The 55,526-nt window shown below is 63.7% G+C and carries 54 protein-coding genes and 1 tRNA gene (1 of these 55 running past the window's edge); 16 read left to right on the top strand and 39 right to left on the bottom strand.

All coding sequences use genetic code 11. From position 1 onward, the window contains the following. A protein-coding gene (locus tag PHS32_RS12555; protein ID WP_301079337.1) for a c-type cytochrome crosses the window boundary here: on the top strand, positions 1-322 show its 3' portion. It extends 209 nt beyond the left edge of the window; 322 of the gene's 531 nt are visible here — the last part of the coding sequence; its start codon lies beyond the left edge, outside the window; its stop codon occupies positions 320-322. 461 nt (positions 323-783) lie between these two features. Here the strand turns inward: PHS32_RS12555 and PHS32_RS24245 are convergent, their stop codons facing one another. Then, on the bottom strand, positions 784-1,968 hold the full coding sequence (locus tag PHS32_RS24245) for an ATP-binding protein (RefSeq protein WP_366143479.1): 1,185 nt from the start codon (positions 1,966-1,968) through the stop codon (positions 784-786). A 67-nt stretch (positions 1,969-2,035) separates the two neighbouring features. Beyond that, the gene (locus PHS32_RS12545) at positions 2,036-2,722 is read right to left on the bottom strand and encodes a response regulator transcription factor (RefSeq protein WP_301079335.1); all 687 of its coding nucleotides are present in this window, start codon (positions 2,720-2,722) and stop codon (positions 2,036-2,038) included. 204 nt (positions 2,723-2,926) lie between these two features. Between PHS32_RS12545 and PHS32_RS12540 the strand changes: the two genes are divergently transcribed. Next, positions 2,927-3,316: a hypothetical protein gene (locus PHS32_RS12540; RefSeq protein ID WP_301079334.1), complete on the top strand. Its 390-nt coding sequence runs from the start codon at positions 2,927-2,929 to the stop codon at positions 3,314-3,316. 232 nt (positions 3,317-3,548) lie between these two features. Here the strand turns inward: PHS32_RS12540 and PHS32_RS12535 are convergent, their stop codons facing one another. The 4 genes from PHS32_RS12535 to glpA are packed head-to-tail and all read right to left on the bottom strand — an operon-like array spanning position 3,549 to position 8,944. Then, a complete protein-coding gene (locus PHS32_RS12535) occupies positions 3,549-4,364 on the bottom strand; it encodes a CoB--CoM heterodisulfide reductase iron-sulfur subunit B family protein (protein ID WP_301079333.1) in 816 nt (271 codons plus the stop codon). Beyond that, entirely contained in the window at positions 4,361-6,070 is a 1,710-nt protein-coding gene (locus PHS32_RS12530) for a 4Fe-4S dicluster domain-containing protein (protein WP_301079331.1), read from the bottom strand. The genes PHS32_RS12535 and PHS32_RS12530 overlap by 4 nt, the downstream gene beginning before the upstream one ends. Before the next feature lie 4 nt (positions 6,071-6,074). After that, positions 6,075-7,373, bottom strand: coding sequence for a glycerol-3-phosphate dehydrogenase subunit GlpB (gene glpB / locus PHS32_RS12525; protein ID WP_301079329.1), 1,299 nt, complete (start codon positions 7,371-7,373; stop codon positions 6,075-6,077). Continuing rightward, positions 7,370-8,944: an anaerobic glycerol-3-phosphate dehydrogenase subunit A gene (gene glpA, locus PHS32_RS12520; protein WP_301079328.1), complete on the bottom strand. Its 1,575-nt coding sequence runs from the start codon at positions 8,942-8,944 to the stop codon at positions 7,370-7,372. The genes glpB and glpA overlap by 4 nt, the downstream gene beginning before the upstream one ends. 279 nt (positions 8,945-9,223) lie before the next feature. Between glpA and PHS32_RS12515 the strand changes: the two genes are divergently transcribed. Next, the gene (locus tag PHS32_RS12515) at positions 9,224-10,309 is read left to right on the top strand and encodes a membrane dipeptidase (RefSeq protein ID WP_301079326.1); all 1,086 of its coding nucleotides are present in this window, start codon (positions 9,224-9,226) and stop codon (positions 10,307-10,309) included. Here PHS32_RS12515 and PHS32_RS12510 read toward each other — a convergent pair. The 11 genes from PHS32_RS12510 to PHS32_RS12460 all read right to left on the bottom strand — a co-directional run bounded on the left by PHS32_RS12510 (position 10,306) and on the right by PHS32_RS12460 (position 21,673). Next, a complete protein-coding gene (locus tag PHS32_RS12510) occupies positions 10,306-11,292 on the bottom strand; it encodes an NAD-dependent epimerase/dehydratase family protein (protein WP_301079325.1) in 987 nt (328 codons plus the stop codon). The genes PHS32_RS12515 and PHS32_RS12510 overlap by 4 nt on opposite strands. A 40-nt stretch (positions 11,293-11,332) precedes the next feature. Beyond that, positions 11,333-12,172, bottom strand: coding sequence for an SDR family NAD(P)-dependent oxidoreductase (locus PHS32_RS12505; RefSeq protein WP_301079323.1), 840 nt, complete (start codon positions 12,170-12,172; stop codon positions 11,333-11,335). Positions 12,173-12,226: 54 nt separating this feature from the next. Continuing rightward, positions 12,227-13,837, bottom strand: coding sequence for a GMC family oxidoreductase N-terminal domain-containing protein (locus PHS32_RS12500; protein ID WP_301079321.1), 1,611 nt, complete (start codon positions 13,835-13,837; stop codon positions 12,227-12,229). 5 nt (positions 13,838-13,842) lie between these two features. Further along, a complete protein-coding gene (locus tag PHS32_RS12495; RefSeq protein ID WP_301079319.1) occupies positions 13,843-14,622 on the bottom strand; it encodes an enoyl-CoA hydratase/isomerase family protein in 780 nt (259 codons plus the stop codon). Positions 14,623-14,645: 23 nt separating this feature from the next. Further along, positions 14,646-15,989 carry an MFS transporter gene (locus PHS32_RS12490; RefSeq protein ID WP_301079318.1) on the bottom strand — a complete coding sequence of 448 codons (1,344 nt, stop codon included), beginning with the start codon at positions 15,987-15,989 and terminating at the stop codon, positions 14,646-14,648. 30 nt (positions 15,990-16,019) lie between these two features. Continuing rightward, positions 16,020-17,498: a class I adenylate-forming enzyme family protein gene (locus PHS32_RS12485; protein WP_301079317.1), complete on the bottom strand. Its 1,479-nt coding sequence runs from the start codon at positions 17,496-17,498 to the stop codon at positions 16,020-16,022. Beyond that, a complete protein-coding gene (locus PHS32_RS12480; protein ID WP_301079316.1) occupies positions 17,495-18,637 on the bottom strand; it encodes an acyl-CoA dehydrogenase family protein in 1,143 nt (380 codons plus the stop codon). Before PHS32_RS12480 ends, PHS32_RS12485 begins: the two co-directional genes overlap by 4 nt. Before the next feature lie 173 nt (positions 18,638-18,810). Then, on the bottom strand, positions 18,811-19,842 hold the full coding sequence (locus PHS32_RS12475) for an AraC family transcriptional regulator (protein WP_301079314.1): 1,032 nt from the start codon (positions 19,840-19,842) through the stop codon (positions 18,811-18,813). Between the two features lie 143 nt (positions 19,843-19,985). Continuing rightward, positions 19,986-20,369, bottom strand: a complete 384-nt coding sequence (locus tag PHS32_RS12470) for a transcriptional regulator (protein WP_301079313.1) — start codon at positions 20,367-20,369, stop codon at positions 19,986-19,988. 210 nt (positions 20,370-20,579) lie between these two features. Beyond that, positions 20,580-21,071 (bottom strand): hypothetical protein, encoded by a 492-nt coding sequence (locus PHS32_RS12465; RefSeq protein WP_301079312.1) that lies wholly within the window; start codon positions 21,069-21,071, stop codon positions 20,580-20,582. Between the two features lie 290 nt (positions 21,072-21,361). Continuing rightward, positions 21,362-21,673, bottom strand: a complete 312-nt coding sequence (locus PHS32_RS12460) for a HigA family addiction module antitoxin (RefSeq protein WP_301079311.1) — start codon at positions 21,671-21,673, stop codon at positions 21,362-21,364. Positions 21,674-21,961: 288 nt separating this feature from the next. Between PHS32_RS12460 and PHS32_RS12455 the strand changes: the two genes are divergently transcribed. The 3 genes from PHS32_RS12455 to PHS32_RS12445 all read left to right on the top strand — a co-directional run bounded on the left by PHS32_RS12455 (position 21,962) and on the right by PHS32_RS12445 (position 25,484). After that, complete coding sequence (locus tag PHS32_RS12455) at positions 21,962-22,795, top strand: enoyl-CoA hydratase-related protein (RefSeq protein WP_301079310.1); 834 nt, start codon at positions 21,962-21,964, stop codon at positions 22,793-22,795. Positions 22,796-22,874: 79 nt separating this feature from the next. Beyond that, a complete protein-coding gene (locus tag PHS32_RS12450; RefSeq protein ID WP_301079308.1) occupies positions 22,875-24,296 on the top strand; it encodes a bifunctional enoyl-CoA hydratase/phosphate acetyltransferase in 1,422 nt (473 codons plus the stop codon). A gap of 6 nt (positions 24,297-24,302) precedes the next feature. Further along, positions 24,303-25,484: an acetate/propionate family kinase gene (locus PHS32_RS12445; RefSeq protein ID WP_301079307.1), complete on the top strand. Its 1,182-nt coding sequence runs from the start codon at positions 24,303-24,305 to the stop codon at positions 25,482-25,484. Positions 25,485-25,523: 39 nt separating this feature from the next. Here the strand turns inward: PHS32_RS12445 and queF are convergent, their stop codons facing one another. Genes queF through yaaA form a run of 3 tightly spaced genes read right to left on the bottom strand, consistent with a single transcriptional unit; the run spans position 25,524 to position 28,038 of the window. Continuing rightward, positions 25,524-26,366, bottom strand: coding sequence for an NADPH-dependent 7-cyano-7-deazaguanine reductase QueF (gene queF / locus PHS32_RS12440; protein WP_301079305.1), 843 nt, complete (start codon positions 26,364-26,366; stop codon positions 25,524-25,526). Next, the gene (locus PHS32_RS12435) at positions 26,363-27,268 is read right to left on the bottom strand and encodes an alpha/beta fold hydrolase (RefSeq protein ID WP_301079303.1); all 906 of its coding nucleotides are present in this window, start codon (positions 27,266-27,268) and stop codon (positions 26,363-26,365) included. The genes queF and PHS32_RS12435 overlap by 4 nt, the downstream gene beginning before the upstream one ends. Next, the gene (yaaA, locus tag PHS32_RS12430) at positions 27,265-28,038 is read right to left on the bottom strand and encodes a peroxide stress protein YaaA (protein WP_301079302.1); all 774 of its coding nucleotides are present in this window, start codon (positions 28,036-28,038) and stop codon (positions 27,265-27,267) included. Before yaaA ends, PHS32_RS12435 begins: the two co-directional genes overlap by 4 nt. Positions 28,039-28,089: 51 nt before the next feature. Here yaaA and PHS32_RS12425 point away from each other — a divergent pair, with 51 nt between their 5' ends. Further along, positions 28,090-28,269 carry a hypothetical protein gene (locus tag PHS32_RS12425; protein ID WP_301079301.1) on the top strand — a complete coding sequence of 60 codons (180 nt, stop codon included), beginning with the start codon at positions 28,090-28,092 and terminating at the stop codon, positions 28,267-28,269. Here PHS32_RS12425 and PHS32_RS12420 read toward each other — a convergent pair. From PHS32_RS12420 to PHS32_RS12410, 3 genes are all read right to left on the bottom strand, one after another. Then, entirely contained in the window at positions 28,262-28,852 is a 591-nt protein-coding gene (locus PHS32_RS12420; RefSeq protein ID WP_301079300.1) for a DUF3501 family protein, read from the bottom strand. The genes PHS32_RS12425 and PHS32_RS12420 overlap by 8 nt on opposite strands. A gap of 124 nt (positions 28,853-28,976) precedes the next feature. Beyond that, on the bottom strand, positions 28,977-30,326 hold the full coding sequence (locus PHS32_RS12415) for a heterodisulfide reductase-related iron-sulfur binding cluster (RefSeq protein ID WP_301079299.1): 1,350 nt from the start codon (positions 30,324-30,326) through the stop codon (positions 28,977-28,979). Positions 30,327-30,411: 85 nt separating this feature from the next. Then, positions 30,412-30,834: a rubrerythrin family protein gene (locus PHS32_RS12410; RefSeq protein WP_301079298.1), complete on the bottom strand. Its 423-nt coding sequence runs from the start codon at positions 30,832-30,834 to the stop codon at positions 30,412-30,414. A 179-nt stretch (positions 30,835-31,013) separates the two neighbouring features. Between PHS32_RS12410 and PHS32_RS12405 the strand changes: the two genes are divergently transcribed. Further along, on the top strand, positions 31,014-34,100 hold the full coding sequence (locus tag PHS32_RS12405) for a valine--tRNA ligase (RefSeq protein ID WP_301079297.1): 3,087 nt from the start codon (positions 31,014-31,016) through the stop codon (positions 34,098-34,100). 8 nt (positions 34,101-34,108) lie between these two features. Here the strand turns inward: PHS32_RS12405 and PHS32_RS12400 are convergent, their stop codons facing one another. From PHS32_RS12400 to cysM, 3 genes are read right to left on the bottom strand one after another with little or no spacing between them, the layout of a single operon-like run. Next, positions 34,109-34,336, bottom strand: a complete 228-nt coding sequence (locus tag PHS32_RS12400; protein WP_301079296.1) for a sulfurtransferase TusA family protein — start codon at positions 34,334-34,336, stop codon at positions 34,109-34,111. A gap of 42 nt (positions 34,337-34,378) precedes the next feature. Then, complete coding sequence (locus PHS32_RS12395) at positions 34,379-34,909, bottom strand: NUDIX hydrolase (protein WP_301079295.1); 531 nt, start codon at positions 34,907-34,909, stop codon at positions 34,379-34,381. Positions 34,910-34,931: 22 nt separating this feature from the next. Continuing rightward, entirely contained in the window at positions 34,932-35,834 is a 903-nt protein-coding gene (gene cysM / locus PHS32_RS12390) for a cysteine synthase CysM (RefSeq protein WP_301079294.1), read from the bottom strand. A gap of 40 nt (positions 35,835-35,874) precedes the next feature. On the opposite strand from cysM, the gene PHS32_RS12385 reads away from it, so the two are divergent. After that, positions 35,875-35,959 (top strand) — tRNA-Leu (locus PHS32_RS12385). A 57-nt stretch (positions 35,960-36,016) separates the two neighbouring features. On the opposite strand, the gene PHS32_RS12380 is transcribed toward PHS32_RS12385, so the two are convergent. From PHS32_RS12380 to PHS32_RS12360, 5 genes are all read right to left on the bottom strand, one after another. Then, on the bottom strand, positions 36,017-36,913 hold the full coding sequence (locus tag PHS32_RS12380) for a 3-keto-5-aminohexanoate cleavage protein (RefSeq protein WP_301079293.1): 897 nt from the start codon (positions 36,911-36,913) through the stop codon (positions 36,017-36,019). Continuing rightward, entirely contained in the window at positions 36,910-38,874 is a 1,965-nt protein-coding gene (locus tag PHS32_RS12375; protein WP_301079292.1) for a biotin carboxylase N-terminal domain-containing protein, read from the bottom strand. The genes PHS32_RS12380 and PHS32_RS12375 overlap by 4 nt, the downstream gene beginning before the upstream one ends. Then, on the bottom strand, positions 38,871-39,707 hold the full coding sequence (locus PHS32_RS12370; protein WP_301079291.1) for an enoyl-CoA hydratase-related protein: 837 nt from the start codon (positions 39,705-39,707) through the stop codon (positions 38,871-38,873). Before PHS32_RS12370 ends, PHS32_RS12375 begins: the two co-directional genes overlap by 4 nt. Before the next feature lie 5 nt (positions 39,708-39,712). Beyond that, positions 39,713-40,864, bottom strand: coding sequence for an acyl-CoA dehydrogenase family protein (locus PHS32_RS12365; RefSeq protein WP_301079290.1), 1,152 nt, complete (start codon positions 40,862-40,864; stop codon positions 39,713-39,715). A gap of 192 nt (positions 40,865-41,056) precedes the next feature. After that, on the bottom strand, positions 41,057-42,667 hold the full coding sequence (locus PHS32_RS12360; RefSeq protein WP_301079288.1) for a carboxyl transferase domain-containing protein: 1,611 nt from the start codon (positions 42,665-42,667) through the stop codon (positions 41,057-41,059). A gap of 165 nt (positions 42,668-42,832) precedes the next feature. On the opposite strand from PHS32_RS12360, the gene PHS32_RS12355 reads away from it, so the two are divergent. Beyond that, positions 42,833-43,129, top strand: a complete 297-nt coding sequence (locus PHS32_RS12355; RefSeq protein ID WP_301079286.1) for an SCP2 sterol-binding domain-containing protein — start codon at positions 42,833-42,835, stop codon at positions 43,127-43,129. A gap of 21 nt (positions 43,130-43,150) precedes the next feature. After that, the gene (locus tag PHS32_RS12350; protein ID WP_301079285.1) at positions 43,151-43,672 is read left to right on the top strand and encodes a MerR family DNA-binding transcriptional regulator; all 522 of its coding nucleotides are present in this window, start codon (positions 43,151-43,153) and stop codon (positions 43,670-43,672) included. A gap of 23 nt (positions 43,673-43,695) precedes the next feature. Here PHS32_RS12350 and PHS32_RS12345 read toward each other — a convergent pair whose 3' ends face one another. The 6 genes from PHS32_RS12345 to PHS32_RS12320 all read right to left on the bottom strand — a co-directional run bounded on the left by PHS32_RS12345 (position 43,696) and on the right by PHS32_RS12320 (position 49,028). Continuing rightward, positions 43,696-44,361 (bottom strand): hypothetical protein, encoded by a 666-nt coding sequence (locus PHS32_RS12345; RefSeq protein ID WP_301079284.1) that lies wholly within the window; start codon positions 44,359-44,361, stop codon positions 43,696-43,698. Between the two features lie 113 nt (positions 44,362-44,474). Further along, on the bottom strand, positions 44,475-45,665 hold the full coding sequence (gene hemW / locus PHS32_RS12340; protein ID WP_301079283.1) for a radical SAM family heme chaperone HemW: 1,191 nt from the start codon (positions 45,663-45,665) through the stop codon (positions 44,475-44,477). 94 nt (positions 45,666-45,759) lie between these two features. Beyond that, entirely contained in the window at positions 45,760-46,362 is a 603-nt protein-coding gene (gene rdgB / locus PHS32_RS12335) for an RdgB/HAM1 family non-canonical purine NTP pyrophosphatase (protein WP_301079282.1), read from the bottom strand. Then, positions 46,359-47,096: a ribonuclease PH gene (gene rph / locus PHS32_RS12330; protein ID WP_301079281.1), complete on the bottom strand. Its 738-nt coding sequence runs from the start codon at positions 47,094-47,096 to the stop codon at positions 46,359-46,361. Before rph ends, rdgB begins: the two co-directional genes overlap by 4 nt. Before the next feature lie 13 nt (positions 47,097-47,109). Then, positions 47,110-48,024 (bottom strand): protein phosphatase 2C domain-containing protein, encoded by a 915-nt coding sequence (locus PHS32_RS12325; RefSeq protein WP_301079280.1) that lies wholly within the window; start codon positions 48,022-48,024, stop codon positions 47,110-47,112. Continuing rightward, complete coding sequence (locus tag PHS32_RS12320; RefSeq protein ID WP_301079279.1) at positions 48,021-49,028, bottom strand: serine/threonine-protein kinase; 1,008 nt, start codon at positions 49,026-49,028, stop codon at positions 48,021-48,023. Before PHS32_RS12320 ends, PHS32_RS12325 begins: the two co-directional genes overlap by 4 nt. Positions 49,029-49,104: 76 nt before the next feature. Here PHS32_RS12320 and PHS32_RS12315 point away from each other — a divergent pair, with 76 nt between their 5' ends. The 4 genes from PHS32_RS12315 to PHS32_RS12300 all read left to right on the top strand — a co-directional run bounded on the left by PHS32_RS12315 (position 49,105) and on the right by PHS32_RS12300 (position 53,282). Further along, positions 49,105-50,022 carry a YicC/YloC family endoribonuclease gene (locus tag PHS32_RS12315; protein WP_301079278.1) on the top strand — a complete coding sequence of 306 codons (918 nt, stop codon included), beginning with the start codon at positions 49,105-49,107 and terminating at the stop codon, positions 50,020-50,022. 39 nt (positions 50,023-50,061) lie between these two features. Then, positions 50,062-50,682, top strand: a complete 621-nt coding sequence (gene gmk, locus PHS32_RS12310) for a guanylate kinase (protein WP_301079276.1) — start codon at positions 50,062-50,064, stop codon at positions 50,680-50,682. Positions 50,683-50,711: 29 nt separating this feature from the next. Next, positions 50,712-50,915: a DNA-directed RNA polymerase subunit omega gene (rpoZ, locus tag PHS32_RS12305; RefSeq protein ID WP_301079275.1), complete on the top strand. Its 204-nt coding sequence runs from the start codon at positions 50,712-50,714 to the stop codon at positions 50,913-50,915. Positions 50,916-51,119: 204 nt separating this feature from the next. Next, entirely contained in the window at positions 51,120-53,282 is a 2,163-nt protein-coding gene (locus PHS32_RS12300; RefSeq protein WP_301079354.1) for a bifunctional (p)ppGpp synthetase/guanosine-3',5'-bis(diphosphate) 3'-pyrophosphohydrolase, read from the top strand. A 1-nt stretch (position 53,283) separates the two neighbouring features. On the opposite strand, the gene greB is transcribed toward PHS32_RS12300, so the two are convergent. Next, positions 53,284-53,844, bottom strand: a complete 561-nt coding sequence (gene greB / locus PHS32_RS12295) for a transcription elongation factor GreB (protein ID WP_301079274.1) — start codon at positions 53,842-53,844, stop codon at positions 53,284-53,286. A gap of 198 nt (positions 53,845-54,042) precedes the next feature. Between greB and PHS32_RS12290 the strand changes: the two genes are divergently transcribed. Next, positions 54,043-54,978: a DMT family transporter gene (locus tag PHS32_RS12290; RefSeq protein WP_301079273.1), complete on the top strand. Its 936-nt coding sequence runs from the start codon at positions 54,043-54,045 to the stop codon at positions 54,976-54,978. 40 nt (positions 54,979-55,018) lie between these two features. Here the strand turns inward: PHS32_RS12290 and PHS32_RS12285 are convergent. Further along, positions 55,019-55,526 (bottom strand): MFS transporter (locus tag PHS32_RS12285; RefSeq protein ID WP_301079272.1); only part of this gene is annotated, 508 nt, incomplete at its 5' end.

Raw genomic sequence — 55,526 nt, 5'->3', positions numbered from 1 at the left:
CTGCGCCAGCTGTCACGGACCCGATGCGACCGGAACCGCAATCGGTCCGGATCTGCTGCCCCTGGTTCGGCAGATGGGCGCACGCAGGTTCGTCGGGCTGGTGCTCAAGCGCTACGACTGGAATCTTCCGCCGACTCAGGCAGGAAGCGAAAGCGCGGCCTTGGACGCCTTGATCGAGGAAATCCTGCAACGCAGGGGGCCTGGCCTCATGATGCCCGCCTGGCAAGGCGAACCCAGCGTGAACGCCCATATTGTGGATCTCTACGCCTATCTTTCGGCGCGCGCCGAAGGTACCCAGGGCAAGGGTCGCCCGCTCCCGTAGTTCAGCTCGGCGGAGCAGCAGCTCTTCGCGCTCCATGGTGGTCGTCGAAACGTGGTCATGCATGTGTGGGTCGAGGGTGCTTGGGTGGGTGGCTCCGCGAATGTCCGCCGGCCTTCGGCCTCCCCCTCTATTTGGCAAAACCCCAAGTCCACGCTGCGCCACCCACCCCAGCGCCCTCGGCGACGAGCGTTGGTGGTTCGCGCGGGCTGCACACCAACCCTGCTGGAAGATCAGGCTGGCGGGGCACTCAGCGCAGCGGCATAAAGGAGGAGACCGCAGGTCGGGGGACAGCCGCGGAGCTGAGTACCCCACCGGACTGATCCTCCCGCTATGCCGAACGGGGTTTGGCATTTCGCTGCGCCACCCACCGCAGCACCCTCGGCGGCGAGCGCCTGTGGTTTGCGCCGGTCGCACACCAACCCTGCATGAAAGATCAGGTTGGTGGGGTGCTCAGCGCCCGTTCAATTCACCGTCTTCCCGATGGGCAAGCGCAAACTGAAACAACTTCCCGCGTGGCTCGATTCCCAGCCCACCTCCGCGCCGATGGCTTGAGCGCGGCGCTGCTGGTTTGACAACCCCTTGCCGCCATTCCTGAGCGCGTCAGCGACCGAGAACCCTGCGCCGTTATCGACGATGCACACCACGACATGACTGCCATCGACGGGAGTGGTGACGCGTATCTCCGTGGCTTGCGTGTGCTTGATGATGTTGGTGAACGCCTCCTGCAGGATGCGCAAAATGTGCAGCGCTATTTTCGGGTTGAGCCATTCGAGGCTGGGCACGCTGGTCACTTCCCAGCGCAAAGCAATGCCGGTGCTTTCCAGGCGCGGTCCGAGACGGAAGCGCAGCGTTGCCAGCAACAGCAGCAAGTCGGCTTCCACCGGCTCCAGCGAATCGATCGCCAGCTTGAGATCGTCGATGCAACCTTTGAGCACCTGCGCCACTTCAAACTCACCCATCTGTCCGTGCTCCACCACACGCAACGCGCTGACCAGCGACGAGCCCAGGCCGTCGTGCATGTCCTGCATCAGGCGCTGGCGTTCCTGTGCCAGCATCTGCCGCTGTTCGATTTCGCGCAGGCGCCTGTGGCTATCCGCCAGCTCGAAACGCAGATCAATCGTCACGCGCGCAGCGAGATAGCTGTTGCGTGCCTGACCAAGCAATGTTGCGATGAATAAAATTCCGGCAACGCCCAAGGCGTTATAGGCGGGATCACCCAGCAAAAACACTTTTGACGCCACGGCGGCCAGTTCGGCAAAAGCGAATATGACGAACACCGGCAGCACCGGCGACAGAAGCGACATGGAGCTGCCCGCGATACCCGCCGTCACCGAAACCACCAGAATGCTGCCCGCCGTCGTGGATGTGTCCAATGTGACCCACGCCAGCGCACCCCAGAGTGCGCCATCCACCGCGTTCAAAAGCATCAACTCCCAAGCCAGACGACGTGCATGCGTGAATGAAATATCGGAAGCAAGATGGCGGCGCGCATGGACGTAGCAGATCAGTTTCGACAGGATCACCGCTGCGCACCACAGCAACAGGCCTGCCGAATTGCCGTGGTTGTTCAACACCCACAACATCAGAAGCGCCAGCAGAAACGCGGGAATAACCGAGCTGCCCACATTGCCCATCAACAGTCGCAATTGTTCTACCAGGATGCGGTCTTCCGCCAGGCGCAGCGGGTTATCCTTTTGAAGAAAGCGCGCCAGACTAATCATCCAGCAAGCCCTGTTTGCGTGCCTCGAAAATCGCCTCGGTTTTGGAGGTGACCTCCAACTTTGCGTAGATGCGCCGCACGTAGGTGAGCACGGTATGGCGCGAGACGCTGATCAGCTCGGCGATTTCGTCCGAGGTATAACCGCGCGTGATGAACTCCAGCACTTCCTTTTCGCGTGCCGACAGGCGGATTTGCTGTTCGGTGGCATTCGGCTTCGCCAAGGCGGTGGCAGGTTTGTCGTTGTGCCGGAAGCGCGTCAGAATCTGGCGCGCAATCAGCGGGCTGATCGGACTGCCTCCCGCGTACAGACTGCGGATTTCAAAAATCATTCTTTGCGGCTCGCTGTCCTTGAGCAAATAGCCCGAAGCCCCCGCTTCCAGCGATTGCATCACATGGGTCTCGTCGCCGAACGTGGTGCTGACCATGATGTTGCAGCCCGGCTGCTTCGCATGCGCGGCCCGGATGACGTCGATGCCGGAGCCGTCCGGCAGGCCCAGATCGACCAACAGCACATCGATCTGCACCTGATCCAGCGCCTGCAAGCCCTGCGCCCGCGTTCCCGCCACGCTCAGCAGTTTCATGTCCGGGGCGCCGCGCATCGCATCCATCAGCGCATTCTGAAAATTGACATCGTCCTCAACCAGCGCCACGCGGATGAGGGAGATGGGGATATCTTGCATATGAAGCAACCTTCGGAGAGGGTTAACAATCGCCTTGCGACTCGGCGAGAGTCAAATATTGCCACATATCGACTGCCGGCAATGTCGCCGGTAGTTCCAGTTACCTGGGACCATTGTCGGTGCCCTTTGTCCCCAGTTCTGGGGACATACAAGCGGCAGCGACTTCGCTAGCATCAAAGCCTGTCACCAAAAAGGGATCAGGGTATGAAAAAAAGCGCACGCCTCATTTCAATCACGGCGACGCTGCAGCTTGCAGTTTGCTGGACGGCATCAAGCTTCGCCTCCGAGCCGGACAAGGCGGTGGTTCGCACCGTCTACGCGGCGCAGGCCACGCCCGCCATTGCCAAATCGGTTGGCTTGCTGTCACGCATTGCCGAGGGAGATCGTTTCGCTGTGGTGCAGCTTGCCAACGGCACTTGGGGCCTGGCTTTGCTGGCGAGCGGCGCCGGGCCGGTGCCGCTCGATAAGATCGCGCTGCCCCGGCCCGGTCAGGCAGCGCCGATCGGCGCGGGCGAGGTCAAGCTGGTCCACTTGCTGAATCCTTCGCGTGGGGCCGGTTCGGAGGCAAGCTACCTTGCCGAAGCCCAGCCATGAATGCGGTGCGGTCAGAAAATCGTGCTACCCCCGCGATCGGCGGCAAGCGTCTGTGGTTTGCGCCGGTCGCACACCAACCCTGCACGAGAGACCAGGTCGGTGGGGCACTTAGCGCAGGTAAAGGAGGAGCCCGCAGGGCGGGGGACACGGAGCTGAGTGCCCCACCGGCCTGATCCACCCGCTACGCTGAACGGCGTTTGGCATGCCATCCTTTCGGGAAAGATCCGGAGTACTAAAGCCCCAGGGATTTCTCTGGCAGGCCCAGTGCCAGTCCCAACAATTGGGTGTACAGCAGGGTGCGAAGCGACGGGTCGGCAACGTCCGCCTGCACCCCATCGAAGCGCAGATGGCAGTGCGGGCAGGCGGTGCACATCACTTGGGCACCGGACGCCAGGGCATCGGCGATCTTGGCGCGCGTGATTTGCTCCGACAGCGGGGTGTTGGCCCCATGCAGCGGATCGCCGCAGCAATCCAGCCGCCTGGGCCAGTCGATGGGTGTCGCGCCGGTCAGGCGGATCAAGGTTTCGAACAGCGTCGGCGCCATCGGGTTGTCGAATCGCGCCACGTTGCTGGGGCGCAGCGTGTGGCAACCGTACTGGGCAGCGACCCGCAGACCGGAGCGCGGCGCGCGCACCGCGGCGGCCAGCGCGTCGACTCCGATCACTTTGGCCAGCACCGGCAACACGTGCTCGACCTGTGCCTGGCCCGACCAGGTCAGGCCCTCGGCGGCCAGCGCCTGGGTCACGCGCGAGCGCAGCGCTGCGTCCTCTTCCAGGAAAGTGATGGCATGGCGCAGAGTGCCGAAGCAGCAGGCGCAAGGCGTCAGCAGGTCCAGGCCGGCTTGCTCGGCCAGCGCCAGGTTGCGGGCGGCGGCCAGCACGAAGGCGTCGCGGCTGACGTCCCGGGCCGGATAGCCACAGCAGTTGAATTCCAGATCGACCAGCGTGACGCCCAGATGCTGCAACACGGCGCGGGTGGACGCGGCGTAGGCCGGCAGCCGCGCGGGGATCTTGCAGCCCAGGAACAGCGCGTATTTCACGGCGGTCATGCCAGCGCCCTCCGACTGCGCACGGTGCCCAGGCGCTGCACCGCCAGCGCGCGCAACTCGAGCATGATGTCGGCCACGCGTATGCCCTCGGGGCAGTGCTCCTGGCACTGGTAGCAACTGGCGCAACTCCAGACCATGCTTGAGCCCAGAGTGAGGTCGCGCAGACCCAAGCGCAGCAGGTTCATCACCTTCTGCGGGGTCAGATCGACGCCGCAGGCGGGGTCTGTGCTGTGCGCCACCACCGGGCAGACGTTGCTGCAGGTCTGGCACTGGACGCAGCGTGAGAAGCTGCTGCGATTCGCCGACAGCGGTGCATGAGAGGCATCCGGATCGAAAAAGCTGCGCGGCCAGGAATCGCTCTGCAAGGACTCGGCCCAGGCCAGGGCCGGACGTGCCCGCACCCACTGCGCCGGCGCTGGCAGGCCCGCGGCGGTGAGGTCGGCGCGCCCGGCCTGCCACAGGTCTTCCAGGTCCAGCCCCACCGGGCACTCGCTGGTGCAGCGTCCACAGTCGGTGCAGAGAAAAGCGCCTTCGGCAACCCGAAGGCTTTCGTCTTCGCGGCCGGCGCGCTGCAAGCGACCGCCGGCCAGCGCGCCGGTGACGATGAGCTTGTGCGAGGGCAGCAGATAGGGGTTGTCCAGATAACGTGCCAGCGGCGCCACCGAGCAGTGCGCATCGCAGATGCCGCAACGCACGCAAGCCTCCAGTGCCAGTGCCCGCCGCGACGCCCGTCCAGCGCTGGAGAACGCCCGACCCGGCGCCGCACCGTTGACCATCAGACTGACCGGGGCGGCGACGGCGTGGAAAAAGCGGGTGATGGGCAGCGTCGCCAGGCCAATGAAACAGGCGAACACGTGGAGATAGAGCAGCCAAGTCTCTGCATGCCCCCGGTCCAGGACAGCCGCCAGCGGCGCCAGCACGCGGGAGACCGGGTAGGAGACAAACGCGGAGGCGGCTCTGGCGTGGCAGGTTGCGCAGTCGGCCTCATGCATGGCGCGCCCTTGTCGCATCACGTCCGCTGCGACCGGCTCCTTCAGGTCGTCGAACGCCACGCCGAACTCGCTGGCCCAGAGGGCGCGCAGCGGCATTAGCTCGGCTGGATCGGTGCTGCCGTTGAACTCCTTGGCCATGCGGTAAAAAGCCTGCGGTGAGGCGATCTTGTCGGCTTCCAGCAGAAAGCCCGTCACCAGCACAAACCCCAGCAGCGCAACAAAGGCCGCGGCCAGGGGCCCTCGCGCCGGCGGAAAGCGCGTGCGCCGGCGCCACCGCCCGAACAGGAACAGTGCCAGGCCGACCACGACCATCGCCCCGGACAGATTGCGCAGGAACAGATAGGGATTTCGCGTCGACTCGTAGCCCGGGAACAGCTTCACTGCCACAAAGGCCGCGAGGGCATGCATCAGCAGCAACAGCATGAACCCGGCAAACATGAGCAGGTGTGCCAGCCAGCGCGGCTTGTCGCGCCGGTACAAGCGACGCTGCAACAGCACGTCGAGGCACAAGGCACCGAGCACTTGAAACACGCGTCGGCTGAACAGTGCCGCGGCAGCGCCCCGCAGCAACGCATGCAGCCGCTGCGCCGGCGTCACCGCTTGCGCGTCGGACCCGATACGCAGCCGCAACCAGGCCGACACGCGCCACAGCAAGCCCAGCGCGCACAGCAGCAGCGATGCGTTCAGAGCGTTCTGAAAAAGCGTGTGCGACATGATGCTAGCCAGCCTCGGTTCCACGCAGTTGCTGCGTGAGCTGCGCTATGGCCGCCCAGGCGGTGGCAATGGCCAGTCCGGAGCCGCACTTGGCGCGCATCCAGTCCTGCTGCGCCAGGATCGAGCCGATAGCGAACAGTCTAGTCCAGGCCGGCTGCCCGCTGGCGTCCAGCGGCCGCCAGGCGTCGTCCACACTCAATCCGGCGCGGTTGATGGCGTGGCCCGCCGGGTCCAGAAAGTCGCGCTGATGCCAGGCGTCACGCGCGGCCGGTTGCTGCACCGGCAAGCTCAAGAGGCTCTCACGCACGCATTGCCGATCGGCCGTCAGTCCCTGGCCGCTGAAGCGCCCGGTCGCCAACACCACCGCGCTGGCGCATACGCGCTCGCCGCCGGGAACGCCTTCGAGGTCCAGTAGGGCCTTGCTGCCATCCCATGTCAGCGCCCGCACGCGGGTCTGCTGGCGTCGCAGCACGCCCAGCGACGAAACCGCCGCTTCCAATGCGCCCAGCAAGCGCAGCCCGGGCACCGAGGTCGGCATGGTCGGGATCTCGAACACCGGCAGGCCCAAGCCCGCCTCGAAGGCCGCGTGGACCTCGCGCGAGCGCGCCAGACCCAGCACCGCCGGCAGTCCCACTGCACGCGCATCGCCCAGCTGCGGCTTGATGAGTGCAATCGTGCGCTCGCGCGTTTCCCGGCTTTCCAGGGCCTGTGCCAGATGCACGGCGTAGACCTCCGGCACGGCTTCGAAGCCCGGAAAGTCGATCCGCTGGTGCCGCAGATCCGGCCAGCGCTGGGCCAGCGTCTCTGCAATCTGTCGCGCGCTGAACTCGCGCAGGCCGCGGAAATCCACCAGCAGGCAGGCTGGCCGCCGCTCCAGCGCGGCTACACCGGCAACCATGGTCAGCGGCACGCCCAAGGTGGTCTTGACCGTCCCTATCGATGTCAGCAACTGGCTGTTGCGCTCCCCCAGCGGGGCGTAAGCCATCCCGGCGCCGGCCAGGGCCGCGACAAAGCGCTCGAAGGCGGCGCGGATAGCGACCGGAGCTACCCGCGCCAGAGGATGCTCGGGTTGCTCGCGCGCCAGGGCTGCCAAGGCGGCGTAAGGCGATTGCCACAGGCGCCGCTCCACGACCGGGTGGACCGCCAGCAGATCCAGCAACCCGCTGGCGAACAGAATGCCGCCGCCGCTGCCGACCTGGATGCAGGAGAGGCCCCGCTGTGCGGCAAACAGGGCCGCCGCCATGCCCGCCATGCCGGCGCCGATGACGGCGACGTCGTAGCGCTTGACCGCTCCGTCGCTCACGGTGTTTCCTCACGCAACTCTTCGCCGAACAGGCCGCAATGCAGCGCCTCCGCCAACTCGGCCTGGGCCAGCTGCTCGCCCCAGAGGACGGCCTGCTGGCCGCGCCAGCGTTCAGCGACGAAGTCAAGCATCTCGGCCAGGCCACGGCGCGCCTGAAAATCGCCTTTTTGATACAGGTGGGCCGCCATGCGCACGGTGCAGAAGCCGCCCTGGCAGGCGCCCTTGCCGACGCGGCTGCGCAAACCTATGTCGGTCAGTGTCGGGCTGTCGCCGGCCGCACGCAAGGCGGCGTGGATGGCATCGACGGCACTGGCCGGCACCATTTCGCATTCACACAGCAGCGCCTCATTCGGCCTGCGGGAAGCCATCCACTCGCGCGCCGAATGCCCGGGCGCGGTCCAGGCACATTCCGCCGCCTGCGGCAACAGCGTGGTGGCGGTGACGCAAGGGCTTGTTACGCCCAGGCGCCGGCAGACCAGATCGGCGGCGCGTTCGGCCATCAGCCGGCAGGTGGTGAGCTTGCCGCCGGTGAGGGTGGCGAAGTTGTCCAGACCGTGCTCCTGGTGGTCGAACAAGGCGAAGCCGCGCGACACCGCCCGGCTGTCCGCCGCATCCGCGGCGCCCAGCAGCGGACGCACGCCAGCGTAAGCGCGAATGAAGCGCGTCGTCGCCAGCGCCGGCAGCATCGGAGCGGCCTCATCGATGATCAGGTCGGCCTCGGCGGTCGTGGGGCGAACGTCTTCCAGTGAGTCGACCCGCGTCGACGTGGTGCCGATGATGGAGACCGTGCCGCCGGGCATCAGGATGTCGCCGTTGCCGGGCCGGCGCAGGCGGTTGAGCACGCGACTGGCCAGGCGTGTGTGCGTGACCAGCAGCGTTCCCTTGGAATAAGTCATGGCGATAGCCGCGCCAGCCAGCAGCGCCACTTCCCGCGCCCAGGCACCCGCCGCATTGACCACCTGCGCGGCTTCGATCCGCAGCTCCGGCCCCCCGGCCCGGGGCTGAAGGCGCACCGCGCGAATGCGTCGCCCCTCGCGCTCGAAGCCCACCACGCGAGTGCGCCGCAGCAGCCGGGCGCCCAGGCTGCGCGCTTGTGCCATGCTCTCCAGCGAGAGCCGGAACGGGTCGATGGCGGCATCGGGCACCTCGAACACGGCGATCGTGCGTTCTGAGAGCGCCGGCTCCTGGGCCCGTGCCGCGGCGACATCCACCGCGCGCGCCGTGATGCCCGAGCGTGCGCAGTGCGACGGGAAGTCGGCGATGTAGCGTTCGTCGTCCCCTTGCACGGCGACGAAATAGCCGCCGGTATCCTGGATCGTCTGGGCCGCCACGCGCTTGAGAATGGCGCCCTCGGCGCGGCACTCCATCGCCGCCGCCGAATCGCCGGCGACATAGCGCGCGCCGCTGTGCAGCAGGCCGTGATTGCGCCCCGAGGCGCCGGCGTTGAGGTCGTCCTGCTCGACCAGCATGCATTCGACGCCGCGCAAGGCCAGGTCGCGCGCCAGCGCCGTGCCGGTGACGCCGCCGCCGATGATCAGGACCTGGGTCTGCATGACCGATGGGAAATTCAATGCCATCGCCTTTCGCACGCCGCGCCGATGAAGGAGGGTGGACTCTGTTCCGCCCGGGCACGCTTGACCCTTGACGTCAGTCCGCCGGTGTCGCAGCACGGCCACGGCGCAAGCCCTTCTGCTGAGACACCGACCAGGCTACAGCTTAGCCGCGACTGGCGTAGCGGCATTGACAGGCATCAAACGCCGACGATTGGACATCATGTACCGACCTGCCCCGGCCGGGTCCACCTCGACCTTCCTAGAATGGCAAATTTCCCTAACCAGCAAGGAAGCGCGATGAGCGTGATGCCCTACCCCGTCATCAACCTGCAAGGGCTGCTGTCCAACCCCAATGTCGCGCTGGAGGCAGCCAGGGCCGGCACGCTGGATCGGATCGGCAGCGGTATCGGCGCCCGCGTCGACGCCAGGGCCCTGGCCGATGCCAGGCAATCGGGGCTTACGGCAGTGAACTTGACAATTGGTCACGTGCTGGGGTCCGCCGACCCACGCTGCACGACGGCGGACGACATCCGCGCCTGGGACGCCTTCATCGCGGAACACAGCGACGCCTTGCTGAAGGTGCACTCGGCGGGCGATATCCTGGCAGCGCAGGCCAGCGAGCGCGTCGGCGTGATCTATGGCTTCCACAACAGCGAGATGCTGGGCGACGACGCGCAGTCCGTGGCCCACTATGCCGCACTGGGCGTGCGCGTCATGCAACTCAGCTACAACGGACGCAATCGGGTGGGCGATGGCTGCATGGTGGCGCACGACCAGGGACTCAGCCGCTTTGGCCATGAAGTACTGGCGCAGATGCAGGTGCAGCGCGTGCTGGTGGATCTGAGCCACGGCTCGGAGAAGACCGGCCTCGACGTTCTGCGCGTTGCGACCCGGCCGGTTGCCATCAGCCACTCCGGCTGCCGGGCGCTGGCCGACTTGCCGCGCAACACCAGCGATGCCGTGCTGCGGCAACTTGCCGCCAAAGGCGGCGTCCTGGGCCTCTACGGCATGCCGTTTCTGCGCCAGCAAGGCCAGCCGATGGCCGTCGACCTGCTACGCCACCTTGAGCACGCGATCAAGATCTGCGGCGAGGACCACGTCGGCATCGGCAGCGACGGCCACGTCACCACGGTGGACGATCTGGCCAACTACCTGCACTTTCTGGGCCAGGATGTGGCGCAACGCAAACAGGCCGGCGTCGGCGCTGCCGGCGAGAGGGAAGCGGTGGCGCTGTTTCTACCCGACCTGTGCGGCCCGACACAATTCCAGAGGCTGGCGGAACTATTGCAACAACGTGGGCACAGCAGCTCGCGTATCGAAAAAATCATGGGCGGCAACTTTCTGCGTTTGCTGCGCGAGGTCTGGGACGCAGGATCGGCTTAGCTTTGACTGACCGAAGGGTGGTCTTTCATTTGCGCCATGGAGGCCCGGAAATCGGGATAGCGCAAGCGATAGCCGGTGGCCTTGAGTTTGCTGTTGTCGACGATGTAATGGTCGTAAAGATAGCGGATGGCGTCGTATTCCAGCTCCGGGATGCGGCCTTGGCGGGCCGCGATCAGGCCATCGACGCGGGCCACCGGCTTGAGCAGCCACAGGGGAAGATGGCGCTTGGGCACGGTGGTGCCAAAAGTCTGCGCCGCCATCGTCAATGCCTGTTGCAGCGTCGGACTGGAATCATCGGCCAGGTTGTAGGCTTGGCCCACCGCATCATCACGTTGCGAGAGGTATTCCAGCGCCGCCGCCACGTCCTCGACCCGGATGTTGGACAGGCGCTGGCGGCCATGCCCCGGAATGGCGGCAATCGAGGTCGCCCGCGAGAAGGCCTTGCCGGCACCGTCGGTGCAGCCGGGGCCGTAGACCGTGCAAGGCCGGGCAATGAGCGCCGGCAGCCCTTGGGCGATACGCTTCCAGACCACATCCTCGCCGTCGCGCTTGCTGGTGCCGTAGTCCTCCTGCGGCCGGCGCGGCATGTCTTCGCGCAAAGGCGTCCCCGGATAAGGCCCGTAGACACTGGTGGAGCCTACCTGGATGAAACGCTTGACGCCGGCATCGAGGGCCAGTCGGGTGATGCGTTCCACCCCCAGCACATTGACCGGATGGAGCTTGGCTAAAGGCGTGGAGAAATTGCAGATGGCACCCAAATGAAAAACCCGGTCCACCGGCCCGGCAAACAGGGGCGCCAGGGAGTCGGGCCGGGTCAGGTCGGCGGCGATGAATTCGACGCCGGGCTGACGCCCAAAGGCGCTCTCAGGACGCGTTCGGTCCGTCGCCCGCACCGGCACGCCCAGGGAAGCCAGATGTTGCACCAGACAACGGCCGACAAATCCGCTCGCCCCGGTCACCAGCGTGATACCCGTGTAAGTCATAAGCTCTCCCGTCTTCAGTGCCGACCGCAACCAGGCGCCACTATTTGATATCCATGTGGTTCAACAGAATGGCGTCGCGCAGCCACAGCGGCAGAAAGCGGTTGAGCAACAAGAAGAAGCTGCTCATGAAGTCGAGCTGCTGGTAATAGGCCGGTCGCTCCTGATGAACGATGGCGGCGATTTTGCGGCCCGCTTGCAGTGGCGTCGGTGCCGACTTGATCAGTTGGTCGTCGCGCGCGATGAAGCGCGCAGCCCGCTCCCGGTAAGGCGAACCCTGGGGCGGCAGTTGGTGGATCTTGGCGGCAAAAGTGGTCGAGACTTGGGCCGGCTGGATCAGGGCGACCCGAATGCCGAACGGCGCAAGCTCATAACGCATCGACATCACCATGCCTTCGACCGCGAACTTGCTGGCGGCGTAGATCGATTCGAAGGGAAAGGGAACCTGGCCCACCAGGGAAGACATCGCAATCAACTTGCCGGCGCCCTGGCGACGCATGGCCGGAATGAAGGCCTGAAAGATGGCCGCGGTGCCGATCACATTGATTTCGAGGCACTTCTGGGCCGCCTCCAGATCGGCCTCCTCGAACGGGCTAAAAAACCCGATGCCGACGTTGGAGAGTACCGTATCGACCCGCGCGTACCTGGCCAGTACCTCGTCCCGGAAGCGCAGGATGCCGGGGCGGTCGGTGATGTTCAAGGCCACCAGATAGTGGCTTTGTCCGGACGCTCCCGAGATCTCATCGAGTTCGATTTGCAAGGCGGCTATGCCGGCCTGATCGATGTCGAAGCCGACGATGCTGTCGCCGGCCGCGGCCAGCAGCCTGGCCGCCTCCTTGCCCATGCCATCGGCGACACCTGTAATGACGACTACCTGTCCCATGCTGGTCTCCTGTTTGTGATTCGGTGGGTGAAGGTGGCCCTTGCGCGCGGCCGCTTAGCCGCCGGTGGCGCGGGCATCGGCGCGAACCATGGCGGCCGCTTTCTCGGCAATCATGATGGTCGGCGCGTTGGTGTTGCCGCCGACGATGGTGGGCATGACGGAGGCATCCACCACGCGCAAACCGGCGATTCCGTGCACGCGCAATCTGTCATCGACCACGGCCAGTGCGTCGCGGCCCATCTTGCAGGTGCCCACCGGGTGGTATTGGGTGTCGGAAAAGGTGCGTATGCTTTGTTCCAGCGCCTGCTCATCACTGGCATCGACCGGGTACAGCGCCTGGCCGCGGACGGCCGCCAGCGGCGCGCCCTCCAGCACCCGAAACATCTGTTTCACCCCGCGCGTCAAGACCGCAATATCCTCCGGCGCGCTGAAGAAACGCGGATCGATCAGCGGTGCCGCGGCCGGATCGGGCGAGGCCAGCCGCAGCGTGCCGCGGCTGCTGGGCCGCAGCAGGGCGACACGGCTGCTGATGCCATGGCCCAGGTGCATCTTGCGCGCATGGTCGTCCTCCAGTGCGACGATGAAGACCATTTGCAGATCGGGCACATCGACCTCGGCGCTGCTGCGCAAGAAGGCGCCGGACTCGGCGTAGGGCGTCGTCAGCGGACCGCTGCGCCGGCGCTTCCATTGCCACAAGCCCTTGGCGATGCGCAGTGCGCCGGGCAGCGACAGGCCATAGGTGGCGTTGTTGCTGGCGCAGCGGTACGAGTAGACGTAGTCGATGTGGTCCTGCAGGTTCTCGCCAACCCCCGGCAGGTCGTGCAGCGTCGCGATACCCAGGCTCTGCAAATGGGCGCCCGGCCCGATGCCCGACAAGGCCAGCAGTTGCGGCGAGCCGAAGGCGCCGGCGCACAGGATCACTTCATGGCGCGCCCGGAGTTCCAGCGGCGCTCCGCCGGCGCGCGCCTTGACGCCGATGGCGCGCCGCCCCTCGAACAGCAGGCGCTCGCTCAGCACGCCGGTCAGCACCGTGAGGTTGGGTCGGCCCCGATGCGGCGTCAGGTAGCCCTTGGCGGCGCTGCAGCGTTCGCCGCTCTTCTGCGTCACCTGGAACATGTAGGCGCCAAACTGCTGCGCGCCGTTGTAGTCCTCGATGACGGGAATGCCCGCCGCCTGCGCCGATTGCAGAAACAAGGCGTTGAGCGGACTGGGCTCGCGCACCAGTGTCACATTCAGCGGCCCGCCCTGGCCATGGTAGGCGTCGTGAAAATCCTCGTTGTTTTCAGCCTTGCGGAAATACGGCAGCACGTCGGCGTAAGACCAGCCCGGGTTGCCCAGCGCGGCCCAGTGGTCGTAGTCCCAGCGGTTGCCGCAGACGTACAGCATGGCGTTGATGGAGCTGGAGCCGCCCAGCGTTTTGCCGCGCGGCTGGTAACCACAGCGCCCGTTCAGGCCGGCCTGCGGCACGGTCTCGAAGGCCCAGTTGTTGATCTTGGACGGCACCATGGCGGGATAGCCGGCCGGCATATGGATCAGCAGGCTGCGGTCCGGTGCGCCGGCTTCCAGCAGGCACACCGTGACGTCCGGATCCTCGCTCAGGCGACTGGCCATGACACAGCCGGCCGAGCCGCCACCAACGACCACGTAGTCAAAAATATTTTCCATGCTGTTCAGGCGCCGACAAAACGTGGCGCGCGTTTGGCCAGCAGCGCGCTGACGCCTTCGATGAAATCACGGGTCTGCATGTGGGAGAGTTGCAGCGCCAGCTCGTGCTCGATGGCGAGCTCGAAGTCTTTCATCAGCGTAGCACGCAAGGTCTGGCGCATGTCCTGCACCGCGATCGGGGCATTGCCGGCGATGACACCGGCCCGGGCCAGGGCCAGCTCGCGCAGCGCCGCTTGATTGTCGGTCGCCGCGTCCGCCAGCCCCAGCCGCAGCGCCTCCTCGGCGCCCACCGGCTGGCCCATCAGCAGCATCCGGCTGGCCGCCTGCAAACCGATGGTGTGCGGCAAGGTGGCGCTCAGGCCGAAGCCGGCATGAAAACCCAACTGCGCGAAGCTGGCATTGAACTTGGCCTTGGGGCCTGCCACGCGCTGGTCGGCCAACATCGCCAGGCCCAGGCCGGCGCCCACCGCCGCCCCTTGCACTGCGGCAATGCAGGGCTTGCGCCCCTGCACCAGGCGCAAGGCCAGGCGGTACAGCTGCTGCGGCGAGCGTTCTTGACCGGCACCGGCCAGGCTCCTGAAATCGACGCCGCCGCAGAACACGTGACCGGCGGAACACAGCACGATGGCGCGGCAATCCGGCTCGCCGTCGCACCAGGCCCAGGCGTCGGCCAACTGCGTCATGACTTCCAGCGACAGGAAATTGAAGCTGCCGGCATTGATCTCCAGCGTCGCCACATGCTGGGCCAGCGCAATGCTCACGTTGGGCAAGGAAGGGATATCCATGGTGTCTTTCGGTTGCGAAGGAGTTATCGGGAAGCGGCTCTGTCGACCACGCTGAGCGTTGGCTGAACGCGCTGCTGGTCGGCCACAAAATGATGCGCCGCGCGCCAGGTGGCCAGTGCCATGATGGCCATTGCCACGGGAATCAGCAACATGGCGCTGGCCAGGCCGGCACCGCGGTGCAAGTCGTCCAGCGCCTGGCCGGCCGCCTGCGCCGACGCCAGCGCAAAGCGGTCCGACAGGGCTCCCACCAGCACCACACCGCAACCGCCGCCGACGACATTGCCGATGCACAGATTGACCGCCATGGCAATGGCGCGCTGGCGCGAGGCCACCACTTCCTGCAGCGCCGGATAACCGCAGACCGTGAACAGGTAGGTGGCCAGCCAGCCGACGGCGAACAAGGCAACAAACCAGCCGACCCGGGTCGTTGGCAGACGCAGCGCAATTAGCGTCAGCAAGGCACCGGCGCCCGACGCCAGCGTGGCCAGATTCAGGCGGCCGGTCTTCCAGCGCTGCTGTAGCGCGTCCGCCAGCCAGCCGCCACCGACCATGGCGACCAGCCCGCTGCCGCCGATGATGGCGCCCGAAATAACGCCGGCCTGCACCAGCGGCAATTGGAAATGACGCTGTAGCAAGGCCACCATGAAGCCGGTGCCGACATAGCCGGCCAAACCGAAGCCTATGGCCCCCAGCGTCAGCCAGCGCATGGAGGGCACGGCCCAGACCTGGCGCAGCGCCGTTCCCATGCCACCGGCCAGGGCGTCCTCCTGCTGCGCTTGGCGTGGCGGCTCCGGCAGCAGCAGCATGACGCAGCCCAGCAGGGCACCGGGGACAGCAGCCAGCCAGAACACCGCGCGCCAGGAGCTCAAAGCAGTGGCGATGGCGCCGCCGCTCAAAAACGCCGCCACCAGACCCAGCGGCAAGCCCAGCATGACCAGGCCGATGGCGCGGGAGCGCCGCTGCGCCGGGTACAGGTCGGCAATCATCGACTGTGCGGTGGGGGCGCAGCTGGCCTCGCCGATACCGACGCCGACGCGGGCCAGCAGAAAGCCGCCCAGACCGGCGGCCGAGCCGCTCAGCGCGGTGGCGGCACTCCAGGCAATCAAACCATAGCCGATCACCCTCTTGCGCACACCGGTGTCGGCCAGACGCCCCAGCAGGATGCCGAACAGTGCATAGGTCACGGTAAAGGCCGCGTTGATCAGGCCCAGCCAGGTGTCGCTGAGCCCGAATTCGACGCGTATCGGCTCCATCAGGACGGCCGGCAGGGCGCGGTCGTAGTAGTTCAGGAACGTCGCCAGAAACAGGATCAGCAACAGGCGCGGCGGCGACACGGCAGACACGCTAACGGCAGTGGAGGAATTCAAGACAGGGTCTCCTTGGGCACGCTGCTGCGCTCAGAGCAGGGTGCTCTCCAACTCGGGGGCCGCACCCAGTTGCGCCCGCTGCACCTTGCCGCCCCCGGTGCGCGGCAGGCGCGCCACCCGGATCACGCGCAGCGGCCGCATGAAGCGCGGCAAAGGTTCTATCGCGGCGCGCACTTCGTCCAGGTTGACCGTGCCCGACTCGGTGTAGATCACCACTTCATGGCCGGTCGTCGCGGAGTCCTTGCGCCACAGCGCGAACTGACCCAGCGAGGCGCAGCGCGTCAGCGCGGTCTCGACGAAATCGATGGGCACGTACTCGCCCTTGACGCGGATCGCCTCGTTCATGCGCTCCAGAAACACCAGGTTGCCGTAGCCGTCGATGCGACCCTTGTCGCCGGTGTGGAACCAGCCGTCCGGGTCCAGTGCCGGGACCACTTTCCCGTCTCTCATATAACCCGAAAAAATGGCCTGGCCAAGCTTGTCGCGGGTCAGGATTTCGCCGTCTTCAGCGACCTTCCAGGCAACGTCGTAGCGCGCACGGCCGGCATAGTTGCTGATGCCCTCGCTGGCCATTTGCGGGTCCCTGGCGCGAAAGTGCCAGGCGTGGCACAGACCGGCCGACTCGGTGGAACCATAGCCGCCGACACCGACCGGAATGTCGAACAGGCCGCACAAGGTGGATTCAACGCCGAAGGCGACGCGCACGCCATGCCCCTGCGCGTCGGCGTGGGTGGTGGTGGTGGCCAGGATGATGGACGGCGCCGCATGCAGCACCAGCGCCGTGATGCCGTGCTCCTTGACCGTCGGCCAGAATTTGGAGGCCGAGAACTGCCGCGTGCCCAGCACGCTGGCGCGCGCCGTCAAGCTGCCGATCAGCCCGTAGCCCAGCGGGTTGATGTGGAACATCGGCAGCGGCGCGAAGACGCGGTCGTTGGGCCCCAGGACCAGGCTGTCGGCAAAGAAGCGGCCCAGGCGCAGCAGGTACTCGTGGCTCAGGGCGCAGAACTTGGGGCGCCCGGTGGTACCCGAGGTGTGGATAAAGCTGGCGATGTCGGACGGCGCGCAGGCCAGGCCGTCCAGCGTGGCTAGCGCTGCAGCGGCGGCCCGGTCGGTACGCGCCCGGTAAGCATCCCACCAGGTCCGCAGGTCGAGCTGCCGGCGCTCGCTGCCGGCCATGGCAATCCCGGCGCGGTCCAGCCAGGCCAGCGCCGCCGGTTGCAGGTCCTGCAGCATCGCCAGCACCAGCTCGTCGGGGTATTCCGGGTTGATCAAGGCCAGTTCCACCCCGGCCAGTTGCGCCGCCAGCCAAGTCAGCATGTAGTCGCTGCCGCTGCGCCCGATCAAGGCCACGCGCGCACCGCGTCCCAGGCCCAGGTCGCGCAGGTGCAGGGCCAGTTGCGCGGCGTCGGCCACGGCATCGGCCAGCGGCTGGGCCGCCTCCACCGTGCCGAACAGCGCTTGCGGCTGCGACTTCGCCGCGGTGACGATCAAGGTGCCCAGATTGCTCATAGCAAACCTCTTTGTTGTTCGTCTTTCAGGATCTGGCGCGCGATGAAGTTGCGCATGATTTCCAGCGAGCCGCCGGCCACCCGCAAGGTCTTGACGTCGAGCAGGATCTGCCCATAAGGCTGATCCCAGTACAGCCCATGGCCGCCGACCAGCGCAAACACTTCGTTGAGGCATTTCTCGGCGGCGTCAATCGCCAGCTTCTTGGCGATGCTGGACTCCAGCGCATGGCCTTGCCCGCGCTTGACCAGATTGGCGGCGTGGTCGCGCACCACGCAGGCGCCGTACAACTGGCTGTAGCAGTCGGCGATGGTCCACTGGATGCCCTGGAAATCGGTCACCTTGCTGTCGCCCACCACCCTTTCCTTGGCGTAGCGGATGGCGTCCGACAGCGCCCGGCGCGCCAGCCCGATGAGCTCCGAGGCATTGCCCAGCCGGCTGACGTTGAAAGTCGTCAAAAAGGTCGCCATGGCCTGGCCCGGCGTGCCCAGCACGGCGCTGTTGGGGACCCGCACCTCGTCGAAATACAGGTCGGCGGTGAGCGCCAGCCGATAGCCCAGCGGATCGGTCACCACGGCTCTGAAACCGGGCAATTTGGTGTCCACCAGAAAAGCCGTCATGCCTTGCTCGGCCATGGCGAAAACCACCGTGACGTCGCTACAGGCGCCGCCGTTGATGTGGATCTTCTTGCCGCTGATGACCCAGTCGTCGCCAGCGCGCCGGGCCGTGGTCTGGAGGGTCTTCAGCGAGGAGCCGGCACCGGGTTCCGAGATCGCCTCCGAGAAGATGATGCTGCCGTCGGACATGCCGGGCAGGTAGTGGGCTTTTTGTTCCGGCGTGCCCCAGATCAGCAGCCAGATCTGCCCCTGCACCTGGGCCTGCGTGGAGGGCAGCCCGTAGCGCGCGATGGTTTCGGTGACCAGGCAGTATTCCGGCGCGCTGCCGCCGTAGCCGCCGAACTCCGGGGGCGTCACGACACCGATCAAGCCCTGCTTGCCCAGCTCGCGGAAGGACTTCAGTGGCAGGTTGCCGGTTTTCAGGCAATCGTCGATCTCGTCCTTGTAGTCGGCGGCAATGGTGCGCAGGGTCGCTACCGCGCGCTTGCCCCACTCGGGGTCTTTCAGTTCCAGGTTGATATTCATGGCATCTCCGGTGTTCAGGGTGGCCAGGCCATCCCGGCCCAGCTCAGCCGAATGATCCGGCGCGCCGGTGGCGCGTGTTTTTCACCGGGGGACATCCCATTGCGCATTGGGGACAGGCGCGGGGAAACCCCTAGCCCCTTATCGCAGGGCGACGGCGCGCGGTGACCGTGACTTCAGTCCGGATCGGGCGATGGACCGGCGTTGGCGTCGGCCTGTTGCCGCCGGTGCTGCGCCGGCGGTAGACCATGGCGCCGCCGGTACCAGTTGACCAGGGCGCTGGTGGAATGAAAACCGAACAGCGGCGCCAGGTCGCTGATCGGGACGCTGGACTGCAAAACGTAGCGCAGGCTCAGCTCGCCACGGACTTCCTCGATCAGGTTGGAGACGGTCTGGCCCTCGCGCGCCAGCTGGCGGTGCACCGTCCGCCGGTCAACGCCCAGGCTGGCGGCAATGTGCTCGGCATCGCAGCGGCCACTGGGCAGCAGTTGCATGATCACGCGCCGCACCTCGTCGGAACGACGCACGCCGACGGAGCCCATCCTGGCTTCGACCAGGCTGCGGGTGCGTAGCGAGAACTCGGGGTCGGCCGTCGGGTTGCGCTGGTCCAGCAGCGACAGCGGGCAGACAAAGCCGTTGAATGCATGGCCGAACAGGGGCCAGTGACCAAAGAACTGCAAATACACCAGCGGGTCGGCTGGCGCCTCATGCCTGAAACAGACGCGCAGCTTGCCCCCGGCATCGGCGAACTGGCCGAGGAAAATCCGAAACGTCGAACCCAGCACAAACTCGCAGAATTGGCGCGACGCGGTGCCCGGCGGCACGCGGTTCTCCATCAGGATCTGGGCCGAGTCGCCTTCCTGCTCCAGCGCATAAACCAGCGACTCGTTGTGGAAACGGATGAACTCCGACACCGCCTGCATGACGTCGCGCACGGTCGGCAGGTCGCGCAGCAGCAAGCCCAATTCGCCCAGGTGCGACAGGCGCCGGTGTTGCGCCAGGGCCAGGCCAAAAGTGGCGCACTGGCTGCGCTGCGCCGATGCCTCCAGCAGTGCGCAGACGCGTTCCGTCGGCAGCATCAGGTCGCGCTCGGTCAGGCTCTCCACCGGCAGTTTGGCGGCCCGCAGCATGGCCACCGGATCGAGCCCCAAGGCGCGCGCCACGTCGGCATATTCGGAGAGCGCTGCGCTGCGGATGCCGGAACTCATGGCGGACTATCTAAAGCAGGCATTCGAGGTCGAGCGAAAACTTGCTCCCCGTTCCTGCGAATGCGGACGCGTGCTACCACTGCTTCGCATGGCACATGGAATCGGTGAGCACGGTGGGGTTGCGGGTGGCTTTGCAACCGATCTCAAGCTGCTACCGAGTGGGCCTGAAGGCTAACTTGCAGCCTCTCGCGCACTGCACGAAAGATGGCAGCCAGATTGGCCATACTGGGATTTCCAGTGGGTGACAACATCCGGTGCAAACTCTTGCTCGGTTTTGCGGTAAGCATTGCGAGTTGCTCAAAGCCGATCGTGGCGTTAACGAGATCACGCAATATGAGTCGGGCGGTCTCAGGCTCACCGTTGAGAAACAGAGTGGCTGCCTCATCCAGCAGTGCCTGCGCAAAATTTGAATCACTCTGCACGCGTTGAATGACGGTTTCTTTGAAGTTTCTAGTCAGTGCCATTGGTTTTACCTCTTGTCGGTTTGAAGCATCCTCACGCAGGTACTCTTCGACTTTGATCGCCATGCGCAACAGTAACACATGTGTTACTGTTGATTCTGCGCCGATTTAGGCACTGGCGGTTCGCAGGCGGCGTGCAGACAATTGCAAGCTTTGTTAGGGGGAAACCTTGGGCAATCATTTGTCGAGCGACAACGCCACCCATGCTGTATCGCACGTCATTGAATTGATGCCCTTCAGCGTGTCTGGGGCAAGCAGGTACGCTGGATCGCATCTTCAGGCCGGCTTGATCTCTTCAATTGAAAAGCTACGCGTCTCTCGCGTCCTCTCCCGCACCAAGTGCACCAAGAAAACAAAACCAAGAATTGTCCACAGCGACCGCTGAAAATGGCCTGTAAGAAAACCAACACCAAAACCAGCGGCCAAGCCAAGCAGCAAATGGACAATTGAAATCGGCTTGCGGGGGAGGTACTTTGCCAGATACGTCTGCTTCGCTTGACCGTCTTTTAAGAGGCTGCACTCGATGTGTCCCTCTAAGATGCTTATGGTCCGGAATGCCACAGCGTATTCCTCGCCGGCTACAGCGAAGGTATGTTTGCTCGATTTTGCCCAGCTTCTGCGCTCTGACACGAGCGCATTGTCAACGTAGATGCGCTCCAAACCGGACAGAATGGAACTCCAGCCCCTGATCGTGTTCTTCCCAAGCGAGAACACGAACCAAAGCCCTTTAATCCTACTTCCCGTCGATGCAGCGGGCAAAGCGTTCATTATGGTTCTCCTGTTCAAGGCGTACGACGGTCGAAATTGATTCATCCCCAGCCATCCCGATGCGCAATATCGGGATCGTGCAAGTCACAGACACAGTTGCGTGGGGTTCGCGAACATGCAATGAGCGATTTTCATTGCGCACTGAACTCTTGCATATCCCCCAAATGGGGGATATTTGCGAGAGGCTCCCCGCTGCGTTGCCGCAGTACCCCGTGAAGATGTCCACGGCTGCTCGCAGGTCCACGTACCGACGACCAAGGGCCGCCATGTTCAGGCGCCCGGCAAGCGGTTCAAGCTGCCGCGGGTGCGGGTTGAACGTGCATCGGCTGGGCCTTGAATTTCTGTACCGCTTGCCACACGTCATAAGCGCTTTGTTCTGCCAGCCATAGACGTGCTTCACCACCACGCGCCAGGCCCAGCCAGGCCTCGATACGCAAGGCCATTTCGGGCGAAATAGCCGCACGGCCATTGAGCACGCGGGACAGCGCGACGCGGGACACTCCCAACTGTTGCGCGGCTTCGGTGACACTCAGCCCCAGCGCTGGCAACACATCGTCACGCAGCATCAAGCCGGGATGCAGAGGGTTAAACATGCGTGCCATTCTTGAATCTCCTGGTGATAGTCCTGATAGTCCACCAGCACGGCATCCGTGCCTTCAAACGTAAATGTCATGCGCCAGTTGCCGCGCATTGAGTTTGCCGAGGTGGCAGGCACTGCTGAGCTTAACTTGTTCGCCATCCAAAAAGGTCTGAGTCAAGCCCGGTTCATTCAGAATATTTAGTGGCCCTGCCTATGTCCATTGGGTTTGCTCAGGCCACCCATCCCACCCAGGCACCCAAGGCCGGAGCGCACCAAGGCAATAATCGGTACTCCACAGGAGACCCCCACCATGCATTGTTTTTCCCTGACCACTGAAAACCACATCGCCCACCTGGTGCTGAACCAGCCCGACGCCTTGAACACCATGGGCCCGACCTTCTGGCGCGAGCTTGACGAGGTACTGAGCGCGCTGCACAAGGACGCGCAAGCCCGCGTCCTGCTCATCAGCAGCACGGGCAAGCACTTCAGCGCCGGCATGGCGCTGGAGACTTTTGCCGGCGCCATCACCATGGACGACCAGAGCCCGGAAGGCCGCGCCGCCATGTTTGACCTGCTGACCGATATGCAGGCCACTTTCAGCAAGCTGGAGACGCTGCGCATACCGGTGATTGCCGCCATCCAGGGCGGCTGTATCGGCGGCGCCGTCGACATGGTGACGGCCTGCTGCCTGCGCTATGCCACGGCCGACGCCTTCTTCTGCATTCAGGAAATCAACATCGGCATGGTGGCGGACGTCGGCACGCTGCAACGCCTGCCCAAATTGGTTCCGCTGGCCCTGGTGAAAGAGCTGGCCTATACCGGCCGGCGCCTGAGTGCCCAGAAGGCTGCGGCTTACGGTCTGGTCAACGAAGTCTTCGAGACGCCGCAGGCGATGCTGGCGGCGGCCCTGCAGTGCGCCGCCGAGATTGCGACCAAACCCCCGGTGGCGATCTGGGGTACCAAGCAGGCCGTGCACTACGCCCGCGACCACTCGGTGGACGAGGCGCTGAAGCAGATGGGCTGGCTGCAAGGCGCCATCTGGAGCAACAAGAACGTGATGGAAGCGGTGCTGGCGATGAAGGGCAAACGCACGCCCGAGTTTGCCGCGCTACAGCCCTTGCGCGGTTTTCGGGATATCGTTTGAATGAATTAGTGATCCGCATCAAAAATAAGTGCGGGGCCGGCTCAAAACCAAGGGTTTTCCCGTAGATACTTGAGCCATTATGAATTTTCCACTGAGCTCCGACCTTGTCGAAAACGTCACTTACGACGAAATCACCGTGGGCCAAAGCGCCCGCCTGCTGCGCACCCTGACGCTCAACGACATCCAGGCCTTCGCCGCCGTCTCCGGCGACACCAACCCGGCCCACCTGGATGCCGAGTACGCCAACGACACCCTGTACCACGGCGTGATCGCCCACGGCATGTGGAGCGGCGCCCTGATTTCGGCGCTGCTGGGCACGCAGTTTCCCGGCCCCGGCACTATTTACCTGGACCAGGCGCTGCACTTCACCCGACCGGTTCGCGTCGGCGACACCTTGACCGTGACCGTCACCGTGGTCAGCAAGGACGACAGCAACAAGAGCGTGGCGCTCGATTGCCAGGTGCTCAACCAGAAGGGCGAGCGCGTGCTGCACGGCACGGCCCGCGTCCTGGCGCCGACCGAAAAAGTACGCGTGCCGCAGGTCCATGCACCGCAAATCCAGTTGTTCGACCCGGAAGCCCGTTTCAAGGAATTGCTGGCGCTGGGTAGCGGGCTGGCGGCGCTGCGCTGCGCCGTGGTGCACCCCTGCGACGCCGGCTCGCTCAGCGGTGCCATGGACGCGGCGCGCTACGGTTTGATTGTGCCGCTGCTGATAGGCCCCGAAGTGCGGCTGCGCCATCTGGCCGAGCAGTCCGGCATCGACCTGACCGGCGTCGAGATCATCTCGGTGCCGCACAGCCATGCGGCGGCAGAGAAAGCCGCTGACCTGGCCGTCAAGGGCGAGGTGGCGATGCTGATGAAAGGCAGCCTGCACACCGACGAGTTGGTGCACGCCGTGCTGGCGCAGCGCTCTTTGCGCACCGGCCGGCGTATGTCGCATGTGTTTCGCTTCGACATCCCGCTCTACAGCAAGCCTTTGCTGATCACCGACGCGGCACTCAACATCCGCCCGACCCTGCCGGAAAAAGTCGACATCATCCAGAACGCCATCGACTTTGCCCGCGTCCTGGGCGTCAAGACGCCCAAGGTCGCCATCCTGTCCGCCGTGGAAACCGTGAATCCCAACATCCCGTCGACGCTGGACGCCGCCGCGCTGTGCAAGATGGCCGAGCGCGGCCAGATCAAGGGCGGCCTGCTGGACGGCCCGCTGGCTTTCGACAACGCCATCTCGGCGCACGCCGCGCAAATCAAGAACATCAAGTCGCTGGTCGCCGGCAACGCCGACATTCTGGCCGTGCCGGACCTGGAATCGGGCAACATGCTGGCCAAGCAACTGGAGTACCTGGCCGGCGCCAGCGGTGCCGGCCTGGTGCTGGGCGCGCGCGTGCCGATTGCGCTGACCAGCCGCGCCGACGGCCCCATGAACCGGGTCGCCTCGGCCCTGCTGGCCCTGCTGGCGGCGCACCACAACAGCCGCGATCACGCACGCCAGGTCTGGTAGCACCTCATGGCCATTCTCAGCGTCAATGCGGGCTCCTCCACGCTCAAATTTTCTCTCCACCCGCTGCAAGACGGCGTCGTCCAGCCCAGCCTGCTGAGCGGCAGCATCGAGGGGCTGGAGCCGGGCGGTGCGCCGCGCCTGGACTGGACTTTTGCGGCGCGCCGGCAAAGCCGCTCGCTGCCAGCCACCGACGGCGACCGCTTCGCGCAAGCGCTGCGCTGTCTGCGCGAACTCCTGGCCGGTGACCCTGCCATTCCGGCCATCGAAGCGATTGCGCACCGCGTGGTCCATGGCGGCGTCGACTTCTGCGCCAGCGTGCGCGTCACCGAGGATGTGCTGGCGCGGCTGACACTGCTCAATTCGCTGGCGCCGTTGCACCAGCCGCAAAACCTGCAAGGCATCCGGGCCTTCCAAAAAGCCTTTCCGGCGCTGCCGCAGGTGGCCTGCTTCGACACCGCTTTCCATGCCACGCTGGCCGAGGTCGATTACCGCTTTGCCCTGCCACCGTGGCTGGCCCAGCAAGGTGTGCGGCGCTACGGTTTTCATGGCCTGTCGTACCAGTACGTGATGGGTGTGCTGCAGCAGCGCAGCACCCTGGCCGGCGGCCGGGTCCTGATGGCTCACCTGGGTAATGGCGCCAGCCTGTGCGCGGCGCTGGAGGGGCGCAGTTGCGCCACCACCATGGGCTTCTCGACCCTGGACGGCTTGATGATGGGCAGCCGCTGCGGCGCGCTCGACGCTGGCGTGCTGCTGTACCTGCTGGAGCAGGGCTGGGACCACGACCGGCTGCAAACCCTGCTCTACAAGCAAAGCGGCTTGCTGGGCGTCTCCGGCATCTCGGCCGACATGCGCAGCCTGCGCGCCGACGGCAGTGTGGCGGCGCAGCAGGCCATCGACATGTTCACGCACCGCATCGTGCGCGAATCGGGCGCCCTGGTGGCCTGTCTGGGCGGGCTCGATGTGCTGAGCTTCAGCGGCGGCATCGGCGAGCATGACGCGGTGCTGCGGGCCCAGGTCTGCGAGCGCCTGGCCTGGCTGGGCGTGGCGCTGGACCCTGCTCTCAACCTGCAAGCCACGGGCGACCAGGTGCTGGCCATCCACCGCCCCGAAAGCCGGGTCCAGTTGTGGGTGATTCCGACCGACGAGGGTCTGGTAGCGGCACGCGAAGCGGCCAGTCTGCTGGGCTGAAAAGCGGGCTGCGCCGCAGTCGAGTCCGCCGTGTTTGCGCTATTGCCGCGCCGTGCGGATGTTGGGCGGTAGCGCCTGCGGGTAGCTGGTGCGAAACGGATTGATATCGAGTCCGCCGCGGCGCGTGTAGCGGGCGTAGACCGCCAGCTTGATCGGCTTGCAGCGGGTCCAGATGTCCATGAAGATGCGCTCCACGCACTGCTCATGAAATTCGTTGTGGTTGCGAAAACTCACCAGGTATTGCAGCAGACCCTCTTGTTCGATAGCCGCGCCGCTGTAGCTGATCTGCACGCTGCCCCAGTCCGGCTGGCCCGTCACCAGGCAATTGCTCTTGAGCAGGTTGCTGACCAGCACCTCGGTCACCGGCGCCTGGTCCGCGATCACCTTGAGCAGATCCGGTGCCGGCGTGTAGCGGTTGCACTCGACGTCGAGCCGGTCCAGGCTCAGGCCGTCGAGCTCGTGGATAGGCTCCCGGTCGAACCATTCGGGCAGCAGAATCTTGACCCCGATGGAGGCCGGACTGCTGCCGCGCCACAGGGCTTCGCTCAAGTCCGCGCGCAGCCGGTTTTTGACCGCCTCGACGTCGGCAAACTGCGTGTTGTTGAAGCTGTTGAGATAGAGCTTGAGGGACTTGCTCTCGATGATGTTGGGGCTTTCGCAGGGCACCGTGAAATGCGCCAGCGCGACCTGCGGCTTGCCGCGCAAACTGAGCCAGCTCAGCTCGAACGCGCTCCACATGTCGGCGCCCAGAAACGGCGGCGCCCCAAGGATGCCGATCTCGGCGCGTTTGCCGGCGCGCGCGATCGGGAACAGCAGCGAAGCATCGTACTGGTCGATGTAGGGGGCGGGCTTGCCCAGCGGGGAGTTTTCGGGCTGGTTCATGAACTGGTGCGGCTGTATTTCAAATGCGCCAACAGCGCGTCGAGTATCTGCGTTAGCGCGCCCGGCGGCAAGTCATGGCCCATGCCTTCGATGCCCACCAGTTTGGCGCCGGGGATGCGCCGCGCCGTGTCCTGGCCGTGGGCGAAGGGCACCAGGGGATCGGCTTTGCCGTGCAGTACCAGGGTTGGCGCGGCGATGCGCGACAACTGCGCGGCTCGGCCGCTGTCGGCCATGATGGCCAGCATTTGCCGCTGCGTGCCGACCGGGTCATAACCGCGCGCCACCCCTTGCAGGATGCGCTCGCGCAGTTCCGGCTCGGGCGTCGCGTGGGCCGGGCTGCCAATCACCTGGAACAGCCTGACGTAATGGTCCGCCAGCGCCTGCGGACTGTGGCTGGCCGGGCGCCTGAGCAGCGCCGCCATGACCTCGGGCCGGGCCTGCGGCAAGCCCTTGGCACCGCTGCTGCTCATGATGCTGGTCAGGCTCAGAACCCGGTCCGGCGCCGCCAGTGCGACCCGCTGCGCAATCATGCCGCCCATGCTGGCACCCACCACATGCGCTTGCCGGATGCCCAGGGCAGCCAGCACGCCCAGCGAATCGGCCGCCATGTCGCTCAGACTGTAGGGCGCACGCGGCGGCAAGCCGAGCTTGAATTTCAGGCCTTGCCAGAGCAGGTTGGGCTGGCCCAGCGGCGTCAGGTGCTGGCTCAAGCCGACGTCGCGGTTGTCATGCCGTATCACCCGGTAGCCGGCCATCACCAAGGCTTGCACCAGTGGCGCCGGCCAGGCGATCAGTTGCATGCCCAGGCCCATGATCAGCAGCACCGCCGGCCGCTCTTCCCCAATGGCGCCCGGACCGCTGTCCTCGACTTCGATGTCGATCCCGTTGGCTCTGATTTTCATGGTTGCTTGCGCCGGAAGACAAAGCGTTGCGGTCCCGATGCCGAGGCATCGAAAGCGTAGCCTTCAGCACTAAAGGCCTGCAACTGCTGCGGCGTCACGACGCGCTGTGTTGCCGCATAGCGCGCCATCAGGCCGCGTGCCCGCTTGGCGTTGAAACTGATGACTTTGTACTGGCCGCCCCGGTACTCCTGAAAGACGCATTCGATGACGGGCGCCTTGAGCGCCTTCAGGTCCACCGCCTTGAAGTATTCCTGCGATGCCAGGTTGACCAGCACCGGCGTGATATCGCGCCGCAGACGCTGGTTCAGGTAGGCCGCTATCTGTGCGCCCCAGAACTGGTAGAGGTTATGGCCTTGCGCGTTTGCCAGCGCGGTGCCCATCTCCAGCCGGTACGGCTGCATCCGGTCCAGCGGCCGCAGCACGCCGTACAAACCACTCAGGATGCAGACATGCTCTTGCAGCCAGCCGAGTTCTTCGGCGGGCAGACTTTTGGCGTCCAGCCCCTCATAGACGTCGCCATTGAAAGCCAGCACCGCCGGCTTGGCGTTTTTCGCAGTGACCCTGGGGCGCCAGGCCTGGTAACGCGCCACGTTGAGCAGCGCCAGCTTGTCGCTCAAGTCCATCAGTGCGGCAATCTGTTGCGGCGACTTTTCTCGCAGCAGGCCAATCAATTCGCTGGCTTGTTTGGCGAACAGCGGCTGGCTGTGCGGCAGCTCGGGCGCCTGCGTATCGAAGTCAAGGGATTTGGCGGGGGACAGCAAAAACAACACGGGGGCATTACTCGTTTAATAGGCTCGACAAGATGGAAAGGACTTCTATTGATGTTTACGACGCCAGCGCACGAGAATCAACGCCGCCTTGTCATTGCGGGCCTGACCCGCAATCCATGGATGCCGGATCAAGTCCGGCATGACTGCGTCTCTCTGGTGCGCGTCAAGACTTATGAAAACATCAATAGCAAAGTCGTCATTATCGTGACCGCCAGGCAGCCGGCTATTTGAGGTCGCCCGCCAGCGAGGCCATTGTCTCGGGCGCAATCTGGGTGTGCGCCGGGTAATTGCTGTGATCGCAGCCCAGCATGACGGCGGCGCCGGCCTTGACCGCGGCACACATGGGCGGCGTCAACTCGAAGCGCACGAAGTGCACGGCCGAGGTCTTTTCGTCGTTCTCGCGCTCCAGGTCTTCGTCGGCAATGGCATAGACGCGGCTGTGCCCCTCGACCTCGACGAACATGCGGTCCTCGACCCCGATCAAGCGGGCCAGTTCGCGCTGACGCTGGTTGACGTCGGGGTACTCCAGCAGCATGGTGGCCTTCCAGTTGGCGCCGTCCGGCACCAGCGGCGCATAGGCCTCGATTTCCTGCTGGATGCCCTCTTCCTCGAAGATCTTCTCGATGCGCAGCATCTCCTGGATCTGGTAGCGAACAGTGGTCTCGCTTTCAAACTGCACATTGATGTACTCGCCCAGGCGCACGCTGCGCAGCTTGCGCTGTGCCATGACGGCGGGCTTGTTGACTTTTCGCCACTTGGCGTAGGCCTCCAGCGTCATCAGGCTGTCGGGGGTGATAGGTCGGGTTATTTGCATTTCGTTTACTCCAGGAAATGTCATCCCGGACTCGATCCGGGATCCATGTCTCGCGCGCCAAGGTGCGCCGCCATGGATTGCGGGTGCTGAAACCCCGGACCTGATCCGGGGCCGCAATGACAGGTTAATTCAATCCATAAGCCTTGGCCACCAGGCTCAGCGGGTGCAGCAACTGGGGCGCGCCCAGGCCGTTGACCTCAAAACCCTGCGCAATGTGGCGGCCGCCCAGCGGGCAGTCGGAGCTGATGAAATCGGGCTTGGCGCCGTCCTTCATGCTGGCCATCGCCTTGAACACCGGCTTGCCGATTTTCATGGCCTGCTGGTGCGTCGCTTTCTTCACGCCGAAGGTGCCGGCATGGCCCGAGCAGCGCTCTATCGTGTTGAGGCTGGTGCCGGGAATCATCTTCAGCATCTCCTCGGTTTTCTTGCCGATGTTCTGCACCCGGCCGTGGCAGGGAATCTGGTAGCTCACATTGCCCAGGGGCACCGGGAACTCGGTCTTGAGCAGGCCGTCGCGCTTGCGCTGCATCAGGTACTCGAACGGGTCCCACATCGCCTCTTTGACCAGTTGCACGTCGGCCTCAATCGGGTACATCAAGGGCAGTTCCTGCTTGAACATCAGGGCGCAACTGGGCACCGCTGCCAGGATCGCGTAGCCCTCCCTGGCGTACCGGGCCAGCACCGGAATATTGACCTCCTTGCTGGCATTGACGGACTCCAGGTCACCGAGTTCGAGCTTGGGCATGCCGCAGCATTTTTCTTTTTCCACGATCACATAGGGAACCTCGTTGTGATCCAGAATCTTCAGCAAGTCCAGGCCTATGCCGGGCTCGTTGTAGTTGATGTAGCAAGTGGCAAAGATGGCGACCTTGCCGGGTGTTTTGGCACCCGGCGTCACCAACGTGGCCTTGGCCTGGGGCGTGCCGGAACGGAACTTCTTCGTCGCCAGCGACGGCAACCAGGCGTTCTTATCGACGCCGGCGACACTTTCCAGCACCTTGCGCGCCAGCTTGGTCTGATTCACCGCGTTGGCCACCTGGACCACGATAGGGATCCCCGCCAACTGGCCGTGTACATCGGTGGAAGCCAGGAATTTCTCGGCCGTCGAGACTTCGCCCTTCTTGAACCGGATCGCCTTGGCGCGCAGCATGGTGTGCGGAAAGTCCAGATTGAACTGGTGCGGTGGCACGTAAGGGCACTTGGTCATGTAGCACAGATCGCACAGATAACATTGATCGACCACGCGGGCGTAGTCTTTTTTGTCTACCCCCTCGACCTCGCCGCTCTTGCTCTCGTCCACCAGATCGAACAGCGTGGGGAACGAGCCGCACAGGCTGACGCAACGGCGGCAGCCATGGCAGATATCGAAGATGCGCTCCATTTCAAGAAGCGTGGCCTCTTCGTTGTAGTAGTCGGGAGCCTTCCAGTCTATCGGGTGGCGGGTGGGAGCTTGCAGATTGCCTTCGCGTGCCATGGTCTGGCCTTTTCAGAATGTGTTTTTGAGTGTTCTGCATTGGGCGCTGCTTGCAACGCCCAACACGGACTACTCGGTCACGCTATCAATCGGCCAATTCAGCCAAGGCCTTGGCATAGCGGTTGGCATGCGAGCGCTCGGCCTTGGCCAGCGTCTCGAACCAGTCCGCCACTTCGTCATGACCTTCGTCACGGGCGGTCTTGGCCATGCCGGGGTACATGTCGGTGTACTCATGGGTCTCGCCGGCCACTGCCGATTTGAGGTTGTCGCGGGTGCCGCCGAACGGCAAACCGGTGGCCGGGTCGCCGCAGGTCTCCAGCCATTCCAGATGGCCGTGCGCATGGCCGGTCTCACCTTCCGCGGTGGAGCGGAACAGCGCCGCCACGTCCGGTTGACCTTCGACGTCGGCCTTGTTCGCGAAATACAGATAACGGCGATTCGCCTGCGACTCGCCCGCGAAGGCGGCTTTCAGGTTGTCTTCCGTCTTCGAGCCTTTGAGTGCTGCCATGGAAATCTCCTAGAGGTTAAAGAAAAAATAATACGCTCGCCTTGATCCTCATGATGTGATCATGATCAAAGACGGGTAGAGCTTAGCCGGGAAGGCGAGCTCGGTCTAATTGACTGCATCAATGCCTTGAATTGCTTTTGCCTATGAAAATCTTATTCCCGAATAAAATCAAAGGCAACATGAACGAAGCACAACAACAACCGGGCCTCAACAGCCTTTCCAAATCTTTCGAACCCGCCGCCATCGAGGCCCAATGGGGACCCGAATGGGAGCGCCGCGGCTACGCGCAGGCCGGCTATCGCGGCACAGGCCAGCCCAAATCGGGCGCGCCGTCTTTTTCCATCCAGTTACCGCCGCCCAACGTCACCGGCACCCTGCACATGGGGCACGCCTTCAACCAGACCATCATGGACTCGCTGACGCGCCACCACCGCATGCGCGGCGCCAACACGGTCTGGATCCCCGGCACCGACCACGCCGGCATTGCCACGCAAATCGTCGTCGAACGCCAGTTGCAGGAACAAAAAATCAGCCGCCACGACCTGGGCCGCAAGAACTTCGTGGCCAAGGTGTGGGAATGGAAAGAGCAGTCCGGCAACACCATCACGACCCAGATGCGCCGCATGGGCGACAGCGTCGACTGGAGCCGCGAATACTTCACCATGGACGAAGATCTGTCCAAAACGGTGACCGAGACTTTTGTCCAGCTCTATGAACAAGGCCTGATCTACCGTGGCAAACGCTTGGTCAACTGGGACCCGGTGCTGCAAAGCGCGGTCAGCGACCTGGAAGTGGAAAGCGAAGAAGAGGACGGCTTTCTGTGGCACATCCGCTATCCGTTTGCCGACGGTCCGCAATTGGTGAACGGTGAAATGGCGGCCGGCCTGGTGGTGGCCACGACGCGCCCGGAAACCATGCTGGGCGACGTGGCGGCGATGGTGCACCCGGAAGACGAGCGCTACCGGCACCTGATCGGCAAGCAGGTCACCCTGCCCCTGTGCAACCGCGCCATCCCCATCATTGCCGACGACTACGTCGACCAGGCCTTCGGCACCGGTGTGGTGAAGGTGACGCCGGCGCATGACCAGAATGACTATGCCGTCGGCCAGCGCCACAAGCTGCCCTTGATCGGCGTGTTGACGCTGGACGCCAAAATCAACGACCAGGCACCCGCAGCCTATCTGGGGCTGGACCGCTTTGTGGCGCGCAAGAAAGTGGTGGCCGATCTCGAAGCGCTGGGCTTGCTGGTGGAGATCAAGAAACACAAGCTGATGGTGCCGCGCTGCGCGCGCACTGGCCAGGTGATAGAGCCGATGCTGACCGACCAGTGGTTCGTCGCCATGAACAAGGCCCCCACGCTCGGCACTGGCGTGTCCTCGCTGCCCCCCGAGGGGGCTAATTTTCCTAGGGGCGGCCCGTCGGAAAATTGTCCAGCCTTCGATGGCAGATCCATTGCGCAAAAAGCCATTGACGCGGTCCAATCCGGCGCGGTGAAGTTCGTGCCCGAGAACTGGGTCAATACCTACAACCAGTGGATGAACAACATCCAGGACTGGTGCATCAGCCGCCAGCTCTGGTGGGGCCATCAGATTCCGGCCTGGTACGACGAAAACGGCCAGGTCTACGTGGCGCGGAACGAAGCCGAAGCGCAGGCCCAGGCTCCAGGCAAGACGCTCAAGCGCGACGAAGACGTGCTGGACACCTGGTACTCCTCCGCGCTAGTTCCCTTCAGCACCATGGGCTGGCCCGAAAGCAACAACGCAGCGCTGGGGCAAGGCGGGCTCGGACGCGACGATTTGGCGAGCGCAGCGAGTATGAGTGCGAACGAGTCCGCCTTGTCTCAGCGCGGGGCAACAGCGGGCAAGCTGAGCGACTACAACCTCTACCTACCCAGCAGCGTGCTGGTCACCGGCTACGACATCATCTTCTTCTGGGTCGCCCGGATGATCATGATGACCACGCACTTCACCGGCCAGGTGCCATTCAAGCACGTCTACATCCATGGTCTGGTGCGCGATGCGCAAGGCCACAAGATGAGCAAGTCCGAGGGCAATGTGCTGGACCCGGTGGATCTGATCGACGGCATTGCGTTGCCTGAATTGCTGGTGAAGCGCTCCGAAGGTCTGCGCAAACCCGAGACCGCGCCGCAGGTGCGCAAGAACACCGAGAAAGAATTCCCGGCCGGCATTCCGGCCTTTGGCGCCGACGCGCTGAGGTTCACCTTCGCCTCTTTGGCGTCACTGGGCCGCAACATCAACTTCGATACCAAACGCTGCGAGGGTTATCGCAATTTCTGCAACAAGCTGTGGAACGCCAGCCGCTTTGTGCTGATGAACTGCGAAGGCCAGGATTGCGGCTTGAACGAGCACACCCAGGAAGAATGCGCCGTCGGCGGCAGCGCCCATGGCTACCTGGACTTCAGCGCGGCAGACCGCTGGATCGTCTCGCTGTTGCAGCGCGTCGAAGCCGATATCAGCCAGGGCTTTGAAGAATACCGTCTCGACAACGTCGCCAACACAATCTACGACTTCATCTGGAACGAGTTCTGCGACTGGTACCTGGAAATCGCCAAGGTGCAGATTCAGCAAGGCAACGAGGCGCAAAAACGCGCCACCCGCCGCACGCTGATTCGCACGCTGGAAACCATACTGCGGCTGGCGCACCCGGTGATTCCCTTCGTCACCGAGGAGTTGTGGCAAAAAGTGGCGCCGGTGGCCGGTCGTGGCGGCGCGTCGGTGTCGATTGCGGCCTACCCTCAGACGCAGCCCGAGCGGATCGACGAAGCGGCCATAGCCCAGGTCGTAAAACTCAAAGCGCTGGTGGATGCCTGCCGCAATCTGCGCGGCGAGATGAGCGTCTCGCCGGCGACCCGGCTACCGCTGTTCGTGATGGCCGGCCAGGCGGCTGAAGCCGACTTTTTGAACCAATCGGCGCCGGTCTTGCAGGCGCTGGCCAAGCTCAATGAAGTACGTGTCTTTGACGACGAGGCGGCCTGGTCCGCCGCGGCGCAGGCAGCGCCGGTGGCGGTTGTGGGCGGTGCCCGCATCTGCCTGCACATGGAAATCGACGTAGCCGCCGAAAAACTTCGCCTGGGCAAGGAGGCCAGCCGTCTGGAAGGCGAAATTGCCCGAGCCGGCGGCAAATTGAGCAATCAGGCTTTTGTGGCCAAAGCGCCTGCCGCCGTGATCGAGCAGGAGCGCAAGCGGGTGGCCGATTTTGAGGCGACGCTGGCCAAGCTCAGGGAGCAGTTGAAACGCCTGGGCTGAAGCGTTTTCTAGCGCCGCCGCAGGACGTGAAAAAACTCCTTGCCGACGGTCTTCTGCTCCAGCAATTCGTTGCCGGTCTGCTTGGCAAAGGCCTGGAAGTCACGCACCGAACCGGCATCGGTGGCGACCACCTGCAGGGTTTGTCCGCTTTGCATGTCGGCCAGCGCCTTCTTGGCTTTCAGAATGGGCAGCGGGCAGTTCAGGCCACGGGCGTCGAGTTCTCGGTCGATTTGCATCAAATTTTCCTTGGAATGAGCTGAATTCTAGGGCCCCGGCGCTCAGGCCCGCCTGGGAAATTCCATGAACTGCGGCTGATGGCCGCGCGAGCGCAACCAGTCGGCCAGTGCATGGCCGGTGCCGGCCGGCCAGCATCTCACTTCGTCCAGGGCAAACAGCCGGTGATCCACCAGTTCGGGCGAAAGCCTGACCTCCCCCTGGCAGAGCGCGTGATAGGCAATGATGACCTGGTTCATGCGCTGGAAATCATAGACACCGATCAAATTCAGCTCGCTGGTGTCAAGGCTGGTTTCCTCCTTGATTTCACGCGCCATGCCGCCTTGCGGCGTTTCGCCGGCCTCCATGAAACCGGTGATCAGGGCAAACATCTTGCCCGGCCAGGCCGCGTTCTGGGCCAGCAGAACCTTGCCCTGGTACTCGATCACGGCCGCCAGCACCGGCGTTGGATTGTTCCAGTGGGTGTAACCGCAGGCCGCGCAGCGCAGACGTTCTTTTTCGCCGCCGTCCTCGAATTGCGTGATGGGGGCCAGCGGCGTGGCGCATTGCGGGCAGAAGCGGAACGGCTGAGTCATTGAAAAACCTTGTCGCTGTGCATCAGGCCGGAAAAACGCCGGTCGAGAGATAACGGTCGCCGCGGTCGCAGACCACGAACACGATGGTGGCGTTGCTCTCGCGCTGGGCAATCTCCTGCGCCACCCAGCAGGCGCCGGCGGCCGAGATGCCGGCAAAAATGCCTTCCTCCCGCGCCAGACGCCGGCACATGTCTTCGGCCGTCTCCTGACTGACGTACATCAACTCGTCGACATGGGACGGATCGTAGATTTTCGGCAGGTATTCCTGCGGCCATTTGCGAATGCCGGGGATGCGCGAGCCCTCCAGCGGCTGCACGCCAACCACCTGGATCGCCGGATTCTTCTGTTTCAGAAACTGGGAGACCCCGGTGATAGTGCCGGTGGTGCCCATGGCGCTGACAAAATGCGTGACCTTCCCCTTGGTATCGGCCCAGATTTCCGGTCCGGTGGTCTCGAAGTGAATGCGCGGGTTGTCGGCATTGGCAAACTGGTCCAGCACCAGCCCCTTGCCGTCGCGCTGCATCTGCTCGGCCAGATCGCGTGCGTACTCGATGCCGCCGCTCTTGGGTGTCAGGATCAGTTCGGCACCGAACGCCTTCATGGTCTGGGCGCGCTCGATCGAGAGGTCTTCGGGCATGATCAAAATCATGCGGTAGCCCTTGATGGCGGCGGCCATCGCCAGCGCAATGCCGGTGTTGCCGGAGGTGGCTTCGATCAAGGTGTCGCCGGGTTTGATTTCGCCCCGTTCCTGGGCCCGCCGGATCATCGACAAAGCGGGCCGGTCTTTCACCGAGCCGGCCGGGTTATTGCCTTCGAGCTTGCCCAGAATCACGTTGCCACGCTTGTCGTTTTCCTCAGCACCGATACGCTGCAAGCGCACCAGGGGGGTTTTTCCGATGGAATCTTCAATCGTTGGATATTTCATACCCCACACTGTGCCATAATTCGCGCCTCATCTCCTTCCTGCCTCGGTGGTGGAATTGGTAGACGCGCTGGACTCAAAATCCAGTACCGAAAGGTGTGCCGGTTCGATTCCGGCCCGAGGCACCAGATCAAAACCCGCACGCGCTCCCGCGTCGCGGGTTTTTTCTTGCCTTGGCGTGCGACCTACCCTGGGCTTGCCGCTGCACTGGCACGCAATCCCAGCAACACCCGCGCCTCGGCCGGACTGGCCACCACGCGCCCTGCCCTGCGGGCGCATTCGGCCAGGGCCGCGATCAGCTCGCCATTGCCTTTCGCCTTGTCGCCGTTGGGCAGATAGAAAGTGTCTTCCAGACCGCTGCGCAGCATGCCGCCCAGCTCAGCAGTCTTCTGGTGCACCGGCCAGATCTCAGCCCGGCCGATCAAGGTGCTTTGCCAGACACTGTCGGCGGCCATCCAGCGCGGAATCAGCGCCAGCAAATCAGCATCGCAGGGCATACCGGAGGCCACCCCCATCACCAGGTTGTATTCGGCCCGCCCCAGCTCTGCCTTTAGCATGCCGGCCTTCAAATACATGCCGACCGAACGCACGATGCCGACGTCGAAACACTCGAACTCGGGGTGCACCTGGCACTCCTGCATCACATCGAGAAACTGCTGCACTTTGGCGACCGGGTTGTCGAACACCATGGGCGGCCAGGCCCATTGGCCGTCGTCCTTGATCTTGAGGTAATTCAGACTGCCGGCATTGCAGGCCGCGATCTCGGGTTTGACGCGCCGGATGCAGGCCAGCGGGCCGGCGATGTCCTGGCCCACCACGCCAGTGGTCAGGTTGATGATGACGCCGGGGCAGGCCGCGCGAATGGCATCGACAACCAATTCGGCAACCTCCGGGTCCCAGCTCGGCAGATGGCCCATGCCCTCCTCCTGCCGGCGCAGATGCACATGCATGATGGAGGCACCGGCGTTGAACGCGTCACGCGCCTCTGCGGCCATCTGGGCCGGCGTGACTGGCACCGGATGCTGCCTGGGGTTGGTCAGGACGCCGGTCAGGGCGCAGGTCAGAATCGCTTTGTCCATCATGCTTCCTTCATTTTTTCGAGTTCAATTTCGACCAGCAGGGCACCTGATTCGACCTGTTCGCCGAGCTTCACGTGCAAGGCGGCGACGGTACCCGAGGCTTGCGCCGTGAGCCACATTTCCATCTTCATCGCCTCCACACACAACAAGGCCTGCCCCTCTTTGACGCTGTCGCCAGCCGCCACCTGGATTTGCGTGACCTTGCCGGCCACCGGTGAACGGGCCTGCGTCGCATCCAGCGCCGCGTCCTTGCCGGGAAAGGGCGAAATCTCGCTAAAGACAAAGGAGGCGCCATCCACCGCCAGGTGCAGTTGCTGTTGATGCAGCACCGCAATGGCGCGGCGCGTCACGCCGTCGATCTCGAAGCGCAACTCGCCGTCCTCGAAGTCGAGGATCTTCACCGCATGCAGTTGCCCAGCCAGCGTCACCTTGACCTGACCCAAGCGATCCGGGTGCACCCGCAGTGTTTGCGCGACGTCCTCGCATTGCAGGGGCAGGTCGAACGCGGCCACGCTGTCGGCGCGCCAGTTGGCGCCGTTCTGCATGGCGAATACGGCCGCCGCCAGACACCAGGTTTGCTCGTCTGGCACGGGGCGTTGCAGCAGCGCTTCGCCACGCTCCTGCCATTGGTCTATCGTATCGGTGGTCATGGTTGAGCCGCGAAACGCCGGATGATTCACCAGGTCGGCCAGGAAGCGGCCGTTGTTGCGCAGTCCCAGCAGGGGCGCGTTTTGCAGGGCGGCGCGCAGGCGCCGGATCGCATCGTCCCGGTCCCGCCCGTGGACGATCAGCTTGGCCACCAGTCCGTCGTAGAAAGGCGAAATCTCGTTGCCCTCTTCAATGCCGTCGTCGATGCGCACGCCGCCCAGCAGCGCTTGCTGGGGACGCCACCAACGCACGCTGCCGGTCTGCGGCGCAAAATGGGCATAAGGGTCTTCCACATAGAGGCGCGCCTCGATCGCGTGACCGCTCAGTTGGATGTCGGCTTGCCGGACCGGCAGCGGCTGTCCGGCGGCGACCCGCAGTTGCCACTCGACCAGATCAAAACCGGTCACCATTTCGGTCACCGGGTGCTCCACCTGCAAGCGCGTGTTCATCTCCAGAAAATAGTGTTTCAGATCGGCGTCCAGCATGAACTCGACCGTGCCGGCACCCCGGTAACCCACCGCCAGCGCGGCCGCGACGGCGTCCTTGCCCATGGCCTCGCGCAGGCTGGCATGGACCACCGGCGAGGGCGCTTCTTCAATCACTTTCTGCCGCCGGCGCTGCGCCGTGCAGTCGCGCTCGCCCAAGTGGACGGCGTTGCCATGGGCATCGGCAAAGATCTGGACCTCGATGTGCCTACCGTTGACGATCAAGCGCTCCAGCATCAAAGTGCCGTCGCCAAAAGCGCTTTGCGCTTCACGCCGCGCGCCGGCAATCGCCTGCGCCATCTCGTCCGCTGTGTGCACCAGCCGCATGCCGCGACCACCGCCACCCGCCACTGCCTTCACCAGCAACGGGAAGCCCAGTTTTAATGCCTCTTCGGTCAAGCTGGCGTCGTCCTGCTCCTCGCCCAGATAGCCCGGTGCGCAGGGCACGCCGGCGGCCAGCATGCGGCGCTTGGCCAAGGCCTTGTCGCCCATGGCTTGCATGGCCGCCGGCGGCGGGCCAATGAAAATCAGTCCGGCGTCCAGACAAGCTTGGGCAAAGCCCGAGTTTTCACTGAGGAATCCGTAGCCCGGGTGAACGGCATCAGCGCCAGTCTTGCGGGCCGCTTCAAGCAAAGCCTCGACGCGCAGGTAGGAATCGACTGCGGCAGAGGCTCCGATATGCACCGCCTCGTCGGCCAGCCGCACATGCGGCGCAGCCCGATCGGCATCGCTGTAAACGGCCACGGTTCGATAACCCAGCTGGCGCGCCGTTCGAATGACCCGACAGGCGATCTCTCCCCGGTTAGCAATCAATATCTTTGTGAATGTCATGGCTGGGCCCATTTTGGTTTGCGCTTTTGAAGAAAAGCTGTCGTTCCTTCGAGGCCCTCGGCGCCTTGCGCGGCGCGGGAAAAAACCAGTGCCGCCTGCGGCACCAGCTCGACCGCCGGTGTCAGTCGCGCCTGGGCCAGCAACGCCTTGGTGGCAGCGACGGCGCCGGGAGCGCAGGCCAGAATGTCAGCCAGCACGGCGGTCAGCGCGGCATCAAGTTGGTCGGGCGCATGCACGGCATGCACCAGGCCGATGGCCAAGGCCTGGGCCGCCGTGACACGACCTCCGGTGACGGCCAGCCGCTTGGCCTGCGAATAGCCCAGGCGCTCCAGTAAAAATGGGGTGATCTGGGCCGGCACCAGGCCCAAGGCAGTCTCCGGCAGGCGAAACAGCGCCGATTCAGAGGCCAGCGCCACATCGGCCACGCAGGCCAGGCCGAAGCCCCCTCCCATCACTGTGCCCTCCAGCACGGCGACCAGGGCCAGCGGCGTATGGGCATAGGCCAGGGCCAGCTCACCGAACTGCATATTGGCCTGTGCCACAGCGTCCAAGGCCAGTCCCGCTTCGCTTGAGTGCGGCTGGCCCTGCACAGCCTGCATGCGCGCCGCCGCCATATCCTTCAAATCGGCGCCGGCGCAAAAGTGTCCCCCGGCACCACGCAACACCAGTACCCGAACCTCGCCTTCCGTTTCGGCAGTTGCCAGCACCGAGCGCAACTCGGCCACCATGCGCAGCGACATGGCATTGCGCGATGCAGGCCGGTTGAGCGTGACGTGAAGGACCGGCCCGGCGCACTCTATCGCCAGCGTTTCATAACTGCCCAAGGCCGCCATACCGGTCAAGCCTTGCCGGGCAAGGTGCCCTCAAGCTTACAGATGATGCCCAGCATGATTTCGTCGGCACCGCCGCCGATTGAAATCAGGCGGCTGTCGCGGTAGGCCTGGGAAATCGGGTTATCCCAGGTAAAGCCCATGCCGCCCCAGTACTGCAGGCAACTGTCTGCCACCTCGCGGCTCAGGCGGCCGGCCTTGAGCTTGGCCATGGAGGCCAGTTTGGTGACGTCCTTGCCGGAGATATAGGACTCCACCGCGCGGTAGGTCAGGGCGCGCAGGGCTTCGACCTCGGTGCGCAGTTCGGCCAGCCGGAAGTGCACCACCTGGTTGTGCAGAATCGGTTTGCCGAAGGTCTGACGCTGGCGCGTGTAGTCAATGGTCTGATCGATCAGGCGGTCCAGCGAGCGCAGGCAACCGGCCGCGCCGTACAGCCGTTCTTCCTGGAACTGCAGCATCTGGAACATGAAGCCCATGCCCTCTTGCCCGATCAGGTTGCGCCGGGGCACCCGGACATCGTCAAAAAACAGTTGCGCCGTGTCGGAGGAGTCCATGCCGATCTTGTGGATCTTCTGCCGCGTGACGCCCGGGCTGTCGAGCCGCACGATGATCAGCGACTTGTTCTTGTGCACCGAGCCCTCGGAAGTATTGGCCAGCAGGCAACACCAGTCGGCCTGCATGCCGTTGGTGATCCACATCTTGGAGCCGTTGATGATGTAGTCGTCGCCGTCCTTGCGCGCCGTGGTTTTCAGCGCCGCCACGTCGGAGCCGCCGCCGGTCTCGCTGACGCCGATGCAGCCGACCATGTCGCCGGCGATGCTGGGGGCCAGGAATTCGCGCTTGAGTTCATCGGAACCAAAGCGCGCCAGTGCCGGCGTGCACATGTCGGTCTGCACGCCAATGGCCATCGGCACGCCGCCGGCGTTGCACTCACCGAGCGCTTCGGCCATCACCATGGAGTAGCTGAAGTCCAGCCCCATGCCGCCGTATTCGACCGGGTACTTGATGCCCAGCAGGCCCAGATCGCCCAGCTTCTTGAACACGGCGTGCGCCGGGAATTCGTTGGCGGCTTCCCACTGGGCAATGTGGGGGTTGATCTCCTTGGCGACAAACTTGCGCACGGTGTCGGCAATCTGTTCGTGTTCCGGGGTGAATTTCATAAGGGCCTTTCAGGTGAATGTCCGAATCGATTTCTGCATGCAGGGGTTTGATGGTCGTTGCGAGCCCGCAGGCCGTGCAAGCGAAGTTCCGACTTGTCATGCCGGACTCCGATCCGGCATCCACTGCCACGTGGACCCTGGATTGCGGATCAAGTCCGCAATGACAAATCCTGGTTGCATGACCCATTTCATCTACAAGCGCGCCACACCAAAGGTATTGGGGTGCAAGCTGCGGCCCTGCGCTTCTTCCGCCAAGGCCAGACAGAGCCCCAGCAGACGCCGCGTATCGCGCGGGTCGATGATGCCGTCGTCCCACAAGCGGGCGGTGCCAAAGAGAGCCGCGGACTCCTTGTCCAGCCGCAGGCGCAGGCCGTCGGACATGGCTTTCAGGGCTTCCTCGTTGGCCGCCATGCCGCTGCGCTCGATCTTGGCCCGATTCACAATGTCCATCACCTTGGCGGCCTGCGCACCGCCCATCACGGCGGTACGCGCGGTGGGCCAGGAAAAAATGAAACGCGGGTCGAAACCGCGGCCGCACATGCCGTAATTGCCGGCACCGTAAGAGCCACCCAACACCACGGTGAACTTGGGCACCCGGGCATTGGCCACCGCCTGGATCATCTTGGAGCCGTGTTTGATGGCACCGCTGCGCTCGGCCACCGAGCCCACCATGTAGCCGGTCGTGTTCTGCAAGAAGATCAGGGGAGTGCCGCTTTGGTCGCACAACTGGATGAACTGTCCGGCCTTGGTGGAACCGGTCGGTTGAATCGGGCCGTTGTTGCCCAGAATACCCACCAGCCGGCCTTGCAGGCGGGCGTGGCCGCACATCATCTCGCCGGCGTACTCGGCCTTGAACTCCAGAAAGTCGGAGCCATCCACCAGGCGCGCAATCACTTCGCGCACGTCGTAGGGTTCGCGCTCGTCGGCCGGCACCAGACCCAGCAATTCCTGCTCGTCGAACAGGGGCTCAGCAAAACTTTTCTCACCCGGGGCCAGATCCCAGCGCAGCTTGTCCATCACTTCGCGCGCCATCCCGATAGCGTGCGCATCGTCCTCGCACAGATACTCGCCCAGGCCGGTCACCCGGGCATGGGTCTCGGCGCCGCCGATCTCGTCTTCCGTGCAATCCTCGCCAATGGCGGCCTTCACCAGGGGCGGGCCGGCCAGGAAGATGTTGGAGCGCCCGCGCACCAGAATCACATAGTCCGACAGCCCCGGCAGGTAGGCGCCGCCGGCGGTCGACGAGCCGTGCACCACCGCGATTTGCGGCAGACCGGCGGCCGACATGCGCGCCTGGTTGGCAAAGCTGCGCCCGCCCTCGATGAAAATTTCGCTCTGGTACATCAGATTCGCGCCGCCGCTTTCCACCAGGTAGATCACGGGCAAGCTGTTCTCGCGCGCAATCTCCTGTGCCCGCAAGGCTTTGCGCAAGCCCATGGGCGCCACCGTGCCGCCCTTGACCGCACTGTCGCTGGCGGAAATCAGGCAGCGCTTGCCGGCCACCACGCCAATGCCGACGATGGAGCCACCCCCCAGCACCGCTTTCTTGCCATCGTCATCGTGCATGTTGAGCCCGGCCAGGCGGCTGAGTTCAAGGAACGGGGAGCCGCGGTCCAGCAAGCGGGCCACGCGTTCGCGCGGCAGCAACTGTCCGCGCGCCTCGAACTTGCCGCGTTTCGATTCGGACTCGGCAATCACCATTTGCTCCAGGCGCTGGACCTGCGCCAGCAGCTCAAGCATGCGCCGCGCGTTGGCCTCGAACGCATCGGATTTGACCTTGATTCTGGAACGGATAACGGGCATTGAAGGGGGTCCTGTTGATTGCTCCGGATTAGACATTAAGGTGACGTTAACGTCAATTGCATTTCGTATAGGTATTTCCCCTATGCTGCACGTCATGCAGCCCTGATACGATGCGCCGGCAGTCGACAATTCACCACCTGAAACCCTCTTTTTACAAGGAACACCATGAACCTCGAAGCTTGCACCGAAGCCATCCGCAACAAAGTCGGTAGCGACAGCGGACTGGGCGCCACCCTCAAGTTTGACTGCGACGCCGATGGCGTGATTTACATCGACGGAAAATCCACGCCCAACACGGTCAGCAACAATACCGGTGATGCCGATTGCACGGTGGGCATCACGCTGGAAAACCTGAACGCCATGCTGAGCGGCGAGCTGGAACCCGCCACCGGCTTCATGATGGGAAAACTCAAGGTGACCGGCGACATGAGCGTCGCCATGCGGCTGCAGCGCGTCATCTGATTGCCACGCCAGGTAGCGGGCGTGGCATCAAGCAATTCTCCAGCCAGGGCGCGGCCGGCGCGTGCCAAACGGGTCGCCACAAGCCGTGCGACGCATAGCGGCGACGCGCAGGCGGTGGTCGACGCGCACCGCGACCAGGGCACCTCGGAGCTGTTTGGCATCACGCAATTGTGCGAGGAGTTCGGCATCACGCTGCGTGCCCTGCGTTTTTATGAAGACAAGGGTTTGCTGGCGCCGCGCCGGGTCAATGGCGCGCGGGTCTACACGCGACGCGACCGGGCCCGGCTGGTCCTGATTCTGCGGGCCAAGGATATCGGTTCCCCACTGTCAGAAATCAAACGCTATCTTGACTTGTACGGCGACCATGGCGAGGGTCGCGCCGAGCAGTTGAAGTACGTCATAACCCGCACCGACACGGCGATCCAGGAACTGGAGCAAAAGCGGGCTCAAATTGACGAAACGCTGGCCGAGCTGCGCGTCATCAACGCCAGTTGCCGCGGGCATCTGGAAGCCCGTCGTCGCGCCACCAAACCTGCGGCCTGAAGCACTCGCCAGGGAGTGGCGCATCAACGCCAGTGATGACGGCCCCCGTGACCCCTCCAGTAGCCACCCCAGTAACCCAGACCAAGCCCGATGGCGATGGCCGGATAGAAGGGTTGATAGTAGTAGCGGGGGTAGTCCCCTTGCACCACTATCACCGGGGGCGTCTGGATGTATTCCGGTGCCACATAAGCCGTGCTGGGCGCCGGTGCTTCGGGCGGCGCACTCATGCCCACCGGCGAGATCTGCAGGCGCACCGTGGGGCCCGGGTCGTTGGGCATTTGCACGCTGTATTGCTTGCCGGCAAATTCGTAAACCACGTTGTAGGCGAGCGGGCGGGTTTCGTAAAACGTCTGCATGCTGCAGCGCTGCACGTTTTGACTCTGTGCCGGGGACGCACCCTCGACCTTGTCGCCAACGATGGCACCACCCATGATTCCCAGTACGGTCGCGGCGGCCTGGCCGGCACCGGCCCCAATGGCATTGCCGATGGCACCACCCGCGATCGCTCCGACCACGGCGCCGGCACCGGATTTGGGCTGCTGCACCACCACTTGTTCGGTGCCACACACCTGGCGTGGAACGGCCACCTGCCCCACCACCGGCGTCGCGGAAATCACACGCCCCGTGTCCTGCGCCCAAACCAGTCCGCCCGACATCATCGCAACCGACAAAAGAAGAATTTTTTTCATGCTGACTACCCTCCAACGCAAACTCTTGATTTTTCCTTTTTACGACCAAATGGTTTCAAATTCAATAGACCAATGGTAAAGATGGAAAAATTGTGTAGTGCCGCTTACCCCACTCAATGGGGTGGCAAAAACAGGGACTGCAAGTCATTCAAAAAATCAAAGCCGCGCACGCTCGGTCTGACGCTGACCAGATCCCGTTCAATCAAGCCCTTAGCCTCGGCCTCGGCCAGACCTTTTTCGATGGCTGTGAGGGGTAAACCGGTACGCTCGGAAAACTGCGGCAAGGCAAAACCGTCTTTCAAACGCAGTGCATTGAGCATGAACTCGAACGGCAAATCAGCCCGGCTGACCTCGGTCTCCTGCGCCAGACAATCCCCGGCAAGAGATTTTTCCATGTAAAGACCGGGCTCGCGAAAACGAACCTGGCGCAGCACCCGATGGGCAAAGCTGAGTTTGCTGTGGGCGCCAGCACCGATGCCCAGGTAGTCACCAAACTGCCAGTAGTTGAGGTTGTGGACGCAGCGCTGACCCGGGGCCGCATAGGCCGACACTTCGTAGCGTTGCAGTCCGGCCTGCCCGGTCATGTCGGTGATCAGGTCCAGCATCTCGTAAGCCGTGTCCTGCTCCGGAATCTGGGGTGGAAACCTGGCGAAATAGGTGTTGGGCTCTATCGTCAGGTGGTAAATCGAAATATGCGGTGGCGCCAGTGCCAGCGCGGTGGCCATGTCCTGTTTCAGGTCGGCCAGGGTCTGGCCCGGCAACGCGTACATGATGTCCAGGTTGAAGGTGGCGAAGGCCTGCGCCGCTTCTTCCACCGCCGCAATCGCCTGCGTCCGGTCATGGACCCGACCCAGGGTCTGCAGGAACTCATCGTTGAAACTTTGCACACCGATCGACAGACGGGTCACGCCGGCCGCGCGGAAGGCCTTGAACCGGTCCTTCTCGAAGGTACCCGGATTGGCCTCCAGCGTGATCTCGCAGCCCGGCTCCAGCGGCAGGCGGGCTCGAACGCTGCCCAGCAGCCGGTCAATCCCCTCGGGCGAAAACAGGCTGGGCGTGCCACCGCCCAGAAAGATGCTGTGCACCGTGCGGCCCCAGACCAGCGGCAGCGCCGCCTCCAGATCGGCCATCAGCGCCTCGATATAGCGCTGCTCAGGCAGCTCGCCGACGCGCATGGCATGCGAGTTGAAATCGCAGTAAGGGCATTTTTTCAGACACCAGGGCAAGTGGATGTAGAGCGACAGCGGCGGCAAGACCGTCAGTTGCAGCGTGCCGGGACGCAGGTAGTGCTGGGGGTCGTTCATATCCAGAAACACCGTGGAACCGGCTTTGCCGGGCCACCGGTGTTGCCCCTTGAGGGGGAGGCGGCTACACGAAGTGAGCCCGCAACGGGGTGGGTCATGCCAGCCAGCGTTCGCGTATCAATTCCACCATGGCGCGCACCGCCCGCCCCCGATGGCTGTTGGCGTTCTTGACCTCCAGCGGCAACTGGGCAAAAGTCTTGCCGAACTGGGGGATGTACATCACCGGGTCGAAACCGAAGCCGTTGCTGCCGACCGGCTCGCGGGCGATCTCGCCGACCACGCGACCCACCGCAATCAGCGGTTCGGGGTCTTGCGCCGAGCGCAGCGCCACCAGCGTGCTGACCATGGCGGCCCGGCGATCGGTCTGATCCCGCATTTGTTCCAGCAGGGCGCGCACATTGTTGGCGTCGCCTTTTTCATAGCCGAACCGGGTCGCGTAGTAAGCGGTGTCCACACCGGGCAAACCACCAAACACATCGACGCACAAACCGGCATCGTCGGCCAGCGCCGGCAAGCCGCTGAGCGCGGCGGCATGGCGCGCCTTGGCCAGCGCGTTTTCGACAAAAGTGTGAAACGGCTCGGCCGCCTCGGCGATGCCCAGCTCGGATTGCGTCACCAGTTCCAGCCCCAGAGGCGCCAGCATGGCGCGCAGTTCCAGCAACTTGCCCTGGTTGTTGGAAGCCAGCACAACCTTCATGAAGCAGCGCCCAGCAGGGAATGTTTTTGCAGCGCCACCAGATCGCTGATGCCTTGTTCGGCCAGCGCCAGCAAGACATCCATTTCCTGGCGTGAAAATGCCGCGCCCTCGGCGGTGCCCTGCACTTCAACAAAATGGCCGGCACCCGTCATCACCACGTTCATGTCGGTGTCGCAGGTCGAATCTTCGATGTACTCCAGGTCCAGCAGCGGCGTGCCTTGCAGCATGCCGACCGAGATCGCCGCGACGTGGTCGCGAATGGGGGACTGCGTCAGCTTGCCTTGGGCCAGCAGTTTCGCCACGGCGTCTTGCGCCGCCACAAACGCACCGGTGATGGCCGCGGTACGGGTCCCGCCGTCAGCCTGCAGCACATCGCAGTCCAGGTGAATGGTGCGCTCGCCCAGCTTGGCCAGGTCAAACACGGCGCGCATGGAGCGGCCGATGAGACGTTGAATCTCCTGCGTTCGTCCGCTCTGTTTGCCGCGCGCCGCCTCGCGCTCGCTGCGGGTGTGCGTGGCACGCGGCAGCATGCCGTATTCGGCCGTCACCCAGCCCTCGCCGCTGCCCTTCTTGTGCCCGGGAACTTTTTCCTCGACAGAGGCCGTGCACAACACTTTGGTGGCGCCAAATTCGATCAGGACCGAACCCTCGGCGTGAATCGTGTAGCTGCGCGTGATGCGCACCGGACGAAGCTGGTTGGCGGCCCGCGCGCCGCTTCTGACAAACTGGCTCATGGGGCAATCTCCATCAGATCTTTTTAGCGGCGGCGCGACGGATCACGTCGTTGATTTCCGCGATCGAGCGCTCGATGGCGGCGTCGTCCAGATCTTCCAGGCTCGGTTCCAGGTGACCGCTCTGCACGGTGGAGGCAAAAACACCGCCGCTGGCGGAGTCGGTCGCAAGGCTTCCGCGCGTCGATTCGAAGCCGTCCGGAGTCTCCCACTCCAGCGCGATGACCGTCACGTTGTCGCTGCTGTGACCGGCTTTGCGAAGCGCGTTCTCAACCAGATCCGGAACCGCCTCACTGACCGGCTTATGGCTCAAGCGGTAGGTAATGTCAGCGTCGCTCAAACTGGCCCAAAGGCCATCCGAGCACAGCATCATGCGGTCGCCCTGCTGTAGCGCAAGAGGCCCGCCAACTTCAAACACCGGCTTGGTCGGTGAACCCAGGCAGGTGAACAGGATATTGCGGTTGATACGGTCGCGCGACTTGGCACCGGCCGCGCCCGCCTGCAGTTGCTCGGTAAAAGAATGATCCCGCGTGCGCGCCAGCAATTCGCCCTGGCGCACCAGGTAGAGTCTGGAGTCGCCGCAATGAATCCAGGTCACCGAGCCGGCCTGCACGATGGCCGCCACAATGGTGGTCCGGGGCGAGTCCGACATCCCTTTTTCAATCGCATAGCGGAGAATCTGGTGGTGCGCGGCCAGCAAGGCCTTGCGTAAAAACGCCGTCACATCGGGCAACTCCGGTTGCGCCTCTTTCTGGAACATCACCGAGATAAGCTGCAAGGCCAACTGGGCCGCCACCTCGCCCTGCGGGTGCCCCCCCATGCCATCGGCCAGCAGAAAAATCCCCGCACCACGGGTGTAGCAATAGCCCATCCGGTCTTCGTTGACTTCCCGCCCGCCTTTGCGGCTTACCTGAAAAACGGAGAACTTCATTTAAGTTTGCCACTGACGGCGGTCACTTTTTGAACGTTCTTTTTGGTATCCGACACCATCGTGTCAAACTGGAGGCGAACCTTTTCACCCACGCTCAACTTGGTGTATTGCCGCTCGCCTTCCCGGCTCAACTCTTTTTGCAGCGCGAACACCGATTGCGGGCGCGACAGGGGATCGAGCGACATGCACCACTCCACCACCTCTATCAGGTTGTCCGAGTAGACGCCACGCAAGCGCGTCAGGGCGATGGCGATGCGGTCTTTTTCAAGGCGTTGCGGCGCCTCATTGGGCGGATAGCCTTGCATGCAGGCGTAAATACAGGCTCCGATCGCGTAGATGTCGGTCCAGGGCCCCATGGAGGCGTCGCGCCGGTACATTTCCGGGGCGGCAAAACCAGGCGTGTACATGGGGCGGATGAAATTGCCCTCTTTGCTCAGCACTTCACGCGCGGCGCCGAAGTCGATCAGCACGGCCTTGTTGTCATCGGTGATGAAAATATTGGCCGGCTTGATGTCCAGGTGCAGCATCTTGTGCTGGTGAACAATTCTCAAACCCCGCAGGATCTCGTCGAAGAGCGAGCGAATGGTCGATTCCCGGAACACCTTGGGCTGTTTCAGATCGCGCGCGGTAATGATGAAATCCTGCAGGGACGCGCCCTCCAGGTAGTTCATCACCATGTAAACCGTCTCGTTTTCCCGGAAGAAGTTCATCACACTGACCACTGACGGGTGTGAAATCTGCGCCAGCGAGCGCCCCTCTTCAAAGAAACTCTTCAGGCCGAGCCGATACAGGGACAGCTTTTCGGGCGGCACCTCCGGCAGCAAGGCACCGGGCATGCGCGTCGCCAGGGAAGACGGCAAGTACTCCTTGATGGCCACCTGCTGGCCGCCCGTATCGACGGCCAGGTAGACCACGCCAAAACCACCGGCAGCGACTTTCCGGACAATCCGGTAACCGCCTATCATGGTATCCGGGGGTAGGGGTGCAGGTTTAACCTTTGCCATAATTTTGCGCGAACCGGCGGCGGTTCCACCTGAATAGAGTTATTCTCAAGCCCATCCCATTGATCAGAAAGTCGAGATGCCAGTTTACAGCATGACTGGCTATGCCAGTGCCCAGCACAGCACAGCCCACACCAGTTCCGAGGTCGAATCCAAAAATGCCACACCCAGCCGTCTCGGTCTGGAAATCCGGTCCGTCAACAGCCGTTTCCTGGACTTGGCATTTCGCTTGCCGGAGGAACTCCGGCAGTACGAGCCGGCCTTGCGCGAACTCCTGGTCGGCCGCATCAAGCGCGGCAAGGTGGAACTGCGCGCCGCCATTGAGTCGGAATCGCAGAGCAGCGTGCCGGATCCCAGTCCGCGGCTGCTGCAACGCCTCAACGCGGTGCAGGACAGCGTCAAGGCCTGGCTGCCCGAGGCCAGGCCCTTGAGCGTGGCGGACGTGGTGCGACTTTGCGCCAGTGAACAACTCCCGGCGCGGGACTGGCGCCAGGATGTTCTGGCCCTGGCCGAGCGGACGCTGGCCGAATTGCTGCTGGCGCGTCAGCGCGAGGGCGAGCGGCTGGCGGCCGTGATGCTGGAACAGATCGGACAGCTGCGCACGCTGACCGAGCAGGCCAAACCCCTGGTGCCGCAACTGGTAGCGCAGCAACGCCAGCGTTTCATGGATCGCTGGACCGAGGCCATGGCCTTGACCGACGGCGCCGCCTTGCCGGAAGCAGCCCAGGACCGGGCCCTGGCGGAAGCGACGGCGTTTGCCATCCGGATTGACGTCGCCGAGGAAATCACCCGCCTCGGCTCGCACCTTGACGAGATTGAGCGGCTCATCAGGAAGGGCGGCGAAATAGGCAAGCGGCTCGATTTCTTGATTCAGGAGTTGCACCGGGAAGCCAACACCCTGGGTTCAAAATCGGCGGCACTGGAATTGACCCACATTTCGGTGGACATGAAAGTTCTGGTCGAGCAAATGCGCGAGCAGGTGCAAAACATAGAATAGCGCCAGCCCCTCCACCCTCATCCAAATACGGCCGCCCTCATGGACTACCCGGGAAATCTGTTTGTCGTCGCGGCCCCCAGCGGGGCCGGAAAATCCAGCCTGGTCAGGGCCTTGCTGGAACTTGACTCGCGCGTGCAACCCTCGGTCTCGCACACCACCCGGGCGCCCCGGGGCCAGGAAAAACACGGACGCGAGTATTTCTTTGTGTCCGAGCAAGAATTCGACGCCATGGTGCAAGGCGACGCTTTTGTGGAATGGGCTTTTGTCCACCAGCACCGCTACGGCACTTCCAAAAGAGCGATCGAGGAGCGCATGGCGCAAGGTGCCGATGTGATTCTGGAAATTGATTTCCAGGGAGCGCTCCAGATCAAGAAGATCTTCACCAACGCGGTCAGCATCTTCATCCTGCCACCGAGCTGGGAAGAGTTGCGCGCGCGGCTGGAGCGGCGCGGCGAAGACTCGGCGGAGGTGATCGAATTGCGCCTTCACAACGCCGCCGTCGAGGTAGCCCAGGTCCACTATTTCGACTTCGTTATAATCAACGAGTTGTTTGACCGAGCGCTTTTTGACCTTAAGGCAATCGTTCACTCCCAGCGGCTCAAGTTTTCGGCGCAACGTCGCGCCAGAGCTGAAACGTTCAAAGCATTGCACATTCCCTAGTGCAATTCCCTGCTCTTTCGGAGAATTTCATGGCCCGTATTACCGTCGAAGACTGCCTGTTGCAGATTCCCAATCGTTTTCAGTTGGTGTTGGCTGCAACCTACCGCGCACGCATGCTGAGCCAGGGCCATACGCCCAAGGTGACCAGCAAGAACAAGCCCGCCGTCACCGCGCTGCGCGAGATCGCAGCCGGAAAGATCGGCTTGGAGATGCTGAAGAAAGTGCCTCTTTGACAGCTTCCCGCAGGCACGAAAAGCACCGTCCGCGGTGCTTTTTTATTGGCGCCCCGCAAATGGCCGCTTGCGCGCTATATTCGGGGGGTGGGCACAGCAAGCAATACCTCTTCCAGCAAGACGCCGGCCGCCGGCACGGGTAGCCACGCCGCAACGCCTTCCAGTCCCGCGGTAGCCAACGCAACCGCCGCCAGTTTCGCCAGCCTGACCGCCAAGCTGGACTATCTGTCGCCCCCCGATCTGGAGCAGGTGCGCCAGGCTTACCGGCTGGCCGACCAGGCTCATCTGGGCCAGATCCGCAACAGCGGAGAACCCTACATCACGCACCCGATTGCCGTCGCGGTCCAATGCGCCGACTGGAAGCTCGATGCCCAGGCGCTGATGGCAGCGCTGCTGCACGATGCCCTGGAAGACTCGGGGGTGACAAAAATCGAGTTGCTCCAGCGCTTTGGCTCGCCAGTGGCCGAACTGGTCGACGGCTTGACCAAGCTCGACAAGCTGCACTTCAATACCCGCGAAGAAAACCAGGCCGAATCGTTTCGCAAAATGCTGCTGGCGATGGCGCGGGACGTGCGCGTGATCCTGATCAAGTTGGCTGACAGAACCCACAATATGCGCACGCTGTCGGATGCGCCGCGTGAAAAGTGGACGCGCATTGCCAGCGAGACGCTGGACATCTACGCTCCGATCGCGCACCGCCTGGGCCTGAACCAGACCTACCGCGAACTGCAGAACCTGGCTTTTCGTCATCTGCGGCCCTGGCGCTACACCATCTTGCACAAGGCCGTGACAAAAGCGCGCAGCCGGCGCAAGGACTTGATTCAAAAAGTGCAGCAGGAAGTGGACACGGCATTCGCCAACAATGGCATGGATGTCAAGATCGTGGGACGGGAAAAAACCCTCTATTCGATCTACCGAAAGATGGTTGAAAAACACCTCAGCTTTGCCCGCGTGACCGATATCTACGGTTTTCGGGTGCTGGTGCCGACCGTGCTTGACTGCTACACGGCGCTGGGCATCCTGCACCAGCTCTACAAACCGGTGCCAGGCAAATTCAAGGACCATATCGCGATTGCCAAACTCAACGGCTACCAGTCGCTGCACACCACGCTGGTCGGCCCTTCGGGGATCAATGTGGAATTCCAGATACGCACCGAAGCCATGCACCTGGTGGCCGAGTCCGGTGTTGCCGCGCACTGGTTGTACAAGGTCAACAACCCGCAAGGGACGGTCACGGGCGACTGGCTGGGCTCCAAATGGTTGCAGTCGCTGCTGGACATCGAAGATGAAACGCGGGACGCCGCCGAGTTTTGGGAGCACGTCAAAGTCGACCTGTTCCCGGACGCGGTCTACGTTTTTACGCCCAAAAGCAGAATCATGGCCTTGCCCAGAGGCGCCACGGTGGTCGACTTTGCCTATGCCATTCACAGCAACATCGGCGACCATACCCAGGCGGCAAAAATCAACGGCGAACAAGTCCCCTTGCGCACCGAAATCCGCAACGGCGACGTGATTGAAATCGTCACGACGGCGGAGTCCACGCCCAACCCGGCCTGGCTGAGTTTCGTGCGGACCGCACGCGCCCGTTCCAAAATTCGGCATTACCTGAAAACCCTGGCACAAACCGAGTCTGAACATCTGGGCGAACAAATGCTGGCGCAGGCGCTGCGCGCCCAGGGGATCGAAAAATTGCCGGACGAAGCCGGCATCAACAAGCCGCTGTGGGAAAAATTGCTGCGCTTTAGCGGCAACAAAACCCGCGCCGAACTGTTGACCGACATCGGCATCGGGAAACGGATTGCCAGCATCGTCGCCAAGCGCTTGCTGACCCTGCTGACCGACCGCGGCGAAAAGCCGGATGCCCTGCTGCTCACGCGTGAACGCTACGGCGCGGACGAGACGGTTTCCCAAGGCAGCGTCCTGATCGATGGCAGCGAAAACGCCTCGGTCCGCTTTGCCCCCTGCTGCCGGCCGGTCCCGGGCGACGCCATCGTCGGCTACCTGGGACGCGGCGAAGGGCTGATCGTGCATGCCGACGACTGCGCGGTTGCGCTCAAGCTCAAGCGCAAGGACAGCGAACGCTTTATCGGCGTCGAATGGTCGGATGAACCGGTGCGGGCCTTCGAGACCGAGGTCGTGGTGACGGTCACCAACGGCAAGGGCGTGCTGGCTCGGGTGGCCACCGCGGTGGCCGCCGCCGAAGCTGACATCACGCACATCGACATGGACAACGACACCGCCCAGGAGGTCATCGATTTGCGCTTCCTGATTGCGGTACGGGATCTCAAACAGCTCGATGCCGCGATGCACAACCTGAGAAGAACGCCCTCGGTGCTGAAAGCGCAACGGGCCAAACTGATCCAGTAAATCAGTCGTGCCCGGGTGCCGGGTAGTGCACGTCAACCACCTCTATTTCCACCGTTCCGGCCGGCGTCACCAGCGGCAACCGGTCCCCGACCCGGGCTTTCAACAGAGCTCTGGCAATCGGCGACACCCAGCTGACCTGGGCTTGCGAAGTGTCCACTTCATCGATGCCCAAAATGGTAATGGTTCGCTCGGCGCCGGCCGGGTCGGCATAGGTCACCGTCGCGCCAAAAAAAATCTGCTCGCTGCCATGGTGCACGGAAGGTTCGATGACCTCCGCCATTTCAAGGCGTTGGGTGAGAAACCGGATGCGCCGGTCAATCTCGCGCAAACGCTTTTTGCCGTAGATGTAGTCGCCATTTTCCGATCGGTCGCCATTGCTGGCGGCCCAATGAACGATCTCCACCACCTTGGGACGCTCGTTATCAATCAGGTCCAGCAGTTCGGCGCGCAGGCGTGCATAACCGGACGGCGTGATGTAGTTTTTCGTGCCGGGCGTCAGCGCCGGCAGGGGCGGCTCATCGTCGTCCGCGTCGTCGAGTTCTCGGGTGAAAGCCTTGTTCATTTCAATGGGGTCGAATAACCGGCAGCAGGAAAACCTGCGGCCGGATGGCCAATAATAGACGCTTGGTCGGCAGCACTGGAATTCGAGCACCGGCGGTCGATGCGATCGGAGCCGCAAGCTGCTGCGGGCCGGCCCGTGATTTTCCAGCGGCAGCTGTTTACACTGCATGGTGATGCCTACTGACCACGGCCTGCCCTTGTGAAATCCAGAGTCGCTTTTTCGAACCTGCTGCAACGCCGAATTGCACTGGCGCACCAGCATGTCCGCCGACGCGTCATCGGGCTACCGGCCGTGTGGCGTGGCATGTTGTGGGTAGCTTTGAGCGGGCTGGCGTTTTCCTGCCTCAACACCATCGTCCGCAAGATCACCCTTTCCCTGGCTCCGTTCGAATCTCAGTTCCTGCGCTATCTGTTCGGGGTGGTGGCGATGTTGCCGCTGTTGTGGCAGCAAGGCCTGCGGGCCTATCGCCCAGTCAAGCTGAGCGGCCAGTTATGGCGTGGCGCGGTTCATACCCTGGGCCTGATGCTCTGGTTCACGGCCTTGCCCCATATCGGGCTGGCGGACATGACCGCGATCGGCTTTACCGGCCCGATTTTCATCATGGTTGGCGCCGCCTGGTTCTTGGGTGAAAAGATGCGTGGCGACCGCTGGCTCGCGGCCCTGTTCGGCTTTGCCGGCGTGCTGGTGGTGGTGGCCCCCAAATTCACGGCACAGGGCGGCTGGTATGCCTTGCTGATGCTGGCCTCGTCGCCGGTCTTTGCCGCTTCGTTCCTGCTGACAAAAACGCTCACGCGCTACGAAAAACCGGGCGTCATCGTGCTATGGCAAGCGATCTCGGTAACGGCATTGAGTCTGCCCCTGGGCCTGCTGCACTGGACCGCGCCGACGGCCTGGCAATGGTTTGGCTTTGCGGTCGCCGGGGTGTTGGGATCGCTGGGTCACTACTGCCTGACGCGCGGCTTTCGCGTCGCCGACATCTCGGCCACCCAGTCCTTGCGCTTTCTGGACCTGATCTGGGCGTCGCTGATGGGCTGGCTGGTGTTTTCCGATGTGCCCAGCCAAACCACCTTGCTGGGAGCACTGGTCATTCTCTCGTCCACGGTGTGGATTGCGCGACGCGAACACCGGCGTTGACGCTGGAAATGACCAGTCTTGATCCGCCATCATGGCGGCCTCACAGCATGCGGTCGCGCCGTGCCAGCGCCGGAAACAGGCGCAGCCAGGCCAGCGCCACCAGCACGGTACCGATGCCGCCAGCCAGCACCGAACCGACCGGACCGAACAGCGCGGCGGTGGCACCGGACTCGAATTCTCCGAGCTGATTGGAGGCCCCGATAAAGATCGAATTCACCGCCGAGACCCGGCCACGCATCTCATCCGGCGTTTCCAGTTGCACCAGGGTCAGGCGCGTCACCACACTGATGTTGTCGGCCGCGCCAGTGATCGCAAGCGCCAGCAGCGACAGGCCGAAATGCGTGGACAGTCCAAACAGCAGCGTGGCCAAACCAAACACCGCCACCGCCAGCAACAGCCGGTGACCGACGTGGCGGCGCAGCGGCCAGCGCATCAACAGCAATGACATCGCCAGCGCCCCAACCGCCGGTGCCGCGCGCAGCAAGCCCAGACCGACCGGCCCGCTGTGCAGGATGTCGCGTGCATAAATTGGCAGCAATGCCGTGGCG

Origin of the sequence: Rhodoferax sp. (assembly GCF_028714215.1) — a bacterium.
Taxonomy (GTDB): domain Bacteria; phylum Pseudomonadota; class Gammaproteobacteria; order Burkholderiales; family Burkholderiaceae_C; genus Rhodoferax.
This window is presented reverse-complemented; position numbering and strand designations above follow the sequence as displayed.

What these genes read in the sequence shown, in the direction of transcription:
- PHS32_RS12545 (WP_301079335.1), bottom strand. Translation starts at nt 2,722, where the DNA reads ATGCAAGATATCCCCATCTCCCTCATCCGCGTGGCGCTGGTTGAGGAC.
- PHS32_RS12540 (WP_301079334.1), top strand. Translation starts at nt 2,927, where the DNA reads ATGAAAAAAAGCGCACGCCTCATTTCAATCACGGCGACGCTGCAGCTT.
- PHS32_RS12535 (WP_301079333.1), bottom strand. Translation starts at nt 4,364, where the DNA reads ATGACCGCCGTGAAATACGCGCTGTTCCTGGGCTGCAAGATCCCCGCG.
- PHS32_RS12530 (WP_301079331.1), bottom strand. Translation starts at nt 6,070, where the DNA reads ATGTCGCACACGCTTTTTCAGAACGCTCTGAACGCATCGCTGCTGCTG.
- PHS32_RS12515 (WP_301079326.1), top strand. Translation starts at nt 9,224, where the DNA reads ATGAGCGTGATGCCCTACCCCGTCATCAACCTGCAAGGGCTGCTGTCC.
- PHS32_RS12510 (WP_301079325.1), bottom strand. Translation starts at nt 11,292, where the DNA reads ATGACTTACACGGGTATCACGCTGGTGACCGGGGCGAGCGGATTTGTC.
- PHS32_RS12505 (WP_301079323.1), bottom strand. Translation starts at nt 12,172, where the DNA reads ATGGGACAGGTAGTCGTCATTACAGGTGTCGCCGATGGCATGGGCAAG.
- PHS32_RS12500 (WP_301079321.1), bottom strand. Translation starts at nt 13,837, where the DNA reads ATGGAAAATATTTTTGACTACGTGGTCGTTGGTGGCGGCTCGGCCGGC.
- PHS32_RS12495 (WP_301079319.1), bottom strand. Translation starts at nt 14,622, where the DNA reads ATGGATATCCCTTCCTTGCCCAACGTGAGCATTGCGCTGGCCCAGCAT.
- PHS32_RS12485 (WP_301079317.1), bottom strand. Translation starts at nt 17,498, where the DNA reads ATGAGCAATCTGGGCACCTTGATCGTCACCGCGGCGAAGTCGCAGCCG.
- PHS32_RS12480 (WP_301079316.1), bottom strand. Translation starts at nt 18,637, where the DNA reads ATGAATATCAACCTGGAACTGAAAGACCCCGAGTGGGGCAAGCGCGCG.
- PHS32_RS12475 (WP_301079314.1), bottom strand. Translation starts at nt 19,842, where the DNA reads ATGAGTTCCGGCATCCGCAGCGCAGCGCTCTCCGAATATGCCGACGTG.
- PHS32_RS12470 (WP_301079313.1), bottom strand. Translation starts at nt 20,369, where the DNA reads ATGGCGATCAAAGTCGAAGAGTACCTGCGTGAGGATGCTTCAAACCGA.
- PHS32_RS12465 (WP_301079312.1), bottom strand. Translation starts at nt 21,071, where the DNA reads ATGAACGCTTTGCCCGCTGCATCGACGGGAAGTAGGATTAAAGGGCTT.
- PHS32_RS12460 (WP_301079311.1), bottom strand. Translation starts at nt 21,673, where the DNA reads ATGGCACGCATGTTTAACCCTCTGCATCCCGGCTTGATGCTGCGTGAC.
- PHS32_RS12455 (WP_301079310.1), top strand. Translation starts at nt 21,962, where the DNA reads ATGCATTGTTTTTCCCTGACCACTGAAAACCACATCGCCCACCTGGTG.
- PHS32_RS12450 (WP_301079308.1), top strand. Translation starts at nt 22,875, where the DNA reads ATGAATTTTCCACTGAGCTCCGACCTTGTCGAAAACGTCACTTACGAC.
- PHS32_RS12445 (WP_301079307.1), top strand. Translation starts at nt 24,303, where the DNA reads ATGGCCATTCTCAGCGTCAATGCGGGCTCCTCCACGCTCAAATTTTCT.
- queF (WP_301079305.1), bottom strand. Translation starts at nt 26,366, where the DNA reads ATGAACCAGCCCGAAAACTCCCCGCTGGGCAAGCCCGCCCCCTACATC.
- PHS32_RS12435 (WP_301079303.1), bottom strand. Translation starts at nt 27,268, where the DNA reads ATGAAAATCAGAGCCAACGGGATCGACATCGAAGTCGAGGACAGCGGT.
- PHS32_RS12425 (WP_301079301.1), top strand. Translation starts at nt 28,090, where the DNA reads ATGTTTACGACGCCAGCGCACGAGAATCAACGCCGCCTTGTCATTGCG.
- PHS32_RS12420 (WP_301079300.1), bottom strand. Translation starts at nt 28,852, where the DNA reads ATGCAAATAACCCGACCTATCACCCCCGACAGCCTGATGACGCTGGAG.
- PHS32_RS12415 (WP_301079299.1), bottom strand. Translation starts at nt 30,326, where the DNA reads ATGGCACGCGAAGGCAATCTGCAAGCTCCCACCCGCCACCCGATAGAC.
- PHS32_RS12410 (WP_301079298.1), bottom strand. Translation starts at nt 30,834, where the DNA reads ATGGCAGCACTCAAAGGCTCGAAGACGGAAGACAACCTGAAAGCCGCC.
- PHS32_RS12405 (WP_301079297.1), top strand. Translation starts at nt 31,014, where the DNA reads ATGAACGAAGCACAACAACAACCGGGCCTCAACAGCCTTTCCAAATCT.
- PHS32_RS12400 (WP_301079296.1), bottom strand. Translation starts at nt 34,336, where the DNA reads ATGCAAATCGACCGAGAACTCGACGCCCGTGGCCTGAACTGCCCGCTG.
- PHS32_RS12395 (WP_301079295.1), bottom strand. Translation starts at nt 34,909, where the DNA reads ATGACTCAGCCGTTCCGCTTCTGCCCGCAATGCGCCACGCCGCTGGCC.
- cysM (WP_301079294.1), bottom strand. Translation starts at nt 35,834, where the DNA reads ATGAAATATCCAACGATTGAAGATTCCATCGGAAAAACCCCCCTGGTG.
- PHS32_RS12380 (WP_301079293.1), bottom strand. Translation starts at nt 36,913, where the DNA reads ATGATGGACAAAGCGATTCTGACCTGCGCCCTGACCGGCGTCCTGACC.
- PHS32_RS12375 (WP_301079292.1), bottom strand. Translation starts at nt 38,874, where the DNA reads ATGACATTCACAAAGATATTGATTGCTAACCGGGGAGAGATCGCCTGT.
- PHS32_RS12370 (WP_301079291.1), bottom strand. Translation starts at nt 39,707, where the DNA reads ATGGCGGCCTTGGGCAGTTATGAAACGCTGGCGATAGAGTGCGCCGGG.
- PHS32_RS12365 (WP_301079290.1), bottom strand. Translation starts at nt 40,864, where the DNA reads ATGAAATTCACCCCGGAACACGAACAGATTGCCGACACCGTGCGCAAG.
- PHS32_RS12360 (WP_301079288.1), bottom strand. Translation starts at nt 42,667, where the DNA reads ATGCCCGTTATCCGTTCCAGAATCAAGGTCAAATCCGATGCGTTCGAG.
- PHS32_RS12355 (WP_301079286.1), top strand. Translation starts at nt 42,833, where the DNA reads ATGAACCTCGAAGCTTGCACCGAAGCCATCCGCAACAAAGTCGGTAGC.
- PHS32_RS12345 (WP_301079284.1), bottom strand. Translation starts at nt 44,361, where the DNA reads ATGAAAAAAATTCTTCTTTTGTCGGTTGCGATGATGTCGGGCGGACTG.
- hemW (WP_301079283.1), bottom strand. Translation starts at nt 45,665, where the DNA reads ATGAACGACCCCCAGCACTACCTGCGTCCCGGCACGCTGCAACTGACG.
- rdgB (WP_301079282.1), bottom strand. Translation starts at nt 46,362, where the DNA reads ATGAAGGTTGTGCTGGCTTCCAACAACCAGGGCAAGTTGCTGGAACTG.
- rph (WP_301079281.1), bottom strand. Translation starts at nt 47,096, where the DNA reads ATGAGCCAGTTTGTCAGAAGCGGCGCGCGGGCCGCCAACCAGCTTCGT.
- PHS32_RS12325 (WP_301079280.1), bottom strand. Translation starts at nt 48,024, where the DNA reads ATGAAGTTCTCCGTTTTTCAGGTAAGCCGCAAAGGCGGGCGGGAAGTC.
- PHS32_RS12320 (WP_301079279.1), bottom strand. Translation starts at nt 49,028, where the DNA reads ATGGCAAAGGTTAAACCTGCACCCCTACCCCCGGATACCATGATAGGC.
- PHS32_RS12315 (WP_301079278.1), top strand. Translation starts at nt 49,105, where the DNA reads ATGCCAGTTTACAGCATGACTGGCTATGCCAGTGCCCAGCACAGCACA.
- gmk (WP_301079276.1), top strand. Translation starts at nt 50,062, where the DNA reads ATGGACTACCCGGGAAATCTGTTTGTCGTCGCGGCCCCCAGCGGGGCC.
- rpoZ (WP_301079275.1), top strand. Translation starts at nt 50,712, where the DNA reads ATGGCCCGTATTACCGTCGAAGACTGCCTGTTGCAGATTCCCAATCGT.
- greB (WP_301079274.1), bottom strand. Translation starts at nt 53,844, where the DNA reads ATGAACAAGGCTTTCACCCGAGAACTCGACGACGCGGACGACGATGAG.